Annotated in this window: 52 protein-coding genes, 1 tRNA gene and 3 pseudogenes (1 of these 56 running past the window's edge); 37 read left to right on the top strand and 19 right to left on the bottom strand. The window is 69.6% G+C overall.

The features are described 5' to 3' along the window. Positions 1 to 108: 108 nt before the first annotated feature. From AC2XR2_RS44010 to AC2XR2_RS44055, 10 genes and pseudogenes are all read left to right on the top strand, one after another. Positions 109 to 309, top strand: a complete 201-nt coding sequence (locus AC2XR2_RS44010) for a hypothetical protein (RefSeq protein WP_491518330.1) — start codon at positions 109 to 111, stop codon at positions 307 to 309. Continuing rightward, entirely contained in the window at positions 299 to 493 is a 195-nt protein-coding gene (locus tag AC2XR2_RS44015; RefSeq protein ID WP_491518331.1) for a hypothetical protein, read from the top strand. The genes AC2XR2_RS44010 and AC2XR2_RS44015 overlap by 11 nt, the downstream gene beginning before the upstream one ends. A gap of 94 nt (positions 494 to 587) precedes the next feature. Next, a pseudogene (locus tag AC2XR2_RS44020) lies at positions 588 to 1,218 on the top strand (aminotransferase class I/II-fold pyridoxal phosphate-dependent enzyme); the annotation flags it as partial. A 196-nt stretch (positions 1,219 to 1,414) separates the two neighbouring features. Then, complete coding sequence (locus AC2XR2_RS44025; RefSeq protein WP_491518332.1) at positions 1,415 to 1,912, top strand: DUF2690 domain-containing protein; 498 nt, start codon at positions 1,415 to 1,417, stop codon at positions 1,910 to 1,912. After that, positions 1,903 to 4,905 (top strand): hypothetical protein, encoded by a 3,003-nt coding sequence (locus AC2XR2_RS44030; RefSeq protein WP_491518333.1) that lies wholly within the window; start codon positions 1,903 to 1,905, stop codon positions 4,903 to 4,905. The genes AC2XR2_RS44025 and AC2XR2_RS44030 overlap by 10 nt, the downstream gene beginning before the upstream one ends. A 77-nt stretch (positions 4,906 to 4,982) precedes the next feature. Continuing rightward, positions 4,983 to 5,714 (top strand): hypothetical protein, encoded by a 732-nt coding sequence (locus AC2XR2_RS44035; RefSeq protein WP_491518334.1) that lies wholly within the window; start codon positions 4,983 to 4,985, stop codon positions 5,712 to 5,714. Between the two features lie 439 nt (positions 5,715 to 6,153). After that, positions 6,154 to 9,108: a PQQ-dependent sugar dehydrogenase gene (locus AC2XR2_RS44040; protein ID WP_491518608.1), complete on the top strand. Its 2,955-nt coding sequence runs from the start codon at positions 6,154 to 6,156 to the stop codon at positions 9,106 to 9,108. 17 nt (positions 9,109 to 9,125) lie between these two features. Beyond that, positions 9,126 to 10,910, top strand: a complete 1,785-nt coding sequence (locus tag AC2XR2_RS44045; protein WP_491518335.1) for a ThuA domain-containing protein — start codon at positions 9,126 to 9,128, stop codon at positions 10,908 to 10,910. 333 nt (positions 10,911 to 11,243) lie between these two features. Then, positions 11,244 to 12,407 carry a glycoside hydrolase family 64 protein gene (locus AC2XR2_RS44050; protein ID WP_491518609.1) on the top strand — a complete coding sequence of 388 codons (1,164 nt, stop codon included), beginning with the start codon at positions 11,244 to 11,246 and terminating at the stop codon, positions 12,405 to 12,407. Between the two features lie 91 nt (positions 12,408 to 12,498). Beyond that, a pseudogene (locus AC2XR2_RS44055) lies at positions 12,499 to 13,044 on the top strand (Tn3 family transposase); the annotation flags it as partial. A 476-nt stretch (positions 13,045 to 13,520) separates the two neighbouring features. Here the strand turns inward: AC2XR2_RS44055 and AC2XR2_RS44060 are convergent. The 3 genes and pseudogenes from AC2XR2_RS44060 to AC2XR2_RS44070 all read right to left on the bottom strand — a co-directional run. Further along, positions 13,521 to 13,988, bottom strand: a pseudogene (locus AC2XR2_RS44060) (site-specific integrase); the annotation flags it as partial. A 112-nt stretch (positions 13,989 to 14,100) separates the two neighbouring features. Next, positions 14,101 to 14,364, bottom strand: coding sequence for a hypothetical protein (locus tag AC2XR2_RS44065; protein ID WP_491518336.1), 264 nt, complete (start codon positions 14,362 to 14,364; stop codon positions 14,101 to 14,103). Beyond that, on the bottom strand, positions 14,328 to 14,699 hold the full coding sequence (locus tag AC2XR2_RS44070; RefSeq protein WP_491518617.1) for a hypothetical protein: 372 nt from the start codon (positions 14,697 to 14,699) through the stop codon (positions 14,328 to 14,330). Before AC2XR2_RS44070 ends, AC2XR2_RS44065 begins: the two co-directional genes overlap by 37 nt. Positions 14,700 to 15,388: 689 nt before the next feature. On the opposite strand from AC2XR2_RS44070, the gene AC2XR2_RS44075 reads away from it, so the two are divergent. The 5 genes from AC2XR2_RS44075 (at position 15,389) to AC2XR2_RS44095 (ending at position 17,930) form a co-directional block, all read left to right on the top strand. Further along, positions 15,389 to 15,637, top strand: a complete 249-nt coding sequence (locus AC2XR2_RS44075) for a hypothetical protein (RefSeq protein ID WP_491518337.1) — start codon at positions 15,389 to 15,391, stop codon at positions 15,635 to 15,637. Then, a complete protein-coding gene (locus AC2XR2_RS44080) occupies positions 15,634 to 16,317 on the top strand; it encodes a hypothetical protein (protein ID WP_491518338.1) in 684 nt (227 codons plus the stop codon). Before AC2XR2_RS44075 ends, AC2XR2_RS44080 begins: the two co-directional genes overlap by 4 nt. Positions 16,318 to 16,382: 65 nt before the next feature. Further along, positions 16,383 to 16,453, top strand: a tRNA-Gly gene (locus AC2XR2_RS44085). Positions 16,454 to 16,578: 125 nt separating this feature from the next. Further along, positions 16,579 to 17,517: a putative antirestriction adenine methyltransferase gene (locus AC2XR2_RS44090; RefSeq protein WP_491518339.1), complete on the top strand. Its 939-nt coding sequence runs from the start codon at positions 16,579 to 16,581 to the stop codon at positions 17,515 to 17,517. A 32-nt stretch (positions 17,518 to 17,549) separates the two neighbouring features. After that, positions 17,550 to 17,930, top strand: coding sequence for a GNAT-like putative antirestriction protein (locus AC2XR2_RS44095; protein ID WP_491518610.1), 381 nt, complete (start codon positions 17,550 to 17,552; stop codon positions 17,928 to 17,930). A 662-nt stretch (positions 17,931 to 18,592) separates the two neighbouring features. Here the strand turns inward: AC2XR2_RS44095 and AC2XR2_RS44100 are convergent. After that, entirely contained in the window at positions 18,593 to 19,435 is an 843-nt protein-coding gene (locus AC2XR2_RS44100) for an ATP-dependent DNA ligase (RefSeq protein WP_491518340.1), read from the bottom strand. A gap of 131 nt (positions 19,436 to 19,566) precedes the next feature. Between AC2XR2_RS44100 and AC2XR2_RS44105 the strand changes: the two genes are divergently transcribed. After that, positions 19,567 to 20,790: a hypothetical protein gene (locus AC2XR2_RS44105; protein ID WP_491518341.1), complete on the top strand. Its 1,224-nt coding sequence runs from the start codon at positions 19,567 to 19,569 to the stop codon at positions 20,788 to 20,790. Positions 20,791 to 21,156: 366 nt separating this feature from the next. On the opposite strand, the gene AC2XR2_RS44110 is transcribed toward AC2XR2_RS44105, so the two are convergent. From AC2XR2_RS44110 to AC2XR2_RS44125, 4 genes are all read right to left on the bottom strand, one after another. Further along, a protein-coding gene (locus tag AC2XR2_RS44110) for an IS630 family transposase (protein ID WP_491518611.1) occupies positions 21,157 to 22,226 on the bottom strand; the annotation gives its coding sequence in 2 pieces (ribosomal slippage) (positions 21,157 to 21,740 and positions 21,740 to 22,226; 1,071 coding nt in all). Positions 22,227 to 22,257: 31 nt separating this feature from the next. Beyond that, positions 22,258 to 22,776, bottom strand: a complete 519-nt coding sequence (locus AC2XR2_RS44115) for a hypothetical protein (RefSeq protein ID WP_491518342.1) — start codon at positions 22,774 to 22,776, stop codon at positions 22,258 to 22,260. Between the two features lie 61 nt (positions 22,777 to 22,837). Beyond that, positions 22,838 to 23,035, bottom strand: a complete 198-nt coding sequence (locus AC2XR2_RS44120; RefSeq protein WP_491518343.1) for a hypothetical protein — start codon at positions 23,033 to 23,035, stop codon at positions 22,838 to 22,840. Between the two features lie 115 nt (positions 23,036 to 23,150). Beyond that, positions 23,151 to 23,546, bottom strand: coding sequence for a hypothetical protein (locus tag AC2XR2_RS44125; protein ID WP_491518344.1), 396 nt, complete (start codon positions 23,544 to 23,546; stop codon positions 23,151 to 23,153). Positions 23,547 to 23,726: 180 nt separating this feature from the next. Here AC2XR2_RS44125 and AC2XR2_RS44130 point away from each other — a divergent pair, with 180 nt between their 5' ends. Beyond that, entirely contained in the window at positions 23,727 to 23,978 is a 252-nt protein-coding gene (locus AC2XR2_RS44130) for a hypothetical protein (protein ID WP_491518345.1), read from the top strand. A gap of 20 nt (positions 23,979 to 23,998) precedes the next feature. Here the strand turns inward: AC2XR2_RS44130 and AC2XR2_RS44135 are convergent, their stop codons facing one another. After that, positions 23,999 to 24,775 (bottom strand): endonuclease domain-containing protein, encoded by a 777-nt coding sequence (locus AC2XR2_RS44135; RefSeq protein WP_491518346.1) that lies wholly within the window; start codon positions 24,773 to 24,775, stop codon positions 23,999 to 24,001. A 191-nt stretch (positions 24,776 to 24,966) separates the two neighbouring features. Here AC2XR2_RS44135 and AC2XR2_RS44140 point away from each other — a divergent pair, with 191 nt between their 5' ends. From AC2XR2_RS44140 to AC2XR2_RS44150, 3 genes are read left to right on the top strand one after another with little or no spacing between them, the layout of a single operon-like run. Continuing rightward, positions 24,967 to 26,052, top strand: a complete 1,086-nt coding sequence (locus tag AC2XR2_RS44140) for a hypothetical protein (protein WP_491518347.1) — start codon at positions 24,967 to 24,969, stop codon at positions 26,050 to 26,052. A 55-nt stretch (positions 26,053 to 26,107) separates the two neighbouring features. After that, positions 26,108 to 26,299: a hypothetical protein gene (locus AC2XR2_RS44145; RefSeq protein WP_491518348.1), complete on the top strand. Its 192-nt coding sequence runs from the start codon at positions 26,108 to 26,110 to the stop codon at positions 26,297 to 26,299. Continuing rightward, on the top strand, positions 26,299 to 26,481 hold the full coding sequence (locus AC2XR2_RS44150) for a hypothetical protein (protein WP_491518349.1): 183 nt from the start codon (positions 26,299 to 26,301) through the stop codon (positions 26,479 to 26,481). The genes AC2XR2_RS44145 and AC2XR2_RS44150 overlap by 1 nt, the downstream gene beginning before the upstream one ends. Positions 26,482 to 26,564: 83 nt before the next feature. Here AC2XR2_RS44150 and AC2XR2_RS44155 read toward each other — a convergent pair whose 3' ends face one another. Both AC2XR2_RS44155 and AC2XR2_RS44160 read right to left on the bottom strand, forming a co-directional pair. After that, positions 26,565 to 26,786, bottom strand: coding sequence for a hypothetical protein (locus AC2XR2_RS44155; protein WP_491518350.1), 222 nt, complete (start codon positions 26,784 to 26,786; stop codon positions 26,565 to 26,567). Between the two features lie 139 nt (positions 26,787 to 26,925). Further along, a complete protein-coding gene (locus AC2XR2_RS44160) occupies positions 26,926 to 27,870 on the bottom strand; it encodes a hypothetical protein (RefSeq protein ID WP_491518351.1) in 945 nt (314 codons plus the stop codon). A 591-nt stretch (positions 27,871 to 28,461) separates the two neighbouring features. On the opposite strand from AC2XR2_RS44160, the gene AC2XR2_RS44165 reads away from it, so the two are divergent. Then, positions 28,462 to 30,039, top strand: a complete 1,578-nt coding sequence (locus AC2XR2_RS44165; RefSeq protein WP_491518352.1) for a WD40 repeat domain-containing protein — start codon at positions 28,462 to 28,464, stop codon at positions 30,037 to 30,039. Positions 30,040 to 30,110: 71 nt separating this feature from the next. Here the strand turns inward: AC2XR2_RS44165 and paaZ are convergent, their stop codons facing one another. Continuing rightward, complete coding sequence (paaZ, locus tag AC2XR2_RS44170) at positions 30,111 to 31,658, bottom strand: phenylacetic acid degradation bifunctional protein PaaZ (protein ID WP_491518353.1); 1,548 nt, start codon at positions 31,656 to 31,658, stop codon at positions 30,111 to 30,113. Between the two features lie 62 nt (positions 31,659 to 31,720). After that, positions 31,721 to 32,581: a VOC family protein gene (locus AC2XR2_RS44175; RefSeq protein ID WP_491518354.1), complete on the bottom strand. Its 861-nt coding sequence runs from the start codon at positions 32,579 to 32,581 to the stop codon at positions 31,721 to 31,723. An 81-nt stretch (positions 32,582 to 32,662) separates the two neighbouring features. Between AC2XR2_RS44175 and AC2XR2_RS44180 the strand changes: the two genes are divergently transcribed. The 12 genes from AC2XR2_RS44180 (at position 32,663) to AC2XR2_RS44235 (ending at position 44,418) form a co-directional block, all read left to right on the top strand. Beyond that, positions 32,663 to 33,244: a carboxymuconolactone decarboxylase family protein gene (locus tag AC2XR2_RS44180; RefSeq protein ID WP_381303604.1), complete on the top strand. Its 582-nt coding sequence runs from the start codon at positions 32,663 to 32,665 to the stop codon at positions 33,242 to 33,244. Next, entirely contained in the window at positions 33,241 to 34,089 is an 849-nt protein-coding gene (locus AC2XR2_RS44185; RefSeq protein WP_491518355.1) for a fumarylacetoacetate hydrolase family protein, read from the top strand. Before AC2XR2_RS44180 ends, AC2XR2_RS44185 begins: the two co-directional genes overlap by 4 nt. Positions 34,090 to 34,111: 22 nt before the next feature. Next, complete coding sequence (locus AC2XR2_RS44190) at positions 34,112 to 34,654, top strand: MarR family winged helix-turn-helix transcriptional regulator (RefSeq protein WP_491518356.1); 543 nt, start codon at positions 34,112 to 34,114, stop codon at positions 34,652 to 34,654. Between the two features lie 80 nt (positions 34,655 to 34,734). Continuing rightward, positions 34,735 to 35,265: a cupin domain-containing protein gene (locus AC2XR2_RS44195; protein ID WP_491518357.1), complete on the top strand. Its 531-nt coding sequence runs from the start codon at positions 34,735 to 34,737 to the stop codon at positions 35,263 to 35,265. Further along, positions 35,262 to 36,461, top strand: coding sequence for a cytochrome P450 (locus AC2XR2_RS44200; RefSeq protein WP_491518358.1), 1,200 nt, complete (start codon positions 35,262 to 35,264; stop codon positions 36,459 to 36,461). Before AC2XR2_RS44195 ends, AC2XR2_RS44200 begins: the two co-directional genes overlap by 4 nt. Positions 36,462 to 36,484: 23 nt before the next feature. After that, complete coding sequence (locus AC2XR2_RS44205) at positions 36,485 to 36,808, top strand: 2Fe-2S iron-sulfur cluster-binding protein (RefSeq protein ID WP_491518359.1); 324 nt, start codon at positions 36,485 to 36,487, stop codon at positions 36,806 to 36,808. After that, positions 36,805 to 38,031: an NAD(P)/FAD-dependent oxidoreductase gene (locus AC2XR2_RS44210; RefSeq protein ID WP_491518360.1), complete on the top strand. Its 1,227-nt coding sequence runs from the start codon at positions 36,805 to 36,807 to the stop codon at positions 38,029 to 38,031. Before AC2XR2_RS44205 ends, AC2XR2_RS44210 begins: the two co-directional genes overlap by 4 nt. After that, positions 38,028 to 39,479 carry a class I adenylate-forming enzyme family protein gene (locus tag AC2XR2_RS44215; RefSeq protein ID WP_491518361.1) on the top strand — a complete coding sequence of 484 codons (1,452 nt, stop codon included), beginning with the start codon at positions 38,028 to 38,030 and terminating at the stop codon, positions 39,477 to 39,479. The genes AC2XR2_RS44210 and AC2XR2_RS44215 overlap by 4 nt, the downstream gene beginning before the upstream one ends. A 75-nt stretch (positions 39,480 to 39,554) precedes the next feature. After that, positions 39,555 to 40,673 carry an alcohol dehydrogenase catalytic domain-containing protein gene (locus tag AC2XR2_RS44220; protein WP_491518362.1) on the top strand — a complete coding sequence of 373 codons (1,119 nt, stop codon included), beginning with the start codon at positions 39,555 to 39,557 and terminating at the stop codon, positions 40,671 to 40,673. A 63-nt stretch (positions 40,674 to 40,736) separates the two neighbouring features. Further along, on the top strand, positions 40,737 to 41,927 hold the full coding sequence (locus AC2XR2_RS44225) for an acyl-CoA dehydrogenase family protein (RefSeq protein ID WP_491518363.1): 1,191 nt from the start codon (positions 40,737 to 40,739) through the stop codon (positions 41,925 to 41,927). Next, positions 41,924 to 43,552, top strand: a complete 1,629-nt coding sequence (locus tag AC2XR2_RS44230; protein ID WP_491518364.1) for a bifunctional 3-(3-hydroxy-phenyl)propionate/3-hydroxycinnamic acid hydroxylase — start codon at positions 41,924 to 41,926, stop codon at positions 43,550 to 43,552. The genes AC2XR2_RS44225 and AC2XR2_RS44230 overlap by 4 nt, the downstream gene beginning before the upstream one ends. Beyond that, the gene (locus AC2XR2_RS44235) at positions 43,549 to 44,418 is read left to right on the top strand and encodes a 3-hydroxybutyryl-CoA dehydrogenase (RefSeq protein ID WP_491518365.1); all 870 of its coding nucleotides are present in this window, start codon (positions 43,549 to 43,551) and stop codon (positions 44,416 to 44,418) included. The genes AC2XR2_RS44230 and AC2XR2_RS44235 overlap by 4 nt, the downstream gene beginning before the upstream one ends. A gap of 32 nt (positions 44,419 to 44,450) precedes the next feature. Here AC2XR2_RS44235 and AC2XR2_RS44240 read toward each other — a convergent pair whose 3' ends face one another. The 5 genes from AC2XR2_RS44240 to AC2XR2_RS44260 form a co-directional block, all read right to left on the bottom strand. Next, positions 44,451 to 45,662 carry a cytochrome P450 gene (locus AC2XR2_RS44240; protein WP_491518366.1) on the bottom strand — a complete coding sequence of 404 codons (1,212 nt, stop codon included), beginning with the start codon at positions 45,660 to 45,662 and terminating at the stop codon, positions 44,451 to 44,453. Between the two features lie 38 nt (positions 45,663 to 45,700). Next, positions 45,701 to 46,153: a flavodoxin domain-containing protein gene (locus tag AC2XR2_RS44245; protein ID WP_491518367.1), complete on the bottom strand. Its 453-nt coding sequence runs from the start codon at positions 46,151 to 46,153 to the stop codon at positions 45,701 to 45,703. A gap of 1 nt (position 46,154) precedes the next feature. Beyond that, positions 46,155 to 47,459 carry an FAD-dependent oxidoreductase gene (locus AC2XR2_RS44250; protein WP_491518368.1) on the bottom strand — a complete coding sequence of 435 codons (1,305 nt, stop codon included), beginning with the start codon at positions 47,457 to 47,459 and terminating at the stop codon, positions 46,155 to 46,157. Between the two features lie 144 nt (positions 47,460 to 47,603). Beyond that, entirely contained in the window at positions 47,604 to 49,019 is a 1,416-nt protein-coding gene (locus AC2XR2_RS44255) for an APC family permease (protein ID WP_491518369.1), read from the bottom strand. Positions 49,020 to 49,260: 241 nt separating this feature from the next. Continuing rightward, entirely contained in the window at positions 49,261 to 50,244 is a 984-nt protein-coding gene (locus AC2XR2_RS44260; RefSeq protein WP_381303635.1) for a C-terminal binding protein, read from the bottom strand. Between the two features lie 220 nt (positions 50,245 to 50,464). Here AC2XR2_RS44260 and AC2XR2_RS44265 point away from each other — a divergent pair, with 220 nt between their 5' ends. From AC2XR2_RS44265 to AC2XR2_RS44280, 4 genes are all read left to right on the top strand, one after another. Further along, positions 50,465 to 51,391 carry a LysR family transcriptional regulator gene (locus AC2XR2_RS44265; RefSeq protein WP_381303637.1) on the top strand — a complete coding sequence of 309 codons (927 nt, stop codon included), beginning with the start codon at positions 50,465 to 50,467 and terminating at the stop codon, positions 51,389 to 51,391. Between the two features lie 193 nt (positions 51,392 to 51,584). Continuing rightward, on the top strand, positions 51,585 to 53,207 hold the full coding sequence (locus AC2XR2_RS44270) for a flavin-containing monooxygenase (RefSeq protein WP_381303639.1): 1,623 nt from the start codon (positions 51,585 to 51,587) through the stop codon (positions 53,205 to 53,207). A 36-nt stretch (positions 53,208 to 53,243) separates the two neighbouring features. Next, on the top strand, positions 53,244 to 54,614 hold the full coding sequence (locus AC2XR2_RS44275; protein WP_491518370.1) for an NAD-dependent succinate-semialdehyde dehydrogenase: 1,371 nt from the start codon (positions 53,244 to 53,246) through the stop codon (positions 54,612 to 54,614). A 114-nt stretch (positions 54,615 to 54,728) separates the two neighbouring features. After that, positions 54,729 to 55,616, top strand: a complete 888-nt coding sequence (locus tag AC2XR2_RS44280; protein WP_491518371.1) for a fumarylacetoacetate hydrolase family protein — start codon at positions 54,729 to 54,731, stop codon at positions 55,614 to 55,616. A gap of 66 nt (positions 55,617 to 55,682) precedes the next feature. Here AC2XR2_RS44280 and AC2XR2_RS44285 read toward each other — a convergent pair whose 3' ends face one another. Beyond that, on the bottom strand, positions 55,683 to 56,861 hold the 3' end of the coding sequence (locus AC2XR2_RS44285; RefSeq protein WP_491518372.1) for an FAD-binding and (Fe-S)-binding domain-containing protein. 1,605 nt of this gene lie beyond the right edge of the window; only the last 1,179 of its 2,784 coding nucleotides appear in the window; the start codon falls outside the window, past its right edge; it ends in the stop codon at positions 55,683 to 55,685.

A 56,861-nucleotide genomic window follows, 5' to 3' on the forward strand; every position in this document is an offset into this window, starting at 1 on the left:
GGTGCCGGTCACCGGCGCGTCACCCAGGCGTCAACGCCGAACCGAGGTGTCGATGCGCAACCGGGACGCCCGGCCCAACCCCGGCCATCGGCAGCATAGTTCCGCGGGGTGCGGCTGCAGACCCCGCGCCAGGTGGTCACCACCGCACTGCGCACACTGGACCGGCACAACCCGCCCCCCAGCGTCGTCTCCGGCACCTTCAACTGGGCGATGACCCTGACCTCCCGCTTCACCACCCGCCGCGCCAACGTTCTGGCCTTCGGCGCGATGACCCAGTGGCAGATGCGCTCACGCGGACGTGGCCACTGACCTGCTCCGCACCACCGTCTTCGACGGTGTTCCCGGTCATGACAACGCCTACGTGGCGACCGGGCACGGCATGCTCGGCGTCACCCTCGGCCCGGCCACCGGCCACCGACTCGCTCAGTACATCCGTACTGGCGACCGCCCGCAGGTACTACGGCCGTTCCGGTTCGACCGGTTGCGCGGATAGGACCTTCACCGTGTCCACATGACCTGGTCCGAAGTCGGTGCCAGGACCGCAGTGAGCACCTCGATATCGCCTCCGAGTCGTGGCTGTTGTCGCGGTGGTCGTCGGCAACCCGGCCTATCCCACGTCGGTCCTGCACCCGGCCGCCATGATCGCCGAACTGGCGTGTCTTGGGCGGACGTTGGTGGTGGACGAGGCGTTCCTGGACGCGGTGCCGGGCGAGCGCGAGGCCCTGACCGGGCGCACGGACGTGCCCGGTCTGGTCGTCCTGCGCAGTCTGACGAAACCTGGGGGCTGGCCGGTCTGAGGATCGGTTACGTCCTGGCCGCCCCGGAGACGATCGCGGACCTGGAGCGGGCCCAGCCGCTGTGGCCGGTCTCCACCCCGGCCCTTGCCGCGGCCGTGGCGTGCATGGAGCCGCGGGCCCTGGCCGAGGCCGCCCACGCCGCCCACCGCCTCTCCGCCGACCGGGCCCATCTCGTCGCCGGGCTGCGGGAGTTCGCCCCGGACGGGCTCCGGGTGACCGAGCCCGCGGAGGGTCCCTTCGTCCTCGTACGACTGCCGGGGGCGGCGGCCGTACGACGGCATCTGCGCGGCCTCGGTTTCGCGGTGCGGCGCGGGGACACGTTCCCGGGGCTGGGCGAAAAGTGGCTGCGGTGCGGGACCGGGCGGCGGTGAACCGGTTCCTTCAGGCGCTGGACACGGCGGTGACCTTGGCGAAGGGTTGATGACCGGGGCTTTCCGGAAGCGAAGTCGACCTTGGTGGTTGCTTGGGGCGACCTTGGTTGTCCGTCGCGGATCCGGGGGCGAGGCTGTAGAGGTCACGTGATCATGTGCGGGGGCGGGTCACGCGTGGCTTCCGGAGGCCTGGGGCCCGCCATCGCTGTGCGGAAATGACCTGTTTCTCCAGCGCAAAGGGTGGCCGTGCTCAGATCCAGACTGTTCCTCAGATCCACGCTGCTCCTGTTCGCCCTGACGGGCACCTCGCTGTTCGCGCTCCCGCAGACCGCCTCGGCGGTCGGCTGCCAGGGGGGCGACTGCACGGGAAAGAACCCGGTCACCGAAGGGTGTGACACGGACGCGATGCTGGTCGAGGAGTACGACCAGGGGACCTCGCTCAGTCTCAAGTTCTTCCGCTCGCCGGCCTGCGACGCCTCGTGGGCCAAGGTGACCGTCGACTACACCGACACCGGTCTGTACGACCAGAACGTCAACATCTTCTACGTACCGCAGCTGGGCGGCAGCGAGAGCGTACTCAAAGGCGGCACGACCTCCACCGACAACTTCGCCGTGCCCACGCCGATGGTCGGCGGCGACGCCCTCGCGAAGGGCTGCTACAACGACGTCTCCCTGGACCTGGATCCGGCCCCGGAGACCTGGGCGCGGCAGGGAGCGACGGGAGGGTGCACCCAATGGCACTGACCCCCTTCGGCCGCGCCCGGCGTTCACCGCGGCACACGGCCCGTATCGCCCTGCTGACCAGCGCCGCGCTCGCCGCGTCCGTCCTCACGTCGACGGTTGCGGCGCAGACCGCCGCGGCCGCCCCCCAGACCGAGTCCCACACCGGCGGACGTCTCTTCAGCACCCCGGACACCGCGCTGGGCCGGGGCTGGAAGTCCTCGTTCGACCGTGCGGTGACCGGCACCGGTGACTCGGCGGGCTTCCACATCCTGGTGGCCGACGAGTCGAAGTCGTTCACCTACCGGGAGGCCGCCGACCTCACCCAGGACGGCCTGGACGGCATCGGCCCCTGGACCGGATACGTGTGCCAGACCGGCTCCGGCCGGTACGCGGCCGCCGTCTACGCGCCCTCGACCGCCGTCAACACCCCCTCGCTGATGCAGCACGGCGGTTTCGCCGCGGTCGTCGACCTGGACACCGGGAAGGTGACCCAGGTCGCCTCCGGGATGCAGCTCGCCTACTTCTCGCCCGGTTGCGGCACCGGTGACACCGTCACCTTCACCCGCACCACGGTGGGCGACTCGGTGAAGGGCACCACGACCCTCCTCGACATCGATGCCAGGACCGGGAAACCGGTCGGGAAGACCACCGTCACCGGCCAGTTCACCAACCCGCTGCCGACGGCCGACGGCCACGTCGGGGTCCTGGGCGGACGGCTCGTGGAGGTGGCCGCAAACGGCACGACCAGCACGCTCACCAGGCTGCCGGGCCGCGCGTTCGCCCTCGCCCCGACCACCGACGGCGCCCTCGACGTGGCCGTGGTGGCGGGCGGCCGCGACGTGCTCCAACGCTGGACGGGCGAGAAGCTGACGAAACTGGGCACCGCCCCGCTCGGCAAGCTCGGTCTGTTCGCCCGGCAGGGCGGCGACCTGGTCGCGGGCGTCGTCTCCGGCGTCGGCAGCGCCCCGGGCCTGCTGAGGAAGAGCGCCCCGGACAAGCCGCTGTCCGCCTCCCGCGAGGGCCATCTGCTCACCGCCTCGGCGGTCTCCCGCGAGATGCGGGGCATGACCTCGAAGATCGGCTCCACGGGCGGCGAGGGGGCCGGGGTCATCGACATCTCGGCTCTCGCCACCGCCTCCGACACGACGTCGGCCACCGAGGTCACCACGGCGGCGGCCGCGGCCGACCCGGCGGACGACGTGGAACCCCTCAGCAGCGACGGTACGCAAGAGAAGAACGTGCTCGCCGCGCAGGGCGTCACCCCGACCGACCCCAACCCGCAGACCCACTACTCCAACTGTCTCGTCAAACGCGACGACGTCAACGCCCAGGCGCTCCAGCCGAGCACGAACATGGTCGAGTGGGCCGTCGACCAGGCCGTCCACGGGGACCTGAACATCACCCGGCCGGCGAACTACCTGGGCACCGAGAGCGAGGCGTACAACCCCGAGTCGCTGTTCCCGCGGGTGGGTCTGACCGGCGGCGGCACGGTGCCGGCCCAGGTGATGCTGGGCATCCTCGCCCAGGAGTCCAACTTCAAGCAGGCGTCCTGGCACTCGGTCCCGGGCGACGGCGGCAATCCGCTGACCGGCGACTACTACGGCAACGCCGACAGCATCCACTACTACCCCGACAACGGGGCCGCCGACTGCGGTTACGGCATCGCCCAGGTCACCGCGGGCATGAACGAGGCCAAGCCGGACCCGTACGAGCCGACCCAGGCGTACGCCATCGCCACCGACTACGCGGCCAACATCGCCGCCGGCCTGCAGATCCTGAGCAAGACATGGAACGAGCTCAAGGGCCTCGGCATGAACGTCAACACCGGCAACTCGGCGTATGTCGAGAACTGGTTCATGGCGCTGTGGGGCTACAACAGCGGTGTCTACAGCGACACGTCCGCCAACGGCGGCCAGGTCGGGCTCGGCTGGTTCAACAACCCGGCCAATCCCATCTACCGGGCCGACCGGCTGCCGTTCCTGCGCGCCTCCTACGACGACGCCTCACATCCGGCGGACTGGCCGTACGAGGAGAAGGTCATGGGCTGGATCGAGACCCCGCAGATGACCTACAACGCGCAGGCCTCATACACCCGGCCGCTGTTCCCGACCGGCGGCAGCCTTCCGGCCGGACAGCTCTACCTGAACACCGACTACCGCGCCTACTGCGGCAGTTCCAACAACTGCGACCCCGACGCAGCCTCCGGCACCGATCCGTGCCCGGCCGAGAACGAGACCTGCTGGTTCGACGGCTCGGTCGACTGGGGCGCCGGCGAGAACAGCGCCACGGGGTCCACCGAGAACCTCGCCTACTCCCTCGGCAGCGGGGAACCGGCCCTTGACCGGCAGTACGACGCGGGCCCCTGCGGAGGTGCCCCGTCCGGACTTCTGATCGACGACGTGCCCAAGCCGAACGACAACACACAGGGCTGCACGGACTCCACGAAGATCGACGGGAAGTTCAACCTCCAGCTCGGTGACAACTTCACCTACCAACGCAGCGACGGCAGTTGGCGGGCCACCGGGGACATCGCACCGATCGACCTGCACCAGCTGGGCGCCGGGTACGACGGCCATGTCTGGTTCACGCACACCTACGCCGGCGGCAACGGCAGTGCCGCGAGCGACGCCGACCTGTGGCACAAGGTGAGCGCGACCTGGACACCGTCACCCGAGCTGATGGCGCAGCCCGGGACCACCGGTGTGCTCTACAACATCTACGTCCATCTGCCGAACCACGGAGCCCAGGGCAAGGTGGCGTACAACGTGCACGTCGGCAACAGCGGACAGGGCGTCACCGAGCTCCACTCGTGCCCGATCACCCAGCAGACGTGGAGCGGCGGCAACGACACCTGGCTCTCGCTGGGCACCCTCAGGCTCTGGGAGGGCGCCTACATGCAGGCGGACAACACGTCGTACGCGGGCGCGACCGGTGATCTGGACGTGGCCTACGACGCGGCGGTCTTCCAGCCGACCACGACCGCGGCCACCGGCCCCTGCTTCGACGGTTCCTGATCCCACCCGACGCCGCGTCCACGGCCCGGAACACACCGGGCCGTGGACGCCCCTCTCCCTTCCCGCGGAGTCCCACCATGCACCTTCCGGCCCATCGTCCCCGCAACGCCGCCGCCGTACTGGCCGTCGCCGCGCTGGCCCTGACCGGCTGCTCGGCCGGGCACGACACCGACGGCGCCGGTTCGTCGGCCTCACCTGGCACGACCCCCTCAGCGAGCAACTCGCCGAGCGCCTCCGCCGGTAACCCGAGTCCGCAAGCCCGTCCCACGAGCCTCGACGACTGGCCGACGGCCCCGGCATCCCCGCAGGACGTCCCCACCGGCACGAAGTCCGAGGTGATCTCGAAGGGGTACACCGGGCAGAGCTACCTCGAACGGCTCGCGGCCAACTGGCACCTCAGGCTCGGCAAGCAGAAGAAGCTCACCTCCAGCGAGCCGGCACTGTACGCGGGCGCCGAGGGGCACCCGACCAAGGACAGCGAGCTGAGCGTGGGCGTGATCCGCGATCTCGCCGGCGACCTCAGGTCGTTCGAGTGCCAGGCGACCGCCGACGCACCCCGCTACGAGGCGTTCCTGCGGGCCTGCGTCAGCCTCGACTACCCGGGCTCCGACCCGAAGGCCGCGGCCACCTGGCTGACCGGTGTGAAACCCCGCGTGGACACGGTGTTCACCGAAGAGAAAGTGAAGGCCCCCATCACGAGCCCCCTCCTGCGCACGGGCACCACGGCCATCTTTCTTTACAAGGGCAACTATTCGCCTTCGGGCACCTACGTCGTGCGCCTGGTCGGTGCCGCCGCCCCGGGGAAGTGACCGGCCGCTCTGAGCGCTGTGCGGGCCAGCGGGCGACTCGCGAGGGACCCACACGCCCGCAACCAGGAAGACGAAAGAGCGGGACCGCCCGTACGCGTACGTCCGCGCGGGGGTCCTGTTCGTGCACCACCAGGTCGGCCGCCGCGCCCTCTTCACGACCCGGCCGTCCCAGCCACTTTGCGGCGAGGAGCGCCGAACACACCTACCGGGCACGGGAGATGGGCGGGAGGGGGCGCGGCCGTTCCTGAACAGGCCGCGGTTCGCGCCGTATCCGCGCGTTGCGGCGAGCAGAGTGCCGCGTGCGTGGTCGCGCACGTTGACCCCTTCGGCGTGTTCAGCCTTTGTCCTGATCATGGAAAAAGTAGAGCGATCTCGCGCTAAAGGGGTTACGACCCGGAACGAAGGCCGCTAACTTCCTTGCACCGGACCGGTCATGTGCATGCAGGTGTGCAGGCCGGTTCGACGGCGCGACGGCGCGCGCCTGCACTCCCCGAACAGGACCGATCGGGTCCTGCACATCCCCACACCTCGGGAGACGTTTGTGCGCAAGAAATTCGTCACACTCGCAAGACCCAGACCCCTCCGTGCGCTGGCGCTGGCGCTGGTGTGCGCCGTCGGCTGCCTCGTGCCGGGCACAGCGGCTGCCGCCGCGCCGGATTCGGCCGGCCGTGCTGCGGCCGCGGTGGAGTTCCAGCAGGTCACGCTGGCCAAGGGCGTGGCCGAGATGGGTGAGCCCATGACGCTCGCCGTGCTGCCGAACGGTTCGGTGCTGCACACCTCGCGCGACGGCACGCTGCGCGTCACCGACGGAGCCGGAAGCACGGCCGTTGCGGGCAGGCTCGACGTGTACAGCCATGACGAGGAGGGCCTGCAAGGCATCGCCGTGGACCCGGCTTTCACCTCCAACCGCTTCATCTACCTGTACTACGCCCCGAAGTTGAGCACGCCGGGCGGCGACGCCCCTTCCGACGGGGCCGCCTCGGACTTCACCCCGTTCGACGGCGTCAACCGGCTCTCCCGGTTCGTCCTGAAGACCGACAACACCCTCGACGTGAGCAGCGAGAAGAAGATCCTCGACGTGCCGGCCTCACGCGGCATCTGCTGCCACGTCGGCGGCGACATCGACTTCGACGCGGCGGGCAACCTCTACCTGTCGACCGGCGACGACTCCAACCCGTTCGCCTCGGACGGTTTCACCCCGATCGACGAGCGCGCCACCCGCAACCCCGCCTACGACGCCCAGCGTTCGGCGGGCAACACCAACGACCTGCGCGGCAAGGTGCTGCGCATCAAGGTCAACGCGGACGGAACCTACACCGTCCCGAGCGGCAACCTCTTCGCGCCCGGCACCGCCAAGACCCGCCCCGAGATCTACGCGATGGGCTTCCGCAACCCCTTCCGCATGAGCGTGGACAAGGCCACGGGCATCGTCTACCTCGGCGACTACGGCCCCGACTCCGGTACCGCGGCGCCCGGGCGAGGCCCCGAGGGACAGGTCGAGTTCAACCGCATCACCCAGGCCGGCAACTACGGCTGGCCGTACTGCACCGGCAACAACGACGCCTACACCGACTACGACTTCGCGACCAACACCTCGGGCGCCACGTTCTCCTGCTCCGCGCCCAAGAACACCTCACCGCGCAACACCGGCCTGACGGACCTGCCCCCGGCGCGGCCGGCCTGGATCCCCTACAACGGCACGTCCGTGCCGGAGTTCGGCGGCGGCTCCGAGTCCCCGATGGGCGGTCCCGTCTACCGCTACGACGCCGCGTCCACCTCCGAGGTCAAGTTCCCCCAGGAGTACGACGGCGACTTCTTCGCGGGCGAGTTCGGCCGCCGCTGGATCAAGCGCATCGAGGCGGGCGGCGACGGCACCGTGCAGTCCATCAACGCCTTCCCCTGGAGCGGCACCCAGGTGATGGACATGGCCTTCGGCCCGGACGGCGCCCTGTACGTCCTCGACTACGGCACCGGCTATTTCAACGGCGACGAGAACTCCGCCCTGTACCGCATCGAACACGTCACCGACGGCCTGGCCCCGATCGCCCAGGCCAAGGCGGACATCACCTCCGGAAAGGCGCCGCTCGCGGTGTCCTTCTCCTCGGCCGGCAGCTCCGACCCGGACGGCGGCGCGCTCACCTACGCCTGGACCTTCGGCGACGGCGCGACCTCCACCGCAGCCGGCCCGTCGCACACCTACACGGCCAACGGCCAGTACACGGCGACGCTGAAGGTGACCGACCCCACCGGCAAGAACGCGACGGCATCCGTACAGATCACCGTCGGCAACACCGCCCCCACCGTGAAGATCGACCTGCCCACGGACGGCCGTATCCACGACTTCGGCGCCGCGATCCCCTTCAAGGTGACGGTGACCGACCCGGAGGACGGCACCATCGACTGCTCCCGGGTCAAGGTCTCCTTCATCGTCGGCCACGACAGCCACGGCCACCCGCAGACCTCGGCGACCGGCTGCACGGGCACGCTGCAGACCCTGGCCGACGGCGAACACGACCCCAACGCCAACATCTTCGGTGTCCTCGACGCCGAGTACACCGACAAGGGCGCCAACGGCCAGCCCGCGCTGACCACCCACGACCAGCACATCGTCCAGCCCTCCCACCGGCAGGCCGAGCACTACGGCGCCTCGGCCGGAGTGGATGTCATCACGCACGGTCCGGCCCACGGCGGCAAGACCGTCGGCAACATCGACAACGGCGACTGGATCGCCTTCACCCCGTACGCCCTCGACAACGCCACCCAGTTCACCGCCCGGGTCTCCTCCGCGGGCGCCGGCGGCACGATCGAGGTACGCGCCGGATCCCCGACCGGCACCCTGCTCGGCGCGGCGACCGTGCCGGTGACCGGAGACTGGGAGACCTTCCAGGACGTGACAACGAACCTGGCCAACCAGCCCGGCGGCACCACGCAGTTGTCCCTCGTCTTCAAGGGCGGCGCCGGGGCGCTCTTCGACGTCGACGAGTTCTCCTTCAACACCTCCGACGGCGGTCCCCGCTCGGGCGCGGTCAAGGGCGTCAACGGCAAGTGCCTGGACGTCGACAACGCCAACACCGCCGACGGGACGAAGGTCCAGCTGTGGACCTGCAACAGTACGAGCGCGCAGAACTGGACCGTCGCCGCGGACGGCAGTGTCCGGGCGTTGGGCAAGTGTCTGGACGTCTCGGGCGGTGGCTCCGCTGACGGGACGAAGATCCAGTTGTGGACGTGCAACGGCAGCGGCGCGCAGAAGTGGGCCCCGCAGGCCGACGGCACCGTGCGCAACCCACAGTCCGCCAAGTGCCTCGACGCGTCCGGCGGCACCTGGAACGACGGCACACCGGTCCACCTGTGGACCTGCCACACCGGCCCCAACCAGAAATGGACCCTTCCGTAGAAAGGAGGCGACTTCCTATGCGTAAGCAACTCACTGCGGTTCTCGGCCTGTTCACCGGCCTCGCGCTCTGTCTGGCCCCGCAGGCCACCGCCCTGCCCACCTCAGCCGATCAGCTTGCCGGCCCGGCCCGGCAGGCCGCACCGGCCACTGCCCGCCCCGTGGCACAGGCGGCCGCCGACCCGGCGTACAAGATCCTGGTGTTCTCCCGGACCGCCGGATTCCGGCACTCCTCGATCGACGACGGCATCGCGGCGCTGCAAACCCTCGGCACCCAGAACAACTTCACCGTGGACGCGTCCGAGGACCCCCAGGCCTTCACCACCGGCAACCTCGGCCAGTACAAGGCGGTCGTCTTCCTCTCCACCACCGGTGACGTGCTCGGTGACGCCCAACAGACCGCCTTCGAGCAGTACATCAAGGGCGGCGGGGGCTACGTCGGCATCCACGCGGCAGCCGACACCGAATACGACTGGCCGTTCTACGGGGGCCTGGCCGGCGCCCTGTTCCAGTCCCACCCGGCGATCCAGCCCGCCACCGTCAAGGTGGAGGACCGGGCCCACGACGCCACCGCCCACCTCGGTGCCACCTGGCAGCGCACCGACGAGTGGTACAACTACCGCACGAACCCCCGCACCACCGCCCATGTGCTCGCCTCCCTGGACGAGTCCAGCTACACGGGCGGGAACATGTCCGGGGATCACCCGATCGCCTGGTGCAAGGACTACCAGGGCGGCCGGGCGTTCTACACCGGCGGCGGCCACACCGACGAGTCGTTCAGCGACGCCGCCTTCCGCCGTCACCTGCTCGGTGGCGTCCGCTGGGCCGCCGGCATGACCGACGCGGACTGCCGTCCCGAGACCGGCTACACCTCCCTGTTCGACGGCTCCTCCACCACCGGCTGGAGGCAGGCCGGCCCGGGCGGCTTCACCCTCGCCGACGGCAGCCTCACCTCCTACGGCGGACTGGGCATGCTCTGGTACGCCGCGAAGGAGTTCACCGGGGACTACTCCCTCAAGCTCGACTGGAGGATGGCCGGCGACGACAACTCCGGTGTCTTCCTGGGCTTTCCCGCCTCCGACGACCCCTGGTCGGCCGTGGACAACGGCTACGAGATCCAGATCGACGCCACCGACGCGGCCGACCGCACCACGGGCGCCGTGTACGGCTTCAGGTCCGCCGACCTCGCGGCACGGGACGCCGCGCTGAACCCGCCGGGGGAGTGGAACACGTACGAACTCAAGGTCACCGGCGAACGGTTGGAGATCTTCCTCAACGGCGTCAAGGTCAACGACTTCACCAACACCGACCCCGTCCGCAGTCTCCAGCAGGGCTACATCGGCATCCAGAACCACGGCGACGGCGACGACGTCACGTTCCGCAACATCCGGATCAAGCCGTCGGGCGACACACCGCCCGGCCCCCGCTCGGGTGCGGTCAAGGGGGTGAACGGCAAGTGCCTGGACGTCGACAACGCCAACACCGCCGACGGGACGAAGATCCAGTTGTGGACCTGCAACAGCACGAGCGCGCAGAGCTGGACCGTCGCCGCGGACGGCAGTGTCCGGGCGTTGGGCAAGTGTCTGGACGTCTCGGGCGGTGGCTCCGCTGACGGGACGAAGATCCAGTTGTGGACGTGCAACGGCAGCGGCGCCCAGAAGTGGGCTGCCCAGACTGACGGCACCGTGCGCAACCCGCAGTCCGCCAAGTGCCTCGACGCGTCGGGCGGTACGTGGAACGACGGCACACCGGTCCACCTGTGGACCTGCCACACCGGCCCCAACCAGAAATGGACCCTTCCCTGACTCTGGGCAGCCGTCACCTGCGGGTGAGGTGAGGGTGGGGGGCGCGGCGCATGCTCCGCGACCCCCACCCTCGGTCTACGGCCCGGCCGGAAGCGAGGCCGTCGAGGACGTCGCACGGACGACCCCGGTCAATGAGCAGCAGCTGCACCGGCGCCCGCACAACGTGATCCGCCGGCACCGAGGCGTATTGGGAATGCTCCGCCCGTTGACATGTACGCAATCGCGATGTCACGTTGAGAGCGCTCTCAATTCAGGTACGGACCAATCTCCCCAGTGCCCCCCACACGGAGGTGGAGCGTGCTCAAGAAGCCAACTCGCCGGATCCTGGCGCCCATGCTGGCGGCCGCGCTGCTCGGCGCCGTCCTCACGGTCCTCACACCGACTTCTGCAAACGCGGCGGTGCCCGCGACGATCCCCCTGAAGCTCACCAACAACTCCGGCCGCGGCGACGCGGTCTACGTCTACACCTTGGGCACTTTGCTGAGTACGGGGCAGCAGGGCTGGGCGGACGCGAGCGGCACGTTCCACGCCTGGCCGGCCGGCGGCAATCCGCCGACGCCGGCGCCCGACGCGTCCATCGCGGGGCCGGCGAGCGGACAGACCAAGACCATCCGGATACCGAAGTTCTCCGGCCGGATCTACTTCTCCTACGGCCAGAAGCTCGTCTTCAAGCTGACCACGGGCGGCCTGGTGCAGCCCGCGGTCCAGAACCCGTCCGACCCGAACCGCAACATCCTCTTCAACTGGTCCGAGTACACCCTCAACGACTCCGGCCTGTGGATCAACAGCACCCAGGTGGACATGTTCTCCGCGCCCTACGCCGTCGGCGTGCAGCGCGCGGACGGGAGCACGCTCTCCACCGGCCACCTCAAGTCGGGCGGCTACAACGGGTTCTACAACTCGCTGCGCAACCAGGCGGGTGGCTGGGCGAACCTGATCCAGACCCGCTCCGACGGCACCGTCCTGCGTGCACTTTCGCCCACCTACGGGCTGGAGACGGGAGCGCTGCCCGCGTCCGTGATGGACGACTACATCAACCGCGTATGGCAGAAGTACACGACGACCAACCTGACGGTCACCCCCTTCACCGACCAGCCGAACACCAAGTACTTCGGCCGGGTGTCGGGCAACGTCATGAACTTCACGAACAGTTCGGGCACCGTCGTCACCAGCTTCCAGAAGCCGGACGCGGCCAGCGTCTTCGGCTGCTACAAGAACCTGGACGCGCCCAACGACCTGGTGCGGGGCCCCATTTCACGCACTCTGTGTGCGGGCTTCAACCGCTCCACCCTCCTGGTCAACCCCAACCAGCCGGACACCGGAACCGCGAACTTCTATCTCGACTCGGTGACCAACCAGTACGCGAAGAAGATCCACGCGCAGATGGCGGACGGCAAGGCCTACGCCTTCGCCTTCGACGACGTCGGCAATCAGGAGTCCCTCGTCCACGACGGCAACCCGCAACAGGCTTACCTGACACTGGACCCCCTCAACTGACGGATCCCGTCGACGACGTGGTGCCTTGCCTCGCTCTGCGGGGTGAGGCACCGCGGCGGTTGCCGCAACTGCGCACTGCGGAGCAGGTGCGCCGGGCACGGTGGACTGGAAGGCGTACGTGTTCTGCGTGCTGGAGTCCTTCCACCGGCTGCCGCGCCGGCGGGAGCTGTTCGCGAAGAACTCCTCGAAGTGGGGCGACCCGCGGGCGAAGCTGCTGGACGGCGAGGCGTGGGAGCAGGTCCGCCCGACCGTACTGGCCTCCCTGAACCTCCCCGGTGAGCCGGGTGAGCACCTGGCGGCGCGGGCCGCGCTGCTGGACGGCACCTACCGGGAGGTCGCCGGACGGGTGCCGGCGACCTCCCGGATCGTCTTTGACGACGACGGCCGCCTGCACTTCGCCGCCCTTCAGCCGGCTCCCGAACCCGCCTCCCTGACCGTCCTGCGGAAGGCGGTGGAGGCGATGATGCCCCGCGTCGACCTGCCAGAGGTCCTGCTGGAGGTGTTCTCGTGGACCGGCGCCCACCAGGCGTTCACCTCGATCACCGGCGGCGAGGCCAGGCTCAAGGACCTGTACGTGACGGTAGCCGCGCTGCTTGTCGCGCACGGCTGCAACGTCGGCTACACGCCGGTCATCGGCGAAGGGGTGCCCGCAGCGGTGAGCATGCCGGCCGGGCAGCTCGCGCTGGCTGCCGCGCTCCTCGCACCCATGCTGGCCTGGAGCCTCCTCGGATGGCGACTGCTGCAGGAAATCGACCTGGACGACGAGACCTGGCAGGTCGGTGTGGAGAGCACGCGGGAGATCCAGCGGCTGTCCGTATTCGGGGAAGCCGGCCGGGCCGCCGCCGAGGAGACCGACGCGGCCAGCGTGACGGGGTTCCTCCGGCAGCAGGCGCAGGACTGCATGCCCATTGACCTCGCCGCGTTCGACGCCTACCACCACGGCGGCAAGGTCAACCGGCAGGACATCGAGTTCTTCCAGCAGGCCCGCCGGCTCGCCGCCGACGCCGACGCTGCGACGCCGGCGCTGGACACCCTCGTCGAACGCCTCACCATCGCCTGAAAAACTGTCCTGGCGTGGACCGTCCACGCCAGGACAGCCCGGCGACAGGGTCGGCGGCGCGCGTCGCCGGGCGCGAGCAGACTCGTCAGCTCGGAGATCGCCTCGTGGGACGGCTTGAAGTAGCGGCGGACGTTCTCCGGTTTCTTGTGCCGGGACTGCGCCATGAGCATCAGCAGGGAGGCACCCTGCTCGCCGGGGTGGGTCAGGGCGGAGTGGCGGTACTCGTGCAGGTCCCACCCGCTTCCCGCACCGCGCTCGGCGGTATGCTCGTCCAGCAGGGCGAGAGCTTGACCGTAGGAGAGGCGGGCCAGGCCGGTGTCCGGGCGCACGTCGCGCGGGCTGACGACCTTGCCCGGGCCGGGGCGGCGGTGGGTGACGAACACCGGTCCGCGGGTGCGGTCCTTGAGTAGCCGGGGCAGGAGCCGGGCGGTGCCCGCGTCCCAGTACACCGTCTCCAGCACGAAGTCCTCGCGCGCCTGCCCGCGCCGCCGGGCCTTGCTCCGGGCGCCCTTGGCTTTCACCGCGCCGGTCGGCCGATGCCGAGATGGCTCTCACGTGGACGGAAGGCCGGAAGGGGTGCCCTCTCCAGGGGGCACCCCTTCCGTGGAACGGACCCGCCGGGCGGGGGCGTCCCTATCTGTGCGGCTCATTCCCGCCTCCCAGGAGATCCACGGGATGTCCGGCGTCGGCCATGCGCCGCGCCAGGCCGGAAAGACCGTCGGGAGTGTCGTCCACGAGCAGCAGCAGGCCGGGCGTTCTACCGACCGGACCGGCCACTTGACTCAGGACGGTCAGCAGGACCGCCAGTACGTCGGGCCCCTCGTCGGCGAGCAGTTCGCCGGCCTCGCGGACGACGATCGTCACATCGTGGTCCGTGTCGTCGGAGACCATGCGCATGCAGTCGAGGAAGGCGTCCCAGTTGTGGCCGGGTCTGCATCCGGCCCGTCGAGGAGCCTGACTAGGAGATCGTCGACGGGCTGTGGGGGGCTGGTGAGGGCGAGAGTGAATAGCGCAAAGCTGCGGGTATTGGGATCGATCATCTCGTGCCGCCACAGCGCCTCGTTGAAAGTGCGTGCGGGATCACGGGCGGCCAGGTACTCGGCGAAGCTCTGGTGCGCGAATTCGATCTGCGCCCCCCGGGCGACGAACATGCCCGTGGCCAGGAAATGCGGTTCGGGGATCGGCCAGCCAGGCGCGGAGTTTGCGGAGCGGTGCGCGGAGTGGCCGTCCACGACGAGGTCTCCAGATAGCGGTTGCATTACATCAAAGGTCCTGACCGAGAACCTGGTTGCGCGTGCGGCGCATCACGGGGGTGCCCCCTTTGCTTCCCAGTCGCAGCCGGTGACCTCGTCGGAACGATTCGAACCGTGTCGGCGAAGAGGACCTCCCCGCCTTCGGCCTTCGCCTGTGCGCGGATCGCCGGCCAGGTCTCCTTCCACGCGCCGTCGTGGGAGAAGGCGAGGTGCTGGCGGCGAGCCTCAGCTCAACGCGGGACCGGTCGCCCGGCTCGCTGCCGTCGAAGCGCGGATCGGCCACAGGTTCCACATTGACGTCTCCATGGCCAAGATCGTCGCCGAGGCCGCCGCCACTCCCGAGCCGCCCAAGGTCGCCTGCTGGCGAGGCTGATCGATGCTCTGACATGCCGTTATTCGAGAAAAGGCCCAGCCTTGGAGGTGGGGCCTTTTTTGCACGGATGCGGCGATCGGCTTCTGAAGGTCCTGTTGCCGCCGCCGAGTTGGTAGCGTCCAAGAAGCTGAGGAGCCGGTGATCTCAGCGGACAGCGGGGGCGCCGGGCCGAGCTTTCTGACGGACCGACCCGAGCGCGCCCACCACACACACGCAGTCTTGCACCTTCCCCTGTCCGATTGCACGTGAAACAGCGGTCGGATTCCCGGCAGGCCCGGTGTGAGTACGGAGAGCAATGCTTGATCAACTGGCTGAAGTTGTCCCACACGGCCCGGAGTTGCTCTGGGACCTGTTCATCGCGCTGGTCTTCGCTCTGCTCGCCGCTCTCTTCCTGGAGTGGCTCAAGTGCGCCCGGCGTGTCCCGAGCGTCGTGGTGTCCTGGGTCAAGGACCTCGACGCGACGAAGCCTGCCGTGATGTTCGTGCTCATGGTCCTCGCGGTCTTCGTCTCCACGACGATCGTCCATCTGGTGGGCAAGCTGTGACCGCGCCTCAGGAGACGCCGTCCCGCCCTCCGCAGGGCCGCAAGCGGCTCCCCATCGACGACAGCCGCCCGCCGCGTGCGCGTGAGCTCGGAGAGATGCTCCAGAAGAACTGCCCGCCCCGGGCCGTGCTCACCCTCACGGAGATCGCGTCGGCGGTGCCCACCAGCGTCTCCACGGTCTCGCGGGCGATGCGCGCCGCTAACGTGCCCATCTGGGAGACCGTCGAGGGGATCGCCGCCGAACTGTACGTCCACCGCAACAAGATCGCTGAGCCGAGGAACTTTCCCTTGCGGGAGGTCTGGTACGCGACTTGGCTCGCCGCCTGGACGGAACAGGGAGGCAAGCCGTACGACATGCCGCCCCCCGGGCGCAAGAGTGTCCCGGGTCTGACCCTGTCCACGGCCGCCCGCCCAAGCGACGCCGAGTTCAAGCTCCTCATCGTGGTCGGCGTCTTGCTCCTCATCCTGATGATGCTCTGCGGTCTGCTCATCGGCTGGGCAGCCACGAAGTTGACGAAGGACGCCACCCCCTCCAACGTGGATCTGTTCATCACCGCGATGGCCGCGAACGCCGTCGTCTACCCGATCGTGTCGCGGTGGCGGCGTGTTACCCGATGGGCCACCCTGCACGTCCGGACCGTCCTCATGCTCCTCATGGGGCACGAGGATCACGAAGAGTAGCAAAGCAGGACAAGGAGTGCGCAAGGTATGATTCGTGGCGCCGGTCGGCTCACTGATCGGCGCCCGCGCTGGTGGTGCAATTGCAGCACGCCCGACTTCCGGTCGGGAGATCCAGGTGCAAGTCCTGGCCGGCGCTCAACCGAAGGCCCTCGCCCCTGACGGCGGGGGCCTTCTGTATGCCCGCTCACTGCAATCCGGGCAAACTGGCAGGTCGGCTACCATCGCCGCCCAATTCAGCAGCAATCGCCCGGGAGTGGCCCCATGTTCCACGGATCGATCCCCGCGCCCCTCCGCTCGATCATCTACGAGCACGCAGGCACCTGGCCCGGCGAGGACATCTACGTCGGCTGCTCCGGGAACTTCACGATCGAACGCGTCCTGCACGCCCGGTTCGGCAACGACCGCCGCGTCCACGGCAACGACATCCAGGCGTACAGCTGCGCCCTCGGCTGGTACCTCGCCGGGGACGACCTCAACTACACCTGGCGCGAGGAGTACGAGGAGACCCTCGGCTGGCTCCACCCCTACCTGGAGGACCGCACCAACCTCCTCGCCACCCTCATGCTCGGCACCCGGTTCCTGCAGTACGTCGGCAAGGACGGCGTCTACTACCGGCGGATGATGCAGGCCACCCAGGAGCAGTGGCCGCGCATGCACGACAAGACCGCCACGAAGCTGCGGAATCTCAAGACTCGCCTCGGCTCGTTCTACGCCGGCGACGTCCGCGACTACCTCGACCAGGAGGTGCCTCCCGACGCCCCCGTGGTGATGTTCCCCCCGTTCTACGCGAAGGACTATCAGGCGCAGTTCGCGAGCATCGACGCCGCGTTCGACTGGCCTGAGCCGACCTTCGGCGAGCTGACCGAAGACGGCAAGGAACGCATCATCGAGCAGGTACAGGACCGGCCGAACTGGGTCCTCGGCCTGCACATCGAGCGCCCCGAGCTGCGCGACAAGCTCGCCGGCGTCGTCCAGACCGCCAACTGCGGCCTGCCCATCTACGTGTACGCCGCCTCGGGCCCCAGGCGGATCGTGCGCCCCCGGCAGCCGATCGAGCACATCGCCATGCCGAGGATCGGCCCCGACGAGGAACTCGGCGACCGCATGACGATCCACGTCCTGACCGGCGGCCAGTTCTCCGCGATCCGCTCGCAGTTCATGTCCAAGACGATCAAGCCCGGCAGCCCGGCAGCCCGCTGATCGCGTGCGCGGTCGCCGTCGACGGCAAGGTCATCGGCGCGTTCGCCTACCTGCCGCCCAAATTCGACCCGAACACCGCCTACCTGATGTCGGACTTCCCGGTGTCGTGGACCCGCTACCGGCGCCTCGCCAAGCTCATCGTGATGGCGGCCTCCACGAAGGAAGCCCAGCTCCTTGTGCAGCGATCGCTGTCCAAGCGCATCGGCGCCTGGGCGACGACCGCCTTCACCGACCGGCCCAACAGCGCGAAGTACGGGCGGGGCATCCCTGGCGTGAAGCTCCACAAGCGCAGCGAACCGGCCGCCGACAGCGTCCACCGCTACCAGCTCCAGTACGGCGGACCCCTCGGCGCCTACGACCTCGCCGAGGCCCTGGCCCTCTGGGCGCGCCGTAGTAGGTGGCAATTCCGGTAAGGGCCAGGCCGGCTGCTCCGAGGAAGACGCCTACGACGGTGCTGATCTTCCCCCAGTCCAGGCGTCGTTCGGTTCGGCTCTCCATGTTGCCCCCCCGGGCCCCAGTGTTTCGGGGATCATTGCCCGCTGCGGCAGTTTTCACGCGCTAGCCGCGCCTGACGCCTCCAAGGAGCGGCGGGAGTACATCCGCAACCAAGTGCGCGCGATGGTTGGCGACCACACCGCAGTCTCCTACGGACGGAGAATCGGGAAGGGACCGCTGGGGCCTGATCGGACCTACCGGACCGAGTTGGACGGAAGACGCGAACTGCCCTCCTGTGGCGCGTAGTTCTGCGATCATCAGGGCGTCCCCCAGCGAGCGACACGAACAGAGGCATCACCATGTGGTCCTACGCGGCACTAGCCAAGGAAGCTGCCAGGCGCGGAGGCCCCCAAGCACTGCGGTGCTTCTACCTCGGTGTGGGCATGGCGACGGGAGCGTCTCTCACCGGCGCCGCCGTGGCCGGGACCTTGCTCCACCACAAGCGGAGCATCATCCGTGCTGCCGCCGCCGAAGAGACGGCCGAGAGCGCCACGGAGCAGGCGCCCACGCAGCACCCGCCCGCACCCGGCGCCCCAGCAGATCGGGAGCCCGCTGCCTCGACGCTTCAAGCGACGACAGGTCAGGCGCCGAAGCCGGGAAGCTGATCCACGGACAGGTCCTCGCGCAGACGTACGAAGCGGACAGGGTGACGGTAGAACCCGTCGTCCACCGCGGTATCGGCCAGGAACTCCGCGACGAGATCCGGGGCCACGGGGCGGTACTGAAGTTCGCCGCTCGTGCCCCAGCCGACAGAGAAGCGCCGCCCATGCCACGGATGCTCGGGCCCGGCAGGGCGCAGGCGCCCGGAGAGGTCGCGCCGCACCGCGGCTGGCAGGGGAGTGGACTTCGCGATCAGTCGCAGACGGCCCGCGCCGTCGAACCTGGCCAGCAGCAGCGACGCGGGAGACGCCAAAGTGCCGGTGACCCCGCCGATCACACCCTCGGCCGTCACACGCGACGGGACCTTGATCCACGCCCTCTTGCCCGGCAAGTACCTCTGCTCGCTGCCCTTGAGGACGACGCCCTCGACCCCCGCCGCGCCCCCGGCCGGGTCCAGCCAGTCGAGCATGGTCGCCCTGTCCGTGGTGGCCGGGCACAGCGTGAACGGCCCACCGAGGACCGTACGGGCGAAGAGGTCCTCCAGCAGGGAGCGGCGCTCCCGGTAGGGCCGATCCAGCAGTTCCACCCCCGAGGCCTCCAGGACGTCGAAAACGATGAGGTAGGCGGGGTGCTCGGCGGCGGCCGCCACCGCGCCACGGCCCCGGCGGCGAGCACGGTTCTGTAGCTGGCCGAAGTGCAGCCGACGCTCGTGCGGCACGACGAGTTCACCATCGAGGATCAGGTCCTCCTCGAGCGCCGAGACGGCGGCGCCGATCTCCGGAAACGCCGACGTCAGGTCGGCGCCGTTGCCTGACTGGAGCATGACCCTGTCGCCCTAGGCGAACAGCACGGCCCGGAAGCCGTCGGGCTTGGGTTATGAGTTGGCGGACAGTGTCCAACAGGCTTACCCGTGGTGGTACTCCACCTGTCAGTGCGCCCCCTCACACTGGTGTCATGAACCCCGGAAGCACCCTCTTCAGCAACGGTGATCTCGCCTCGACTCTGGACCGCCAACTCAACCGGATCTCGAACGCGGTTGCCGGCTGGAACGAGAACAGTCTGTTGACCGTTCCGGAACAGGACATCTGCGATTCTCTGCAGGAGAAGTACTTGATCGCTCCGGTCGTCCTCGACCGGGATGGCGTCACCATCGACTCCACCGAGGAGGGATACACAACCGTCCGTCAATTCGGCGAAGAGGTCCGAATCCGCCAGACCACTGTCACCGTCTCGGTCCCCTTCTCAGGAGAGCCGAGTCTGTTGAACCTGAAACCGAGCACCTTCACCTACAGCCCCCCGCGAGCGACGGTCGAGGACTGGGAGCTGAAGATCTACTGGATTGGCCCCCTCAACACCGACCCAACCGCTGTCCGCAAAGGCATCGACGAGCAACTCGACACCCTTGAGCAGTGGCTCGGTTGGAGCCTCGCACAGGTCAACGCCTACAACTCGGCGGTCCGCGAGCGGATCCTCACCGAGGTTCGGGCCCGCAAGGAACGGGTGCTGAGCATGCGCAACCTCCAAGCATCCATTGGCTTCCCTCTCCGGCAGCGTTCTGACGCCGCCACATACAGCGTCCCCATCGTCCGGAAGAAGATCGTCCCCCGGACGACTACGCCGGTGACTGAGCCATTCCGTGCCGAGCCAGCCCTGGAGGAAGCTCAATATGAGGCCGCACTGGCAGTTCTCAGAAACCAACGCAACCAGCTGGAGCGAAACCCTTCCACCAGTGCCCATCTCGGAGAGGAACAGATCAGAGACCTCCTTCTTATCGGACTCAACAGCCAGTTCGAAGGCAGGGCTGCCGGTGAAGTCTTCAACAAGAACGGGAAGACGGACATCCTGATCCGAGAGCAGGACCGTCATATCTTCATCGGCGAGTGCAAGATCTGGCGAGGTCCGAAGACCATCACCGACACGCTCGATCAGTTGCTCGGTTACCTAGTCTGGCGTGATACGAAGGCAGCCCTGCTGCTGTTCATCCGAGCTGCCTCTCCTGCGGACGCCACAGCCAAGGCTGTCGTGAAGTTCCGTGAGCATCCGAACTACAAGCGGGATGGTCGTCATGCCACCGAAGAGAGGCATGACTTCGTCTTCCATGCCAACGGTGACTCAAATCGAGAGATCAAACTAGCTTTCTTGCCGTTCCACCTGCCAAAGGAGCCGCACACGACCTGAGATGCAGCCGCAGCCGCAGCCGCAGCCGCAGCAGCGGACAACGGACATTGAAAGACCCTGTCCATAACTTCTGCTCGGCGACCAGGCGCCCGGGCAGGGTTGCGCCGGATGGCAGCTCGCGGCGGGCTTCTGCCAGCATCGGTTCGATGGGAGGAGACAACGTCACCTCCTCACATCTACGTGGTGCCGCCCGATCGCGCGCGTCGGACGTACGGCAGGAGACTCGGGACGTGGCCCGGCATGGAGCCCAGCCTGCGGACGGAGCATCGGGGGCTTGTCACCTCCGCCCCGTCTGGGACTTCGGGGAGGCTGGTGGCAGCCCCCCGTCCCGGTTACGACTCGTCTAGAGATCTTTAATGGCTGGGGTTACGGCGGTTGGAGGTCGAGGCCGGTCTTGGCGATGAGGCCGTCGATGAAGCTGGGACGGTACTGCATCCGTTTGAGCCGTGTCTTCACCAGCGCGGTGAGTTGGTCGAGGCTGTGTTTGGTGAGGTTGGCCAGGGACCTCTTCAGGTGTGACCAGACGCCCTCGACGGGGTTGAACTCGGGAGCGTACGGCGGCAAGTGGTAGACGGTCAGCCATAATCGCGCGGCGATCAGCCGTCGCATCGTGTGGCTGACGTGCGTGTTCAAATTGTCCCAGATCAAGACGATGGGGCCGCCGAGTTGCCGGTGAGCGGCGTCGAGCAGGCGGGCGTAGTCGGTTTCGGTGAAGCCCTTGCGTCGGCCCTTGGCAGGACCGCGGTCGAGGTGGATGCGGTAGATCAGCCGTGGCCGGCGGCCGGTCTTGGTGCAGATCAGCGCCGCTATCGAGACGCGTTTGGTGCCCTGCGCGGTGACCTTCACGACCGGAGTGCGGCCTTGACGGCCCCAGGTGCGGCCTTTGGGCGGCCTCAGGCCCTGGCCTGCCTCGTCCTCGAAGCAGACCCAGGCGCCCAGGTCCGCCGCCCTCTTTTTATGACGGGCCACTGCTCGTCCTTCCAGGCAGCGATCCTCGCCTCGTCCCGCTCGGTGGCTTTGCGGCCCGGGACCTGAACGCTCCAGCCGATGCGGTGCAGCAGCAGGTCCAGCCCGGCCAGGGTGTAGTCAACACGGAACCGGCGGCGCACGATCTCCGCGATCCGCGCCAAGGTCCAGCACTGATCGCTCCAGCCGCACGCGGCCGGACCCGCTTCCAATACCGCTTCCAGAGCCCGCAGTTGACTGACACTGAGCTTGCAGCGGGCGCCGCCGGGCCCCTTGGAGACCAGGGCCCCTCGACCGCCCGAAGCAAGCGCCCGACGCCAGCGGTTCGCCGACATCCGCGTCACCCTGAACCGCCGGGCCACCTCCCCGTCACCAGCCCCGGCCTCGATCAAGTCAGCCGCCGCGAGCCGGACCTGCTCCCGCCGAGCCCGCTCCTCGGCCGTCAGCCCACCGCCATCGGGATACCTCATCCCTCCGGCATAGAGCAGCCCACGGCAGACGTCACGGCCCGACGTAACCCGCACCATTAAATATCTCTAGTTCCTCCAGCAAAGCCTTGAGTCGCCGCTCGGCAACACTCTGGTGCGCACCCTCGACCGCTCTCAGTTCCCTGTCCAAAACGGCATCACGCAAGGCGCCACTCCAGAATGGCGTCAGATCAAGCAGTTCCTCCGCGTTCGGTGGCTGCTTGTAGCCCTCGCGCTTCAGGTACTCGGCCAGCATCGTGCAGGTGATGACGGCGGCCTTGGAGGGATCCAGCTTTTCGAACTCGTCCTGGTTCAGCGGACGTGTGGGGTCGTGCCGAAGGACGGTGAGACGTGGATCGTCCGGGTCCGGCCTAAAGATCACGGACGTCGTCCAGGAGCAACCAGCAGTCGCGACGTAGGTCGTGCCGCTGGTCCTCGAAGCGTTGATGAAGGCGGTGCCAGCAAGGTCCCACCGGACAACGGCTGTACACCACTCGTGCTCCCCGATTCGATATGTCCTGACGTCTCGCAGGGAGTGGAACTGCGCATTCATCGTCAACCAGGAGAGGGCAGCGCCAACCTCCACGTCTCCCGAAAATTCACTGAGAAAGCAGCTACTCAGACAGGCGCTCGTCGTCCCTGAGCCGTCGCTTCGCGGCCTTCTTCACCGCCTTCAGGACGTTCGCTGCACGGAGGGTCTTGGCGATCAGTTCCTCATCTGTATCGGTCGGCTCGGCGAACCGGGTGATCACCTCGTCCATCTTCGTCAGGTGCATGAAGCGGTCGCCGAGGTCAGCGAAGTCCGAGTCCATAGGCCACTTGTACGCAGTGCCGTCGCCGAAATCTCGCGTGTTGGAGCAGACGAAGTAGACGGTCTCGTTCGGATTTTGGCGAGCGTACTCAATGGCGGACAGTCAAATCGCAGCGTCACGGGAGCCGACCTTCGCCGACCGTCTCCTTGCACGGCGGCAGAGCGTTGGCCTCCCGGAAGACCGCCTCGCGGAGTGCTTGCTCGCTGGTCGGCAACTCCTCGACGACGGTCAGATACCGGTCGCGCCAGTGCTGTCGTAGCCGCTCCAGATCGCACTGCGGCAGAATCACCTGGTAGTCCCAGGGCGTCGCGTCTTCGAGGGACGTCACCGCCTGGGTAGCAGCTTCGTACTTCTTCCGGTGTGCCACCGCCTTCTGGGCGGCCAGTTCCTCCAGCATCATCCAGGGCGCGGCAACGCGCTCGGCGCGCGAAGTTCGGATAGCTCGCAGGAGGTCTGTGTTGCTGTCCTCCAAGGACAGACCACGGAGAATGCACGAATCGAGAATGATCACCGTCTGTACTCCTGCTGTTGAGCGCGTAGGGAGCAAGGGTGGCAGGAGTTTGTGCATCCGTGCACGGGAATACAGGTGAGCGTGCCGCCGCGGTCAGGAACCCGACCGCTCAGCACTCCGACCGATGCGGGGTCACCTATGCGAGGCGGGCCGGGGATAGGCATACTAGTTTGCGTTAAAATGCCCCGAGTCGAGTGCGAGACCTGCGGCCGGAAGATCGCAGCTGGGATAGTGGCCGGGCGCCCGAAGAAGGGTCGGCTGTGGCGGCACGACCCCACCGAGCAGCCCAGCGAGTTCGGCAACGTCCTGGTGTCCTGTACCCGGTCGCTGGCGATCGTGGACCTGCCCCGGCCCGGCGAGCAGCTCGCTCTGAATCTCGGCCTGGACGACGAGGACGCCGAGCAGGGCATCGACACGTACGCGCTGTTCTAGCCGACGTCGGAGGGCGGCCGTCAGCTCGGGCGCCACTCCGCGAGCGGGTCGAAGCCGAGGAGTGCGATCTTCTGCTGCCGCGTCGACTCCCTCGGCTTCCACGCCATGGACGGCGGGTAGCGCAGCGCAAGGTGTGCGGCTGGCGGGTTGGTCATGTAGTCGGCCTTCGGGCAGCCGTCCACGTGCGGGCACTCCTCGACGGTCCGGTTGCAGAGCTTGCAGATGAGTCCTCGCACGAGGCCGGTCGCGTAGTCGTGGTCCACCATCGCCCCGGGCAGGGCGTGGCACAGATGGCAGTCCGGGCCGAGGGCGTCGACCAGCGCGGCGCGCAGCCGGCGGACCGCTGATGTCCTGGCTGGGGGAGGCGGCCAGTAGTGGAGACCCCCGTAGCGGCCGCCGCCGCACCGCTGCTCGACCGGCACCGACTCGGGAGGTACGCCTTCGTCGACGAGCTGCACCACCCACCCGGTCTCGATCGACTGGTATGCCTCGGCGACCCGGTGGTCCTCGACCGGCCCTTGCGGTGTCTGCCCCCAGCCGCAGTGCTGCCGGTGCTCCCACCCCTGCTCCGAAGAGAGTTCGGAACAGATCAGCCGTCCGTCGCTCATCAGGTGATGGCGGCCGTCGGACCCGAGGCCGGCCACCCGTGGTGAGACGGGCACGAGGACACCGGACAGACGGCACGGTTGTCCGGCCTGTTCGCGGACCATGTCCTCGATCCCGTAGACGCCGAAGTGGGCGTAGTCCCAGAGCAGTTTGGCCCGGCGATACGGCGGAAGGTCACCCAGGGTCGGCATGTGCCGCATCGTGCCGCAAGGCACTGACAACGCACTGCCGGGCCCCCGCGCTCGGGGTTGCGGGGGCCCGGAGTTGTGACGGGGGTGGCACCGGCGGCCGGGGATGGGCGACCCCTGCCGTCCGGACGCTGTCCGGCGAGTTCCTGCTGCGCATCACCCGCGCCCGCCTGCGTGGCGCAACGCTGGTGTCGATGCCCGCCTTCAAGGACGCGAAGATCGTCCTCGACCCGGTCGACCAGAGCGCCATGGCCGTCCAGCCGGTCATCACCGCGGCGGGGGAGACCCGCGAGCGCGTCATCACGTACGTGTGCACATCCCCGGCCGCCGTCGGGGCTCGAGATGTCTCCACCGCGCTCGGTATCGCCATGAGCACGGCCCGCGGGAATCTCAACGCCGCCGCTAAGGACGGGAAGATCCTCCGCCTGGCGCCCGGCCTGTTCTGCGGCCTCTCTTCGATGCCCGAGGGCCTCGAAGAGGTCACCGCGGCTGGCGACGAGACCGGCGAGCCCCCGAGCAGCTTGAGTGGCCCATCGGCGGATGACGACGAGGAGACCACCTCGCTCGGCCTGCTCCCGGAGCTGGCGGCGTCGGCGTGGACGGCCATGCAGCAGATGCCGCCCATGCCCGCTGCCTGGTTCCATGAGCCCACGGAAGAGGAGCTCCCCGACGGCTCCGGAGGCGTCCACTACAAGGACGGCCGCGTGTACGGGTGGGTCGCTACGATCGACGAGCCGCACGCCGGCTTCTCCGGCAAGGACCTGACGGTCCGCAAGCTGTCGAAGCAAGTCCTGGACTTCTCGCATTTCCTGCGGGTCCACGGCCAGCTCGACGACGGCACCACCGTGCCGATCGGCGCGATGACCATGAACGTCGGCCACCACCGCGACAGCGCCGAGTGCGAGACCGCCAGCTGCCAGTTCGACGACACCCGCACTGTCGGGGCGATCATCACGGTCGGCCTCAACGACCGAGGGCTCTGGTTCTCGGGCGCGGCGGCTCCGTGGCTGTCCGAGTGGGACCGGGCGGTCTTTGCCGCCTGCCAGCCGAGCTACCACCTACGGCAGGCCCGAGACGGGAAGTGGCAGCTTCGCACCGTGCTCACCGTGCCGGTGCCCGGCCACGCCACTCGTCGCTGCCATCCACGCCGTCGCCGAACGCTCCCAGCTCGCCCTGGCCGCCTCGACCGCCGGCCTGATCCTCTTCACGGACACCGAGTCCGGAAAGGATCCGGACGCCGTCCGGACCGCGTCCGCGAGCTCGGCGGACACCGTGCTTGACCTGCCCGGGCAGCGTCCGGACACGGCATCCGGACAGCGTCCGGACGTTCAGCCCGTGGTCGTGCCCGAGGTCGACGTCGAGGCCCTCGCCGCAGCCCTCGCCAGCGGCCCCTTGGTCGACCTCCTCACCGACGCGGTGACCCGCCGCCAGGACGAGCGGCGCGCCGAAGTCGAAGCCATGGCCGCGCTCATCGCCGAGACCCCCGTCGCGCTCACCGCCAGCGCTGCACAGAACGGAGACAGCTGATGCCGTGCGCCTGCCAGAACAAGAAGCGGTTCGAGGTCATCACCACGGTCACCGATCCCAAGGACCCGGAGAAGAAGAAGGAGAAGATCGTGTTCTCCTCGCAGTACGAGTCCACCGCGGCCAACGTCGCCAAGCGCTACCCCGGCAGCGTGGTGCGCGAGCACGACCTGAACAAGAAGTGAGCGACGCGCCCCGGCGGCGACGCGGCAGTGAGGAGGAAGCGGCATAGCCCCCGAGCCGGAACCCGGGGGCCATGCCGGGTGCGTCAGCCCAGGCGTCGCGTCATGGTGATCCAGCACACGGCGGCGCTCGCCGCCTGCACCAAGATCACTACGGTCGCCTCCACGCCGCTGCCAGCGACGAAGGTAACGCCGGCGTCGAGCGCGGCCGCATAACCGGCGATGTAACCGCTGGCCAGAGCGGGGACGAGCCCGCGCGGCCTTCGTGGTCCCTCGCCATCTGAGGGCTTCAGTGCGATAGTTGTCATAGCCTCATTCCTCTACCGATAGGGGTTTGTGGTTCGCCGCCGCCTTCAGTGCTTCTTTGGACGGACTCACTGGGGCGGCGGAGCTGTGTTGAGGCCGAGACGGCCTCCGAGGGCTAGCCGTATGGCAGTGGGACTGCGCTCACCGCTCCGCCTCTGCTGCTAGGCGCCGGTCGACGTCGTCCTGGAGCATTTCGAGCTTCCGCTCAAGGTGCGCCACGCGATCCTCCAGCGCCAGAGGTTCCTCCCGGAGCATGGCAAGGTTGGCCAGCGCAACAGCGTCCCTTTCTCGGCGGTAGTTTCCCGGAGGAGCGTCGCGCCGGTCCCCGTCGATGTCGGCATCCGTGCTGGACGGCTGACGATGTTGCGCAAAGAGCCGCCGCCTTGCAGCTTGACTCAGGTCGCTACGGGTAGGAGACGACATTTGCGCGAGGAGCGCTTCAAGTGCACCCAGGGTTCGGACGTTGTCAGCCGCATCGTCGTCACGTGCGGGCTCCGCCTGCTGGGCCGCTACATCGCGGAGCGGCAGGGATCCGTACCAGGAGAGGACCGTGGCGAGGGCCTCTGCTCCTCTGGATCGAAGCAATTCGAACTCCGGGTCGCCCCGGCGCGCAATCGACCGCACCGCAGCTCTACGCACGATCTTCAAGGCCTCGGACTCCTGGTGGTCACCTTGAACGTCCAGGAGATACTCGTGGGCCTGAGCGATGCGGCACGCGGCATCGAGGGTCGGAGGAAGCTCGCGCCGCTCGGCGTCGCACCCGAGGCGGTAGATGCGGTCGTACGAGGTGTTGGAGGAGCCCGATAGGGCCATCGTCGCGTTGTTCAGGTCTGCCAGCAGCGGCTGCCGTTCCACGATCTCCGTTACCGACCGCCAAGCGTCGTCCAGTTCTTCGTAGGCCGCGTCGGGTTCGGGCGCCTGTGCCGGGGTCTCGTCGGAGCCACCATCTGCAGATGCCTTCCACCCGGCGACCACAGGGCCCCAGCGCTTCTGGGCGGCAGACTTCGAGACGCCACCGAGGATCTCGCCGATGACGTCCCAGGACGTGCCCTTCGTCCGCTCGGCGATGACGGCCTTCTCAACCACGAGCTGTGCTTGAGCCTGGAGTTGGGCTGCCTGAACGAGAAGGTCGCCCGGCGGCCGCTGCGCGGCCACCGGACGCTGACGAGTGTCTGCCTCCTCTTGGGAGGCCGGCTTGTAAGGCATACGCCGAGGATGACGCATGGGATACGAGTCGTCAACTCTCCCTCTACGAACGGTATCCGATCGGGAAACCTCGGCTCCTTTCCGTGTCTCGTCGCGCCGTCTGCCGGTGCCGCTGGTGCGTGAACCGGGTCAAGGGGAAGTTGAAGAGGGGCCCCGGCGCCGGAGCCCCTCTTTCACGCTGCTGCGCGCAGCTAGCTGAGCGTCACCCCGTCCTGCCGGGTACCGCGCAGCGCGGTGGTAGACGCAGCGGCGGCAGCGACCGCCTGAGCGACAGCGCTCACCTGGTCCGCCGGGAGTATCGCCGCTACCCCGACCATGGCCACGCCAACGAGAATGACCTTGAGGCGAGACTTGCGGCGAAGGGGGTGGCGGAGGCCATCATGGTTGGAGGGCGTCAGCATCTATCTGCCGCGAGAGGGGGCGGTCCGGCCGCCAGGCGTCCTCACTATGCTTGCGAGGCAGAGGCGCCTGGTGGCCGCTGAGTCCGGCGTGGCCGTCGACGCCGACGGCCGGCAGCTCGCCGTTTGCCCCGAAGGGCGGACCCCACAGGTCTGGAACATCGCCGGGCATCGCGAGCTGCCCGGCGCCTGGAACACCGCCAGAGGCACCTGCGACAACGACCTCACCACCCTTGCGCTCACCCGCGGCAGACTCGTGCTCCTCGGCCCCGACGACCTGCGGATCTGGAACACCGTCTCGGGACGTCGGGTCGCCGTACTACCGGATCCGAAAGCCCGGTTCGCCGCACTGAGCCCGGACGGGACGTTCCTGGCGACGGCCGACCGCCGGGAGGTCAGCGTGTGGCGCCTGTCCGCCCCGGGCGCACCGGTGTTCCGGTATCCCCTCGGCAACCAGCGTCTTGAGCACGGATTCGCCTGGGACCGCGACCGGCCTCTCCTGCGCTATCTAGAGGCCGGTACCGTCCACACCCTCGATCTCACGACGACGGCCACCGCCTCCTGGCGCAAGAACCTCGTCGGCGCTGTCCGGCTGAGCCCGGACGACCATACGCTCGCCACCGCCGAACTCATCGGCGACCGCTACGTCTTCGAGCTGCGCGACACCCGCGACGGCCACCTGCTGCGCACACTGCCCTCCTCGCCGCTCCCGGTGTCCGCCGACCGTACGTGGCCGGTCGTGCCGCGCGACACCCTGCCCCTGCTGGCGTTCAGCCCCGAGGGCGGCACGCTCGCCTACGGGGTCACCGTCCCAGGCCGGGAGGCGGCGCCGCAGCGACTGACGTTCTGGGACGTGGCCCGCGAACACGAGCGGGGCACCTTGGACCTGGCGACACCCTCGGCCACCGGAGCCGCGGTCGACGTTGCCCTGGGGCCCGACGGCCGCACCCTGCACCTCGCCCGGGTGTCGCACCTCGGGGACGTCATCGAGGAGACCTGGGACACGACCCGACGGCGCAGGACCGCCGTACTGAACGGACGGACCGGCTCCCAGCTGGTTGTCAGCCCCTCCAGGAACCTCGTCGTCTTCGACGGTCTGGTCGTCCGCGCGGGCCGGGCGCTCGCCCGCGACCTCGTCCAGGACGGTGAGGTCGGTGCCCTCGCCTTCTCTCCCGACGGCAGCCGCCTGGCGGTGGGCGACCAGACCGGCCGCGTGGCCCTGTGGGACGGAACCGTCCGCCACCGCGCGGGCATCCTGCGCAGTGTCTTCCCCGTCCCGTTCGGCACCGACTCCGACTCCGACACCGACTCGGACGACGCCGAAGCCGTTACGGCCCTCGCCTTCAGCCCCGACGGCGGCACCCTGGCCGTGGGAGGCGCCGCGGGCACCCTCCAACTCTGGGACACCGCCACCCAGCAGCCCCTCGGCGGCCCGCTGCCCACCCCCGGCGAGAGCATCGACACCCTCGCCTTCAGCCGCGACAACCGCACTCTCTACGCAGGCAGCGGGCATGTCCCGCTCCAGCGTTACGTGGTGGATCCGGGCCGCGCCGTCTCCCTGGTGTGCGCCCGGACCGGCGGCGCCGACCTGACCCGAGCCCAGTGGCACACGTACATCCCCGACGCGCCGTACCACCGCCTGTGTACATAGCAGGAGCCGGACGGTACAGCGAGCAGACTCGTGTCGGCATCACATGCGCCGGGTCTCACCCGGAGCTCGCACTACCGGCTCTGGAGCGCCGCCAGCATCCGCCGTGATGCCTGCACCCCGGTGCGCTGCATCAGCTCCACCACGCCCCTGACACCCGCCAGTTCCGATCCGCCGCCGGCCCGTCCGGGCCCGCCGTGTCTGAGTGCGGGCAGGGGGGAGCCGTGTCCGGTGGTCTGATTCAGGTTCGTCGAGTCCAGCAGGTGCAGTCGGCCGTGCCAGGGGGCCGCGTCCCGGACGAAGGCGGTCGTCCAGGCGAGGTCGTCGCCGACCAGCGAGGCGGCGAGGCTGCCCCGGCCGCGGGCCAGCAGGTCGGTGGCGTGGGCGGTGTCGCGGTAGGCGAGGACGGTGGCGGCCGGGCCGAAGGGCTCGACCTCGTGAGGCGCGGCGGCGTCGGGGTCGGCGGAGATCAGCAGGGTGTCCAGGAAGGCGCCCCGCTCGGGGTCGGCGTCCACCACGCGCACCTTGGCCGGGTCGCCGTGGACGAAGCGCCCGGACGCGGCGATGGCCCGCACCGCCCGTCGTACGTCCTCACGCTGGGCGAGGTTGACGACCGGGCCCATCCGCACACCCTCCGCGGCGGGGTTGCCGATGCTCACCCCGGCGAGCCGGGACGCGATCGCGTCGAGCGCGGCGCCCTCGTGTTCGCGGGGCACGAGCACGCGGCGGATGGCCGTGCACTTCTGGCCCGCCTTGACCGTCATCTCGGTGACGACCTCCCGTACGAACGCCTCGAACAGCGGTGAATCCGGCGTGACGTCGGGGGCCAGTACGACGGCGTTGACGGAGTCGGCCTCGGCGTTGAAGCGAATGGAGCGGGCGACCAGGTTGGAGTGGGTGCGCAGGGTCTCGGCGGTGGCGGCGGAGCCGGTGAAGGAGAGGACGTCCTGCTCGCGGAGCAGGTCGAGCGCCGGACGTACCGAGCCGGCCACCAACTGCACGGCGCCGGGCGGCAGGACATCGGTGTCGGTGATGATGCGGACCAGGTGCTCGGTGAGGTACGCGGTCGGGGTGGCCGGTTTCACCACGCTCGGCATGCCCGCCAGCACGGCCTGGGCCAGCTTCTCCAGGGGTGCCCAGACGGGGAAGTTGAAGGCGTTCACCTGGAGCATCAGACCGGGGGAGGGGGTGACGAGGTGGACGCCCAGGAAGTCCTCGCCACGGGCCAGGCGTTCGGCGGGGCCTTCGACGAGGTAGGAGGTGTCCGGCAGTTCGGCGCGGGCGCGCGCGGCGTAGTCGCGCAGGACGCGGATGCCGCCGTCGATGTCGTGGCGGGCGTCGTTCAGCGTCGCTCCGGCTCGGGCGGAGAGGGCGTAGAGCTCCTCACGGCGGGACCGTACGACCGTGGCGAGGGCCTCCAGGAGGTCGGCCCGCTGGTGGAAGGTGAGCGCGCGCAGTGCCGGGCCGCCGGCTCGGCGGGCGTGGTCGAAGGCGCCCGCGAGGTCAAGACCCGCGGAGGAGACACGGCAGACCGACTCGCCCGTGACGGCGTCGAGTACGTCGGTGGCGCCGCTGTCCGCCGGGGTGACCCAGGTGTCCTGCAGATAGCTTTCGAGAAGCATGGGCTGGGGCCCGCTTTCTTCAGACGTGTCGGGTTTCTTCAGACGTGTCGGGGAGCGAAGGGCTACGGCACCGGGTGGTGGCCCCAGATGTCGGCCGTGTACGTGCGGCTGACCCAGGTGTCCTCGTCGACCTGCACCCCGCCCGCGCCGATCTCGATGCCGAAGCCGGCGGGCGAGGTCATGTAGAACGAGAACATCCCGTCGTTGGCGTGCTTGCCGAGCGTGGCCATGAGCTTCACGTCGTACTCGCGCGTGCGGTCGAGGGCCCGGCCGACCTCCTCCGGGGTGGTCACCTCGCACAGGATGTGGTGGGTGCCCTCGTTCTTGTACGAGCGGACGAAGGCGACGCTGTGATGGCGGGGATTGCAGCCCAGGAAGTAGAAGGTGCCCCAGGGGTAGTCGGCGGTGTCGCTGAGCCGGAAGCCCAGGACGTCGCGGTAGAAGTCCACCGCCTCCTGGACGTGCGGTGTCTTCATCACCACGTGTCCGAGCCCCTGGTCGCCGGTGACGAAGTCGACGCCGAGCGGCGAGACGAACTGGCTCTGCGCCAGCCGGCGCCCGCAGAACAGCTCGGTGCGGATCCCGGCGGGGCCGGTGAAGTGCACCATCCGGGTCACCTGGCGGTCCCGGCACTCCTCCTCGGTGCCCGCCGTCACGTCGACGTCGGCCTCCTTCAGCCGCACGGTCATCTCGTCCACGGCGACCGCGTCACGCAGCTCCCAGCCGATGACCGAGACACCGCCCACCGCGGCTTCCGTGAGCCACATGCGGAACGGATGCTGGTCCATCCGCAGCCGGTGGCGCACGGGGTCGTCGGGCTCGCCGTTATCGACGGCGAGTCCGATCACGTTGCGGGCGTACTCCGCCCACGCTGCCGGATCGGGCGTGCCGATCCCCACGTAACCAAGGCTCTGGATCGTCATGACGAAGACGGTATTTGTTAGACCCTTGACGGTCAAGGTTCTGACGAATACGTTGCCGTCATCGAGCCGAGGAGGACTCCGATGCCGGAGAAGCCCCGCCTGCTCCCCGTCGACGAGGCGGACCTGCAGGAGAAGACGCTGGCGTCGCTGGCGCCGTACCGCGACCAGGACGGCCGGATCTATGCGATCTGGGCCACCCTGGCCCACCACGAGGACGCACTGCGCCGCTACCTCGTCTTCAGCAACCACGTGCTGGGCAAGAACACCCTGCCGCTGACGTCACGGGAGCTGATGATCCTGCGGATCGCCGCCCGGGCGCAGGCGGCCTACGAGTGGGACCAGCACGTGCGGATCGCCCGCCGGGCGGGCCTCGCCGACGAGACGATCCTCGCCGCCGCGACCGGCGCCTGGGAAGGCCTGGACGAGCTGGACCGCGTGCTGCTGACCGCCACCGATTCGCTCGTCGAGAGCCAGAACATCGACGACGAGCTGTGGGACCGGCTGTCGGCGCACCTGAGCACCGAGCAGGTCATCGACGTCCTCTACACCGTCGGCCAGTACCTGACCGTCGCCACCGTCATCAACACGCTCGGCGTCCGCACCGAGGGTGACCTCGCCCTGCCCCTCCCCGCCCTCGACGCCTCGAAGGAAGTGCCCGCATGAAGCTCGCCAACCTGGCCGGCCGCCCCGTTCTCGTGCGGGGGGACCGTGCCCTCGACATCGCCGACGCCAGCAAGGGCGCGATCGAGGCGCGCCTGGAGGTCCTGTCCGACCTCTCCCTCCACGACGAACTGCGTGCTCTCGCCGAGCGTGCCGCGGAGGCGGACTGGAAGGAGTTCGACCCGCGTGACCTGTCCCGGGTCGCCAAGCCGTACAAGGCGATCGGGGTGGCCCTCAACTACCGTGCGCACGCCGAGGAGTCGAACCTCCCGGTCCCCGAAGAGCCGTCGGTGTTCGCCAAGTTCGCCACCTCGGTGGTCGGCCCGTACGACGCGATCGTGGTGGAGCCGCAGTACGACAAGGTCGACTTCGAGGCCGAACTGGTCGTGGTGATGGGCCGGACCGGCAAGAACATCCCGGAGGCGGACGCCTGGTCGTACGTGGCCGGTGTGACCGCGGGCCAGGACATCAGCGACCGGCGCGAGCAGTGGCGCAAGCCGATCAACCAGTTCACGCTGCCGAAGTCGTACGACACCTTCAGCCCGATCGGCCCCTTCCTGGTGACCGTCGACGAGTTCGAGGACCCGGACGACATCGAGGTCGCCGGCTGGGTCGACGACCTGGAGGTGCAGCGGGGCCGCACCTCGGACCTGATCTTCCCGGTGCCCGCGCTGATCGCCTGGCTGTCGAAGCGGGTGACGTTCGAGCCCGGCGACCTGATCTTCACCGGCACCCCGGCCGGCTGCGGGGTCCGCCGCACACCGCGGCTGTATCTCACCGAGGGCAAGGTCCTGCGCACCGAGGTCACGGGCGTGGGCACTATGGTCAATCCGGTCGTGGCGGGCTAGGCAGAGGGAAGGGCGGGACATCGTGACCGACACCGAGCGCGAGACGGGGGCCGGCGCGGCGAGCCGGACCCGGGAGTTCTCGGAGCTGCTGCGCCACCACCATCGTGAGCTGGGCACGACCGATCCCCGGGACCTCGACGCGATCGAGATGGTCACCGACCTCACCCGCCTCGAAGCCCGGCTCACCAAGGACTTCGAGAAGCACGTGCACCGGCCGCTCGGACTGACCTGGGCGGGCTTCCGGATCCTGAACGCCCTGTGGGTCTACGGCCCGCTCGGCCAGCAGGACATCGGCCGGTTCTCCGGATCCACCCGGGCCAGCATCTCCAGCGCGCTGGCGACCCTGGAGAGCCGGGGCCTGGTCAGCCGCGAGCGCGTCGAGTCCGACCGGCGGCAGCTCTTCGTCAAGCTGACCGAGGACGGGCGCGAGACGCTCCGCAAGGCGATCGAGGCCCAGACCCTGCGCGAGCGGGCGTGGACCGGCGTACTGCGGGACGACCAGCTCAGTGAACTGGTCCATCTGCTGCGCACGCTGGTCAACCAGGAGACTCCGACCGCGGAGTGACAGGGCCGCGGCGCCGAAAACCGTCAGGCCTTTTACCGTCAAGCATCTAACAATTGCTTGGTTTCTCAAGGGAGAGAATCATGGTCCGTCGTGTCGTCACCGGTGTCGATCCCAGTGGCAAGCCCGTGATCGCGAGCGACGGAGAGCCGCCCGTCACCCGCCAGTACGTCCACACCCCCGGCTTCGCCCGCTCCCTGGTGTGGAACACGGCCGCTCCCGCCGCCCCGTCGGACGATCCGACACCGTCTCTGAAGTCCTACATACCGGCGCCCGGCGAGACCATCGCCCTGACCGTCACCTTCCCTCCCGCCAGTGTCTACGCCGACCCCGGCTGGGACCCCGCAGCGGCCGGCGCCGAACAGCTGGAGGGCACGCCCGGCCTGGCCGAGCTGTTCGAGATCGACAACCCGGGCATGCACACCACGCCCACCGTCGACTACGGGGTCGTCCTCAGCGGCGAGATCGTCCTTGACCTCGACGGCGGCGAGACCGCGGTCCTCAAGCCCGGCGACCTGGTCGTGCAGAACGGCACCCGCCACGCCTGGCGCAACCTCGGCACCGAGCCCGCCACCCTCTTCTTCGTCCTGATCGGCGCGGGCGGGACGTCATGAGCGCCCTGACGACGGCGGCGCCCGGCGCACCCGTCATCGAGCTCGACCTCGCCGAGCTGCGCCACGACCCCTACCCCGCCTACGCCGAGCTGCGCCGCGGCGCGCCGCTGGCCTGGGTCCCCTCGGTGGGCCGCCACCTGCTGACCCGCTACGAGGACATCGTCCGCGCCGAGAAGCTGCACGAGGTCTTCAGCTCCCGAGAGGAGGGCTCGCTCCTCCTGCGGACCGTCGGGCCCAACCTGCTCCGTGAGGACGACCCCGTCCACCGGCGCCTGCGGGCCGCCGCCGAACCGCCCACCCGCCCCCGCCAGGTCCGCGACCTGTGGGCGGCCGGCTTCGAGCGCACCGCGCACGCACTGCTCGACCGGATCGCATCCCGCGGCGAGGCCGATCTGATCGCCGACTTCGCCGAACCGCTCGCCGCGGCCAACCTGGCCCTGGTCCTCGGGCTGCGCACCGCGAGCGCCCACGACATCGCCGACTGGTCGCGGGCGATGATGGCCGCCAACGGCAACTACGCCGACGACCCCCGCATCTGGCTGCGCGCCGAGGAGGCCACCCGCGCCATCGAGGCTGCGGTGGACGAGGCCGCCGACGCGGTCCGGGACACCCCCGACGGCTCGGTGATCTCCGCCATGGTCCACGCCGCCGACCCGGTGTCGCCCACCGAGATCCGGAACAACGTCAAGGTCATCATCGGCGGAGGCGTCAATGAACCCCGCGACGTCTTCGGCGTCGGGGTCTGGGCGCTGCTGCACCGCCCCGAGCTCCTTGAACGGGTGCTCAAGGACCCGGCGACCTGGAAGCGGGTCTTCGAGGAGACGGCGCGCTGGATCTCGCCGATCGGCATGTATCCGCGCCAGCTGACCCAGGACCACGAGATAGCCGGGGTGACCCTGCCGGCCGGCAGCCGGGTGGCCCTCGTCATCGCCTCCGGCAACCGGGACGAGTCGGTCTTCGAGCGGGCCGACGAGTTCGACCCGGACCGCCCGCACCGACCCCACCTCGCCTTCGGCGGCGGACCGCACTTCTGCATGGGCGCGTGGGTCGCGCGCCACGAGGTCAGCGCCATCGCCTGGCCCCTCGTCTTCAGCCGCCTCAAGGGACTCCGTCTCGCCGAAGAGACCCCCGACCGTCTGGACGGCTGGGTGTTCCGCGGGCTCACCTCGCTGCACGTCACCTGGCACACCCCCTGAGCCGTCCCCATCGGGAGGACCTCATGCCCACCGTCATCTTCCGGTCGCCCGACGGGACCGAACGCAAGGTCACCGCCGAGTCGGGGACCGTGCTCATGCAGGCCGCCGTCGCGAACGGCGTCGACGGCATCGTCGCCGAATGCGGGGGAAACGCCTCCTGCGCCACCTGTCACGTCTACGTCGCCGCCGCCCAGTCCGACCTGGTGGGCCCGCCGAACGAGGTGGAGGACGAGATGCTGGACTTCACCGCCGCCGAACGCCGGCCCACCAGCCGCCTCAGCTGCCAGGTCCGGCTCACCGACACGCTCGACGGACTGCTGGTCCACGTGCCCGAGGAGCAGGTATGACCGGCGTGATCGTGGTCGGCGGCGGACAGGCCGGGTTCAGCGTCGCCTCGACACTGCGCGCCTCCGGCTACGACGGTCCGGTCACCGTGCTCGCCGCCGAGCCCCATCCTCCGTACCAGCGGCCGCCGTTGTCGAAGAAGGCGCACACCGGTCCCGTCCGGGTCGAGCTGGTGCCGGAGTCCTTCTACCGCGACCGTGACATCGACCTGCGCCTCGGGGACGAGGTGACCGCCCTCGACCTCGCTGCCCGCACCGTCCTCACCGGGACCGGCACCAGGGTCTCCTACGACCACCTGGTGCTGGCGACGGGTGCACGGAACCGTCCGCTGCCCGTCCCCGGCGCCGAACTGCCCGGCGTGCACGCCCTGCGCTCCCTCGACGACGCCCTGACGATCGGCCGGGCCCTGACGACGGCCCGGGACGTCGTGGTCGTCGGCGGCGGCTTCATCGGCCTCGAACTGGCCCGGGTCGCCCTGGCCGGCGGCGCTCGCGTGACCGTGGTGGAGCTGGCCAGCCGGCTGCTGAGCCGAGCCGTGTCGGCCGAACTGGAGCCGAGCCTGCGACAGCGCCACGAGCGCGCCGGCATCCGGATCCTCACCGGCACCGCCGTCCGCGCCCTGGAAGGGGAGGGACGCGTCGAGCGGGTCGTCACCGAACAGGGTGTCCTGCCCGCCGACCTCGTGGTGTACGGCATCGGCGCGGTGCCCCGCGACGAACTCGCCCGGCAGGCCGGACTGGCGGTACACGACGGGGTGCTGGTCGACGAGCAGCTGCGCTCGGTGACCGACCCCCGCGTCTCCGCCGTCGGCGACTGCGCCCGCCATCCCCATCCGCGAGCGGACGGACCGGTACGACTCGAGTCCGTGCAGAACGCCGTCGACCAGGGCGCGCTGGTCGCGCGCCGCATCACCGGGTCCGCCGCCCCGTACGAGAACCTGCCGTGGTTCTGGAGCGACCAAGGGGACGTCAAGTTGCAGATCGCCGGGCTGCGTTCGCCCTCGGACGCCGTTCACCTCGTGCCCGGCGACACGGCGGAGCGGCTGGCCGCGTACGCCTTCCGAGACGACCTGCTGGTGGCCGTGGAGACCCTGAACTGGCCCGCCGAACACCTGGCCGCGCGCCGAATGCTGGAACGGCGGACGCCGGTCTCGGCCGCCGACCTCGCGGGGACCACCCTCGGCGCCCTCGCCCGCGCCGCACGCACCGCGGAGGTGCGCAGATGACCGCCACATTCGGCGCCCACCTCGTCACCAGCGCGGCCGAGGCCCCTTCCCGGACCGCCCTGGTCTTCGAGGACCGGACCTGGACCTACGCCGAACTCGACCTCGCCGTACGGCGCACGATCGCCCGGCTCGACAAGTCCGGGGTGCGCAGCGGCGACCGGGTGGTGATGCAGGGGGCCGCCCGGCCCGAGGCGCTGATCACGCTGTTCGCGGTGACGCGGATGGGGGCGGTGCTCGTGCCGCTGCACCCGCAGGTGACCGGCGGCGAACTCGCGGTGGTGTGCGAGGAGACCGAACCGGCGGCCGTGGTCTGCGACGAGGGCTTCCCGGCGGGCACAGGACTGCGACTGACCTGGCAGGAGCTGCATCCCGAGGACGACGGACCCGAAGCCGCCCCCTCCGACCTTCCGACCGGGTCCGACACCGCCGTCATCGCGTTCACCTCCGGCACCTCGGGCCGCCCCAAGGGCGTTGCACTGACCCACGACAACCTGTACTGGAGCATGGCCGGCGGCCTGGCCCGGATGCCCTTCGGGGAGAACGACACCGCGCTGATCTCCACCCCGCTGGCCCATGTCGCCGTACTGGGCGGACTCCCGCAGTGCGTCTGGGCGCGACGCGGCACGGTGATCCTGGCCCCGCGCTTCGAGCCCGGCCTGTTCATCGACCTGGTCCGCGACCACCGGGTCACGTGCGCGTTCGCCGTACCGGCCATGTCCGCCCTGCTGGCCCGCCATCCCCGCTTCGCCGACGGCGACCTGGACACCCTGCGCTGGATCCTGTCCGGAGGCTCACCGGCCCAGACCGCCACCCGCGAGCAGTTCCGGGCGCGCGGGATCGGGGTGGTCGACTCCTACGGCCTCACGGAGACCGCGGCCGGAGTGACCTACTCCGCGCCGGACGACCCGGCCGGTTCCACCGGATCGCCCGTCCCGCGGGCCGAGGTGAGGGTCGTGGACGCGGCCGGATCACCCGCCCCGGCGGGCACGCCCGGCGAGATCTGGGTGCGGGGTCCGTCCGTGGCCGCCGCGTACCGGACCGCCGCCGGGCCGGTGCCCGTCACCGACGACGAGGGCTGGTTCCGCACGGGGGACCGGGGACGGTTCGACGCGTCCGGCCGGCTGGAGGTCGTCGGCCGGCTGAAGGACACCATCATCACCGGCGGCGAGAACGTCGACCCCGCCGAGGTGGAGAACGCGCTCGCCGGCTTCCCCGGCGTCGTCGAGGTCGCCGTCTCCGGGGCGCCCGACCCGGTCTGGGGCGAACTGGTGACCGCCTTCCTGGTCACCGACTCGGGCACCCCCACCCTGGACGACCTGCGCGCCCACCTCGACGGCCGGCTCGCCCGGCACAAGTGGCCCCGGCGGCTGTGCGTCGTACCGGCCCTGCCCCGCGGGGCCACCGGAAAGTTGCAGCGCGCGCGACTGACGACGCTGCTGGACGACTGACCCCACACCCCCCACAACTTCCCGAGACCGCGCCGCCGTGGTGCCGTCTCTCCCTCCCGTACCCGAGGAGACGCCATGAGTGCGACCATGCGAGCCGCGCGGATGCACAAGGTCGGCGAGCCGATGAGGATCGAGGAACTGCCCGTTCCCGAGCCCGGCCCCGGCGATGTCCGCGTGGCCGTGCACGCCGTCAACATCGTTCCGAACCTCGCCAACATCCTCAACATGTGGACCACTTGGTTCCCGGACAGCCCCCTGCCGACCCTGCCGGCGATCTTCGGGCTCGATCCCGCGGGGGTGGTGGAGTCCGTCGGTGCGGGCGTCCAGGCGTTCAAGCCGGGCGACCGGGTGTACGTCAACCCGGGCCGCTCCTGCGGGTCCTGCCGCTCCTGCCGCAGCGGCGACTCCATCAACTGCGCCAGCTACGCCTTCGCCGGGTACTTCGGCTTCTCCGCCACCGCCGTAGACCTCCTCGACCGCTACCAGGGCGGTCTCGCCGAGTACACGGTGGCCCCGGCATACAGCCTGGTGAAGCTGCCGGACGCGCTCTCCTTCGAGGCCGCCGCCCGCTTCGGTTACCTCGGCACCATGTACTCGGCACTGCGCAAGGCCGAGGCGGGTCCGGGCAAGACGATCCTGATCAACGGCATCAGCGGCACCCTGGGCATCGCGGCCGCGCTCCTCGCCCCCGCCATGGGACTCACCCATGTGTACGGCACCGGCCGCGACAAGGCCCTGCTCGACCAGGTCGGCAAGCTGGCCGGCGGCCGACTGCGCCTGCACTCCCTGGATGACGGCCCGCTCGACGACTGGGTCCGCGAGGAGACCGGCGGCTACGGCGTCGACATCTACGTCGACGCCCTCGGCCCCGGGGCACCGCACGAGACGTTCCGGGCGGGCATGCGGGCGATGGCCCGCGGCGGAATCGCCGTCAACATCGGTGCCGTCGCCGGTGATCTGCCGATCGACATCCACCGGATGATGGACCAGCAGCTGCGGCTGATCGGCTCGGCGTGGTTCACGTCCGCCGAGGGCCAGACCATGGCCGACATGGTGGGGGCCGGACTGCTGGACCTGAGCCCGCTGGAGCACACCGTGTACCCCCTGGAGCAGGTCAACGAGGCCATCAGCGGAATCGCCGTACGCAACGGCGGCTTCAGCAACTTCATCATCAGCCCGACCGCCACCTCGTGAGCCGGGGGCCGTCGGCAATACTCCCCTGGCCGGCGGCCCCCCCGTCCTCTGTTTGGAGCACCCATGCACGCCCAGCACGCCCCGCGTCCGGCCGACCCACTCGACCTCCTCGAACTCGACAGCCTGCTGACCCCGGACGAACGTGCCGTGCGCGACGCCGTCCGCACCTTCTGCGACCGCCGCGTCGAACCCCACATCACCGAGTGGTTCGAGCAGGGCGAGATCGCGGACATCCGCGGCCTCACCAAGGAACTCGGCGAACTCGGCCTGCTCGGAATGCACTTGGAGGGCTACGGCTGCGCGGGCATGAGCGCCGTCGACTACGGCCTGGCCTGTCTGGAACTGGAGGCCACCGACTCCGGACTGCGCTCCCTGGTCTCGGTCCAGGGCTCGCTGGCCATGTTCGCGATCCATGCCTTCGGCTCGGAGGAGCAGAAACAGGAGTGGCTGCCGAGGCTGGCCGCCGGCACCGCCATCGGCTGCTTCGGCCTCACCGAGCCGGACTCCGGCTCCGACCCGGGCAGTATGCGCACCGCCGCCCGCCGGGACGGCGACGACTGGGTCCTCGACGGCCGCAAGATGTGGATCACCAACGGCTCGGTCGCGGACGTGGCCGTCGTCTGGGCCCGCACCGACGACGGCGTCCGCGGCTTCGTCGTCCCCACCGACACCCCCGGCTTCGCGGCCCCCGCCATCAAGCACAAGATGTCGCTGCGGGCTTCGGTGACGAGTGAACTCGTGCTGGACTCCGTGCGGTTGCCGTCGACGGCCGTCCTGCCGGAGGTGCGCGGCCTGCGGGGCCCGCTGTCCTGCCTCAACGAGGCCCGCTACGGCATCGCCTGGGGCGCGATGGGCGCCGCTCGGTCGGCCTTCCGGGCTGCGCTGGCCTACGCCGGTGACCGCGTCCAGTTCGGCCGCCCGATCAGCTCCTTCCAGCTCACGCAGGCCAAACTCACCGACATGTCCCTGGAGTTGGCGAAGGGCACGCTGCTCGCCTTCCACCTGGGCCGTGTCAAGGACGCCCGGGGTCTGCGCCCCGAGCAGGTCAGTTACGGCAAGCTCAACAACACCCGTGCCGCGCTGGAGATCTGCCGCACCGCGCGGACCGTGCTGGGCGCCAACGGCATCTCGCTGGAGTACCCGGTGATGAGGCACGCCAACAACCTGGAGTCGATCCTCACCTACGAGGGCACCGTCGAGATGCACACGCTGATGATCGGCCAGGCGCTGACCGGGCAGGCGGCCTTCCGGTGACCGACATCCTGGACGCGGACGTGGTGGTCGTGGGCCTCGGACCGGTGGGCGCCACCGCCGCCAACCTCGCCCACGACCTGGGGCTTCGCGTCATCGCCGTGGACCGGGCAACACAGATCGAGCCCCGCCCGCGGGCCATCGGCTTCGACCAGGAGGCCATGCGGGTCTTCGCCGGTCTCGGCCTGGCCGACGCGATCGCGCCGCACGTCATGCCCTACCGGCCCTCCGAGTACCGCAACGCCGAAGGGCGGGTCGTCAGACGCATCGGCACCGCACCACCGCCCCACCTGCTCGGCTGGGCGCCCAACTACGTCTTCCTCCAGCCCCGGTTGGAAGGCGCGCTGCGACAACGTCTGGAGCAGTGCACGGACGTCGAGGTGCTTCTCGGCACGGAGGTGACGGGCGTACGGCTGGACGACGGGTGCGCCCGCGTCGAGGCGACCGATCTGTCGGGGAGGCACCGCACCCTGCGGGCCCGGTACGTCCTGGCCTGCGACGGCGGTGCCAGTCCCCTGCGCACCGGGCTGGGCCTGGGCATGCGCGACCTGGAGTTCGACGAACCCTGGCTGGTGGTGGACGTCCTGCTGCGCTCCGGCGCCGGCCAGGACCTTCCCCGGACCAACGTCCAGTACTGCGAGACCGCGCGCCCCAGCACCTTCGTCGTGGGCCCCGGCAACCTCCGCCGCTGGGAGTTCATGATCAACCCGGGCGAGGACCCGGAGGAGGTGTCCCGGGAGGAGTTCGTAAGGGGACTGCTCTCCCGCTGGCTCGACGCGGGGGACTACGACCTGTGGCGCGCGTCCAGTTACCGCTTCCACGCGCTGGTCCTGCGGCAGTGGCGCGCCGGGCGGGTGTTCTTCCTGGGCGACTCCGCCCACATGACCCCGCCGTTCCTCGCGCAGGGCATGTGCCAGGGCATCCGCGACGCCTCCAACCTGCTGTGGAAGCTGGCACTCCGTCTGAGGGGCGTCGCCGAGGAGCCGCTGCTGGACACCTACCAGCGGGAACGGGAGCCGCATGTCCGGCAGGTGACGCTGGCCGCCAAGGAACTGGGCAGGATCATCTGCGAACGCGACGACGCCGCCGCTGCGGCACGCGACGCCGAACTGCTCGCCGAACTGGCGGCCCGGCCCGAGGGAATCGTCCGTCAGTCCCTCATCCCCGGCCTGTCGGACGGCTTCCTCGCTCCCGTGGGTTTCCCGGCCCGGGGCGACCTGCTGCCGCAGCCCACGGTCACGGACGCCCGGGGCCGGGAGGGTCTGCTCGACACGTTCACCGGGAGCACCTTCCGGCTGGTGGTCCGGCACGACGCGGACTCCGCGGCCGTCGAGCGGGCGGTGTCGGCCCATCGCGCGGCGGGCGGCTTTCCGCTGCGGCTGGTCCGCATGACCACGGAGGACACACCGACGCGGACCGATGAGTACCGGGAGTCGGGGCCGGTACTCGACGAGTGGATGCGTCGGCGGTCGTGCGCGGCCGTACTCGCCCGTCCGGACCACTACGTCTTCGGTGGCACCCGTGGTGCGGACTACGTCGCTGGCCTGCTGGGCAGTGCGGACCGGCAGTTGCGCCCCTGGGCCCATCTCCTGTCCGTTCCTCCCGGGCGGGAACGAGGTGTGGCGTGACGGACATCGCGCGGGCCGGCGTCGTCGGCTGCGGACAGATGGGCGCGGGCATCGCCGAGATCTGCGCCAGGGCCGGCCTGGACGTGATCGTCCACGAGCGTGACGCTGACACCGCCCGGGCGGGACTGTCGCGGATCACCGCCTCACTGGACCGCGCTGTACGACGCGGAGGCCTCCCGGACGACGAACGCGACGCCGCCCTGACCAGGCTCCGGGTCACCACCGACCTCCGGGACCTCGCCGACCGGGACGTGGTGGTGGAGGCGGCCACGGAGGACGAGCGGGTCAAGGCCGGCCTCTTCGCCGACCTCGACCGGATCGTGCTGCGCCCCGACGCGATCCTCGCCTCCAACACCTCGTCCCTGCCCGTCATGACGCTGGGCACGGCCACCACCCGGCCGCACCAGGTCATCGGGGTGCACTTCTTCAACCCCGTGCCCGTCCTGGAACTGGTCGAGCTCGTCCCCTCCCTGCTGACCAGTCCCGAAACGCTCTCCAGGGCCGAGCACTTCGCCACCGCGGTCCTGGGCAAGCAGGTCATCCGCTCACAGGACCGCGCCGGCTTCGTGGTGAACGCGCTGCTGGTGCCGTACCTCCTCTCCGCGATCCGCATGCTGGAGTCCGGCCATGCCTCGGCGAAGGACATCGACACCGGCATGGTCCTGGGCTGCGCCCACCCCATGGGTCCACTGAGCCTCGCCGACCTCATCGGCCTGGACACCCTCGCCGCGATCGCCGGTGCGATGTACGAGGAGTACAAGGACCCCCGGCATGCCGCACCGCCCCTGTTGCTGCGCATGGTGGGGGCCGGCCGCCTGGGCCGGAAGTCGGGGCGTGGCTTCCACGAGTACACCGCGCACCGCTGACGGGGCGGGGCGGGGCGTTCTCCGGGACTGGCTCAGGAGAGCCGGACGGGCAGTTTGTCGAAGGCGACCAGTCGGTCGGTGCGGACCTCGATGGGGTCGCCGGCGAGTTCGACCGAGGAGTACCGCTCGGCTACGAGGCCGAGGATCGCGCTGGTCTCGGCCCGCGCCAGCAACTGTCCGGCGCAGGCGTGGGTACCGAGGCCGAAGGTCAGGTTCCGGCTGGCGTCGGGCGGTCGGTTGTAGTCGAACTCGTTGGGGTTCTCGAACACCGCCGGGTCGCGGTTCGCGGCGCCGATCGGGTACTTGATGCACGAACCGGCGGCGATGTGGACGCCCTGGATCTCGATGTCCTCGTTCGGGAAGCGGGTGATGATGAGCTCCACCGGGTTCAGACGTGCCAGTTCGTTGATGAAGGCGTCCCGGATCTCGGGGCGCCGGCCGAACTCCGCCATCAGGTCCGGCCGTTCGGCGAACAGCTTGAATCCGGCGCCGATGAGGTAGGCCGGGTTCGGGCCGCCCGACATGTACAGCAGCACCGTGGTCTCCAGCACCTCACGCCAGGTCAGCTCACCACGCCCGTGAGCGGCGAGGAGTTCGTCGACCAGCCCGTCCCCGGGCTCGTCGGCGGTCTGCTTCTCCCGTACGTACCGCTCGGTCTCGGCGAACATGAAGTTCATGCCGGCCAGCGACCTGGCGTGGATGCCCTCGCCCGGTGCGGTCGCGTTGATGAGCATCGCGTCCCACAGCGCCCAGAACATCCCCTCCACGTCCCCGACGGGCATGTCGAGGATGCGGCACATCGTCAGATGGGTCGGCAGGACGCCGAGGTCGAAGTGGGCGTCCACCACCTCGCCGGGAGTGAGCCGGTCGAGCGCCTCGACCGTGAAGTCATGCGTCAGCTGAGCCCAGGTGCCGATCTTCTTCGGCGTCAGCCAGCGGTTCGTGAGCCGCCGCATCCTGGTGTGTTCGGGTGCGTCCTTCGACAGGACCGTGTTGTCGAACGCGGTCCACGGGTGCGGCGGCGCACCGGGCACGGCGAAGGACGGCGGCTCCGCGATCCGCATGCACGGACGTTTCGCGTGGTGCAGGGTGTCCGCGTGGTTCAGCACCACGTAGGTGTTCTCCGTCGTCCGGTGCACCGGCGCGATCGCCCGCGCCCGCTCGTACGCCGGATACGGGTCGGCCCGGAACTTCTCGTCGTTCCAGGGGAACAGTGCCGAGGCGTCCTCGATGGTCAGGCTCATGGTCATTCCTTCGGGTCTGGTCGGGCCGGGGGCGGTGGTCAGACGGTCACAAGAGTCAGGAGGTCCCGGGCCCAGGCTTCGGCGAGGTCGGTGGCCGGGGTCGTAGAGGCGGCGTCGTGCCTGGCCGTGGTCCCGATCTGCTCCGCACCGAGCTCCAGGAGAGCGGTACGGAGGGTCTCGATGGCGTTGTTGAACGTTTCGTAGACGCTGTCGCCCAGCCCGAACGCCGCGAACCGCACACCGGTCAGGTCCGGGCGTTCCGTGACGAGCGCGTCGTAGAACGGCCCCGCCGTCTCCGGCAGTCCACCCTCCCCGTAGGTGGAGCTCACGAACACGGCGATCTCCATGCCCGCCAGGTCGGACACTTCGACATCGGTCAGTTCCGAGGTGACGGCTTCGAATCCCTGCTCGCCGAAGGCGGCGGCGATGTCGTCGGCGACCATCTCCGCATTGCCCGACTCGGTCCCGAACAGGACGTGTACGACGGTCATGTCACTTCTCCTGGGTTGTCGATGGCCCGGTCGTGGCCAGCGGTGTGGAAGGGAGGACGGCGGAATCCGCCGCCGCGGCGAGGAGTTCGTCCCTGGTGGTGAACTTGGTCCGGCACCTGTCGGGCCGGGCGCGCCGGATCTCCGCGTCGTCGATGCGCCGCCACGCCTCGAAGCCCACCGCAGAGGCGGGCAGTTGGCCGCGCAGCCCGTCAAGGCCCGCACGGGGCCGGTGCTCCCGGCCGCGGAGGAAGGCGAGGATGTCCTTCACCGTGTCCGCCGCGAGCTTCCGGTTCTCCGCGAGATTGCCCAGTCGGCCGGTGGCCGGACCGCCCACGCGGAACACGTTCGGCGCATCGAGGCCGTCGAACCGCGCCGCCTGTGCCGCGGAGGAGTCGAACCCGAGTGCCGTGATGACGGTGTCGGCGTCGAGATGGTCGGCCAGGTGGCTGTCGCCGGCGCGGTGCGTCGTCACGCGGATCCGGCCGTCGTGCCGGCGGATCGAGACCGGGACCCGTTCGAAGCGCACATCCACCGTGGTCCGCGGGGAAACCTCGGGCTCACCGAGCAGAGGTGCGCCGTCCACGGTCACGTGGACACCCACGACCTGGGCGAGTTCCTTCACCATCGAGGTGTCCCACTTCGCCAGATGCGACGGACAGCGCCCCAGGATGTGGATGGTCCGCACAGGGGCCGGTGCCACCGTGCGCAGCGCGTCGTCGTCGACGTCGGACGCGATGAAGTCGAGGTCGGACTTGGCCAGCAGCCGTGCCACGTCCACCGCGACGTTCCCGGTGCCGATGATGACGACCTCGGTGCCGAGGCTGTCGAGACCGTCCCGCCGACGGCGCAGGCGGGAGTCCGGGTCGGAGTTCAGCAGCCGGATCAGGTCGCCCGCTCCGACGACCCGGGCGTCCGGATCCTGGTCGATGCCCAGGTGCCGGTCGGCCCCCAGCCCGGTGGCGAGGACGACGGCGTGGAAGTTCTCGAGAAGCGACTCGAAGCCGACGTCGGTCCCGACGGACACGTTCCCGACGAACTCGACTCCCGGCTGTGCGAAGACCCGCTCGAACTGACGCGACACGGCTTTGGCGCCCTGGTGGTCCGGCGCGATGCCGTACCGGACCAGTCCGAAGGGCGTCGGCAGGGAGTCGAGGACGACGATCTCGATGTCCGGCTGCCCCTTGCGCAGAGCCTGGGCCGTGTAGCACCCGCTGGGGCCGGCGCCGACGACCGCGACCCGGAACGGGACTGCGTCGCCGGTGGCGGCGGTCGGCCGGTTCGGCGCTGTCTCTGCCGGAGTTCTCATGGCTACCTCGGTTGCTGCGGAAGGGGTTCGACCGATGCGATCAACGATAGCTAACTAACGATAGTTAGCGAAGAGGGTGCCGACCTCGTTCCCGCGAGGGACGCGATCGCTCGGTCGAGGTCGGCCGCCGTCAGTGGAAAGCCGTCACAGTTCCTGGCGCCCGATGCGCTGGTAGACCTCGGGACGCCGGCCGCGCAGCACCCGCGCGTGGACCATCCCGGCGAGGAACAGGGCGAAGGTGAAGAACAGGAAGAACGACGTGACGAAGCCGGAGCCGCCGAGCAGGTCCGAGTAGTTCGCCACCGCCAGGTACGCCACCACGCCGACCCCGGCGGCCGACACGAGCGGCGCCACCGCGGTCTTCCACGCGGGCTCGGAGGACGGATTGCGGCGGAAGTAGAAGAACACCGCCACGCTCGCCGCGAACAGGAGCAGCAGGATCGCGAAGGATCCGATGCCGGACGCACGCGCGTACAGGACGTTCGGGTCGCTGCCCAGTGCCACGAACAGGACCACGCCGATCGCCCACAGCCCGCCGATGATGGACGCGGCCAGGTACGGCGACCCGTGTCGGGGATGCACCTTGCCGAGCGCCGTCGGCACCACGCCGTCGGTACCGAGGGAGTACATGTACCGCGCCGTGACGTTGTGGATGGACAGCATCGACGCCAGGATCGAGGTCATCAGCAGCACGGTGACGACGTCCACCACGGTCTTGCCGACCAGTGCGGTCATCGCGTCGGTGAACAGTCCGCCGAGGTTGGCCGTGGCGACCGACTGTGCCTTGTCGGCACCCGTGAAGGCGATGTAGGCCCACGCCGCCAGGGCGTAGAAGACACCGATGCCCGCGACGGACAGGTAGGTGGCCCGGGGGATCGTCCGGTCGGGGTCCTTGACCTCCTCGCGGAAGATGACGGTGGCCTCGAAGCCGAAGAAGTTGCCGACCACGAACAGGAGGGCGAGACCGATGTTGGGGTCGGTGACCCAGGGCAGCCCCAGCGAGGCACCCCCGGTGCCGGACGGGGCCCCGTGCGCGAAGGACGCGACGTCGAAGATCACCACGACGACGACTTCGAGCACCATGACCGCGGTCAGCACCTTCGCCGAGAGGTCGATGCGCCGGTAGGCCAGCGCGGTGGTCACCGCCACGATCGCCAGCGCGTACCAGCCCCACGCGATGTGGGGGCCGCCGAGGTTCTTCTCGACGTAGCTCTGGACGGTGATGGCGAAGAACGGCGGGGCGAAGAACCCGATCATGAAGTAGCCGAACGTCGCCAGGAACGCGCCGCCCAGACCGGCCGAGCGGCCGAGACCCTGCGTCACGAAGGCGTAGAAGCCACCGGGGTTGGGCACGGTGCGGCCCATCAGGGTGAAGCCGACACAGAAGGCCAGGAGTACGACCGTGGCCACGAGGTAGATCGCCGGTCCGGTCTTGCCGCCGTACATCAGCAGCACGGGGATGAAGCCCGCCACCGTCGTCAGCGGCGCGGAGAACGCGAGCACGCTCATGGCGAGCTCTCCGACGCCCATGTTGCCCCGCAGTCGTCGCGGCTGATCCACGACTTCCGCCTTTCGTCTTTCACCACTCACGGTGGGGACCTGCTCGTGTCGTGCCATGAGTTTCTCTTCCTGGTGGGGCCCACCCGAGCTACCGCGGGGCCTTTTGGGGTTGGTGTCGCCTCTCGGCGGATGCCGTCCTGCTCAGGACGCGCTCACCGCGTGGAGCTCGCTGCGCCGGCGTCAGTGCCCGCGCAGACGTTCGGGTGTGGGGGGAGAGGGGGGCGGCGCGCTGCCGGTCCGGTCAGGTGACCAGGTCGGACAGCGGCCGGCCCGTCAGGGCCTGCCGGGCGCGCAGTACGACGGCCTCCTGGAGCGCGTCCATGGCCAGGTCGGACCGCCACGCGACGTGCGGGGTCATGACCAGGTTCGGCACGCCGCGCAGGACGTGATCCGCAGGCAGCGGTTCGGTGGTGAAGGTGTCCAGGCCCGCACCCGCCAGATGGCCGGCGCGCAGCGCCTCCGCCAGCGCGGTCTCGTCGACGAGCCCGCCGCGCGAGACGTTGACGAGGACCGAGCGCGGCCGCATGCGCCGGATGACCTCGGCCGACACCAGGTTCCTGGTCGTGGCCGACAGCGGCAGGTGCAGCGACACCACGTCGGACTGTTCGAGCAGTTCCTTCAGTGGCGCGGCCGGCACCGAGTCGAAGGTCGCGAACGGGTCGTAGGCGCGGACGTTCGTGCCCAGGGCCGCGTACCAGCGGGCGACCTGGCGGCCGATCCGGCCCATGCCCACGACCGCGACGTCCAGTTGCGAGAAGCGTGGCGTGTCCATCCCGACGCTGCCCGCCCACTGGCCTGCCTCGATGGCCGACTGGCCCGCCGGGATGCGCCGCGCCAGCAGCAGCCCCATGGTGAGCGCGTGCGACGCGACCTCCTCGGTCGCCGCCCCCGGCACGATCGCCACCGGCACGCCCTTCGTCCGGGCGGCCGCCACGTCGATGTTGTCGTAGCCGATCCCGTACCGCACCACGGCGATGCACTTCTTCATCGCGGCGAAGTCCTGGGCCTCCACCGGCGCGTACGGGGTCACCATCACGACGGTCGCTTCCGGGATCGCGTCGCGGAAGGCCTGCCGGTCCGGTGCCACCGCGAAGTCCAGTCCGAACTCCTCGGCCAGTGCCCGCTCGCGCTCCAGGCTCGGATATTGCTGCGGTCCGACAAGGAGCAGACCACCCGCGTGCTCTCCGGTGCCGGCCGGGAATTCGGTGATGCTTGCAAGAGACATTTCAACGGCCGCCTAAAACTGTTCGCGGGGAAAGTGAAATGAAACGTAAGGACCGCCGAACCGGCAGTCAACGGGTCCCGCGCGGTGAGGTCGGAATACATCCGAACTGGAAACGGTGTGTTGTCGGAACCGGATCAATCTGGATGCCACGAGACTCTAGCTAACTAACGGACGTTAGCCTATGGTGGGTGTCGAGCGTCACAAGCGGAGGTGTACGACCGTGAACGTGCGACAACTTCAGGCTTTCCTCGCGGTCGCCGAACACCTGCACTTCGGTCGCGCGGCGGAGCAGCTCTTCATGGCCCAGGCGCCCCTGAGCCGCACCATCCAGGCCCTTGAGGGGGAGGTCGGCAGCCGCCTGTTCGAGCGGAACACCCGCTCGGTCTCCCTCACACCCGCAGGCAAGGCCCTCATGGAGCCGGCCCGGGAGGTCCTCGCGGCGGTCGCCGTCGCCGAAGCCGCCGTCAGTGCCGCCGTGTCCGGCGAGTCCGGCACCGTGCGGGTCGAGTTCTGCGGGGTCGCGGCACACCCCCTGGTGGCCGCCCTGTCCCGTGGAATGCGCGCCGATCACCCCGGCATCCGGCTGGATCTGACCTCGCAGGCCGTCTCCAGGCCGACGATCCGCCGCCTGCTGGACAAAGAGGTCGACGTCGGGCTCGGCCGCTTCGACAACCTGCCTCCCGGCCTCGACAGCGAGGTCCTGATCGACGACTCCCTCGTGGTCGCCGTGCCCCGAACCCACCGGCTCGCCGGCGCGCAGGTCGTCTCCTTCCAGGACGTGGCCGCCGAGCCGTTCGTCTCCCTGCCCTACGCCACCGGGTCGGTCACCACCGACCGGCTGTGGCGCCTCGGCTACGCGCACGGGGTGGGCGGCGTCAACAACGTCCAGTTCGCCCCCGACACCTCCTCCTGTCTGGCGCTGGTCGGAGCCGAAGTCGGCTGCCATCTCGCCCTGCACTCCGTGTCCCGTTCGACGGCCAACCCCAACGTCGTCTTCATCCCGCTGGCCCGACGCGAATGCGAACTCGTGCCCGATGTCCACCTGCGTGCGGCGTGGCGGGCGGGGCGTGCGGACCGGCCCGTAGAGGCCGCGCTCGGACACCTGCGCCGTTGTTTGCCCCAGGGGCGCCCGGCCGCTGTCGCCTGAAACGCCCGCGTGGCCGCATCGATCATTGCAGTTAAGGAAACAATCGTCCGTCGCCTTCGCATCAATGATGTCTGGCGATCAACATTTCCCGGACGTAACGTCGCGTTGTCGAAATCGCACGCGACTCCCTTCCGGCAATCTCGCTGAAACAAAGTCGCTTTTCTGTGCGTGAGATCCCGCAAAGGAGCAATGAATGGGCAGCGAAGAAACCGCTCGTGAGATCGATGCACTCGTCGTGGGAACCGGCATGGGCGGCGTCATGGCACTGCGCACCCTCACCGCCGACGCCGGTCTCGACGCGATCGCCATCGACAAGGCGCCGAAGGTCGGCGGCACCTGGTACTGGAACCGCTACCCCGGCGCGCTCTCCGACACCCAGAGCTTCATGTACCAACTGCCCTACGACCGCGAGCTGTTCCAGCGCACCGACTGGCGTACCCGCTACGTCCCCGGCCCCGAGATCCGCCGGTACGTCGAGGACGCCGTCGACTTCTGGGACCTGCGCTCCCGGATCCAGCTGGAGACCACTCTGGTCAGCGCGGCCTTCGACGAGCAGGACGCGCGCTGGCACGTCGTCACCGACAAGGGCGAGTTCCGCGCCCGGTTCCTCGTCACCGCAGCCGGCCTGCTCTCCCGGATCAACGTCCCCGACTTCCCCGGCATCGACCGCTTCGAGGGCCGTGTCGTCCACACCGCCGACTGGCCCGAGGACCTCGACATCACGGGCCTGCGCATCGGCGTCATCGGCAACGGCTCCACCGGCATCCAGTTCATGACCGAGGCCGCCAAGAGCGTGGCCCACCTGACCTCCTTCCAGCGCACCGCGCAGTACACCGTCCCGGCCGGCAACCGCGAGTGGTCCGAGGCCGAGCTGGAGCAGTTCAAGGCCACCTGCGAGGACCGCTGGGAGGAGTTCCGCACCTCCAAGATCGGCTTCGGAGTCGACGAGACCACCCGCAGCATCTGGAGCGTCTCGGCGGAGGAGCGCGAGGCCATCTTCGAGTGGGCCTGGCGCAAGGGCGGCAACTACACCTTCGCCAACGAGACCTTCTGCGACGTCACCAGCGACCGCGCCGCCAACGAGCTCGCCGCCGACTTCATCAAGCGGAAGATCAAGGAGATCGTCAAGGACCCGGAGACGGCCCGCAAGCTCACCCCTACCGAGCTGTTCGCCCGGCGCCCCATCTGCGACTCCGGCTACTTCGAGATCTTCAACCAGCCCCACGTCACCCTGGTCAGCACCCGAGAGAACCCCATCGAGGAGTTCGTGCCCGGCGGCGTCGTCACGCAGGACGGCACCCTCCACGAACTCGACGTCCTGGTGCTGGCCACCGGCTTCGACGCCGTCGAGGGCAGCTACCGGAACATGGACATCCGCGGCACCGGCGGCAGGACCCTCAAGGAACACTGGGCCGACGCCCCCCGCAGCCACATGGGCATGACCGTGGCCGGCTTCCCGAACCTGTTCATGGTCCTCGGACCCAACGGCCCGTTCGTCAACAACCCCTCCGCCATCGGCGTCCAGGCCAAGTGGATCGCCCGGGCCGCCAAGAGCGTCAAGGACACCCCGGGCGCCTCCATCTGGCTGCGCGAGGAGGCCGAGGAGAACTGGCTCCAGGCCTGCCTCGACGCGCTCAAGGGCTCCCTGTTCCTGGAAACCGGGTCGTGGATCTTCGGCAACAACATCCCCGGCAAGCGCAAGGCCCGGACGGCCAACTTCTACGTCGGCGGTCTCGACCGGTTCATCGCGATCTCCGAGGCCGAGGCGGCCCAGGGATACCCCAGCTACGAGGTCCGCGTCCCGTCCGCGGTCTGACCCACACCCCCCCGCAAGCGGTTGGAGAAGCAAGCCATGTCCACGTACCAGACGATCTCGCCGCTCACCGGTGAGGTGCTCGCCGAGTACACGATGATGACCGACACCGAGGTCGCCGAGTCGCTCACCCGTGCCACCGACGCCTACCGCGACTGGGCCCGGACCGGCGTCGAGGAGCGGGTCGCCGTGCTGGCCCGTATCGCCGCACTGCACCGCGAGCGCGGCGCCGAACTCGCCGAGGCCATGGCGACCGAGATGGGCAAACCGCTCGCCCAGGCCGAGGGCGAGGTCAACCTCGCGGCGTCGATCTACGAGTACTACGCCACCGCGGGCGCCCGGCTGCTGGCCGACGAGGTGATCGAGGTCGGCGCCGGGGGACGGGCCCTCGTCCGGACGGCTCCCACGGGCCCCGTGCTCGGGATCATGCCGTGGAACTTCCCGCTCTACCAGGTCGCGCGGTTCGTCGCCCCCAACCTGCTGCTGGGCAACACGGTCCTCCTCAAGCACGCCCGCTCCTGCACCCGCACGGCGCTCCTCATCGATGCCGCGGTCGCCGACGCGAACGCCCCCAAGGGCGTCTACGAGAACCTCATCGTGTCCTCCGCGCAGATCGGCGCCCTCATCGCCGACACCCGACTGCGGGGCGTCTCGCTCACCGGCTCCGAGGAAGCGGGCCGGATCGTGGCCGAACAGGCCGGCCGGCATCTCAAGAAGTGCGTCCTCGAACTCGGCGGCTCGGACCCCTTCATCGTCCTGCCGGACGCCGACCTCGACGTGGCGCTCGACCTGGCCGCGACCGGCCGGTTCAGCAACGCGGGCCAGTCCTGCACCTCCTCCAAGCGCCTGATCGTCCACAGCGATGTCTACGACCGGTTCCTGGAAGGGTTCCTCGACCGCGCGAAGCAGTGGAACACCGGCGATCCGCTGAACCCGGCCACCCGCGTCGGCCCGATGGCGTCCGAGTCCGGCCGGCAGGAGATCGCCGAACAGGTCGAGGACGCCGTGGCCAAGGGCGCGGAACTGCACCTGGGCGGTGCGGTCCCCGAAGGCCCCGGTGCGTTCTACCCGGCCACCGTCATCACCGGGGTCACCCCGGACATGCGCGCCCACAGAGAGGAACTCTTCGGACCCGTCGCCGTCCTGTACCGGGTCGACTCCGTCGAGGAGGCCGTCGAGCTCGCGAACGACTCCCGGTTCGGCCTCGGCTCCGCCGTGTTCACCCGCGACGAGGACCTCGCCGCGGACATCGCCGAGCGCCTGGAGGTCGGCATGGTCGGCCTCAACACCCTCATCCGCAGCCAGCCCGACCTGCCGTTCGGCGGCGTCAAGGCGTCCGGGATCGGCCGCGAGCTCGGCCGCCTCGGCCTGGACGAGTTCGCCAACAAGAAGATGATCCGCCTCTCCTGACGGCTTCCCGTCCCTCGTACTGCGCCCTGCCCGCAACCCTCCCCGGCGGGCAGGGCGCAGCCGTGAACGGCACCCAACGCCCTCGCCCTACGACCCACCCCCGAAGGACATGACGTGAAGCTCGTTACCTACGAATCCCGTACCGGCTGGAAGCCCGGCCTTCTCGACGGCGACCAGGTGTTCGACCTCAACTCCGCGCTCTGGGCCGCCGGCAGCCGTACCTCCCCGGACCTGCCGTCCGTCCGCGCCTTCCTCCAGACACACGGCGGCCAGTTGGACCAGATCGCCGCGGCTGTCGGTCCGATCCTCGACGGCGGAGCCCTCGACCCCGTGGGAAGCCTCGACTCCGTGGTGCTCGGGCCACCGGTCACCGACCCGCTCAAGGTCCTGTGCGTGGGCCTGAACTACGCGGACCACGTCGGCGAGACCGGCCGTGCCCTGCCGGCCCACCCCGATCTGTTCGCCAAGTTCGCCAGCAGCCTGATCGGCCCCTACGACGCCATCGACCGGTCCGACGTCACCGACAACCTCGACTTCGAGGGCGAACTGGCCGTCGTCATCGGCCGGGAGTGCGCCCGCGTGGACGAGAGCGACGCCCTGTCGTACGTGGCCGGTCTGTCCGTCCTCAACGACATCACCGCCCGCGACCTCCAGTACCGCGGCACCCAGTGGCTCGCGGGCAAGGCGGTGGACCGGGCGACACCGCTCGGACCGGCGCTCGTCACCCTGGACGAGATCGGTGACCCCCAGACCCTGGACATCGAGACCTTCGTCAACGGCACCCGCGTCCAAGGCTCCAACACCAAGAACATGATCTTCCCGATCGCCAGGATCATCGCCTACGTCAGCCAGTTCCTCACCCTCAGCCCCGGCGACGTCATCGCCACCGGCACCCCCGAGGGCATCGGAGCCAAGCGGAATCCGCCCCTGTGGCTGCGCCCCGGCGACAAGGTCGAGGTCGTCCTGGAGAAGGTCGGCACCCTGCGCAACGAGATCCACTGACCCGTCCCGCGTCACACGTCTGCGGAGCCGAGCCCTCGGGCCGGCTCCGCAGACGCGTTCCCGGGCTCACACGCGGGACGCGAACAGCTCGGCCAGGTGCTGGGTCGGCACCTGCGCCAGGTCGTCGAGCTGGACGCGGCAGGACATGCCGTCCGCCAGGACAACCGCGTCCGCGTGGGCGCTCACCGCCGGCAGCAGGTGCGTCTCGGCGACGGCGACGCTCACCTCGTAATGCCCCTTCTCCACACCGAAGTTGCCGGCCAGACCGCAGCAGCCCCGCACCTTGGTCACGGTCGCGCCCGCCCTCTCCAACAACCGCTGGTCGGTGTCCCAGCCGATGACCGCGCTGTGGTGGCAGTGTGGCTGTGCGACCACCTCGACCCCGGTCAGGTCGGGCAGCGGCAGATCGAGGCGCTCGACCAGCTCGGCGAAGCTGAGCAGCCCCGACGCCACCAGATCCGTCTCCTCGGCGTCGGACAGCTCGCGCGCGTCGCTGCGCAACGACGCGAGACAGGACGGCTCCAGCGCCATGACAGGGGCCCCGCCGCGGACGTAGGGCGCGAGCGTCCGCACGGTCCGGTCGACGATGGTCCGCGCCCGGTCGAGCTGTCCGGTCGTGATCCAGGTCAGGCCGCAGCAGGCGTCCTCCCGGATGACACGGACCGTGAGGCCGTGCGACTCCAGGAACCGGATCGCCGCCAGACCGGACTGCGGGAAGAAGTGGTCGGTGAAGGAGTCGGCCCAGATCCACACGTCGGGTGAGGTGTCTTCTGCGCGGGCAGCGCGTGTCGCCTTCCTCAGGGTGGGTGAGGCGAACTCCGGTACGGAGCGCCGGTGGTCGATGCCGGCTGCCCGCTTGGCCAGAGCGGCGAACGGTCTGGCGCGCAGGAGCAGGTTGGCCGGTCGCGCCAGCGGCGCCGTGAGCCGGGCCCATTTCGGGAGCTGCCCGAGGAACAGGTGCGACCGCGGCCGGCGCAGCCCGCCGACGTCGTGCCGCTGATGCAGCACCTCACTCTTGTACGTGGCCATGTCGACGCCGCTGGGGCAGTCGCTGGAACACCCCTTGCACGCCAGGCACAGGTCGAGGGCGTCGGCCACGGCCGGTTCCCCGAGACCGCCTCGCAGGAGCCCACCGTCGAGTGCCTCCTGCAACACCCGGGCACGTCCGCGGGTCGAGTCCCGTTCGTCCTTCGTGGCGAGATACGACGGGCACATCACCCCCGCCGTCCTCGGGGCCACGCACTT

Source organism: Streptomyces sp. LS-MS-L19 (genome assembly GCF_058382285.1).

Excerpts from the sequence above, each read along its gene's own strand:
- AC2XR2_RS44030 (WP_491518333.1), top strand. The coding sequence starts at position 1,903 with ATGGCACTGACCCCCTTCGGCCGCGCCCGGCGTTCACCGCGGCACACG.
- AC2XR2_RS44035 (WP_491518334.1), top strand. The coding sequence starts at position 4,983 with ATGCACCTTCCGGCCCATCGTCCCCGCAACGCCGCCGCCGTACTGGCC.
- AC2XR2_RS44040 (WP_491518608.1), top strand. The coding sequence starts at position 6,154 with ATGCAGGTGTGCAGGCCGGTTCGACGGCGCGACGGCGCGCGCCTGCAC.
- AC2XR2_RS44045 (WP_491518335.1), top strand. The coding sequence starts at position 9,126 with ATGCGTAAGCAACTCACTGCGGTTCTCGGCCTGTTCACCGGCCTCGCG.
- AC2XR2_RS44050 (WP_491518609.1), top strand. The coding sequence starts at position 11,244 with ATGCTGGCGGCCGCGCTGCTCGGCGCCGTCCTCACGGTCCTCACACCG.
- AC2XR2_RS44065 (WP_491518336.1), bottom strand. The coding sequence starts at position 14,364 with ATGCGCATGGTCTCCGACGACACGGACCACGATGTGACGATCGTCGTC.
- AC2XR2_RS44075 (WP_491518337.1), top strand. The coding sequence starts at position 15,389 with ATGCTTGATCAACTGGCTGAAGTTGTCCCACACGGCCCGGAGTTGCTC.
- AC2XR2_RS44090 (WP_491518339.1), top strand. The coding sequence starts at position 16,579 with ATGTTCCACGGATCGATCCCCGCGCCCCTCCGCTCGATCATCTACGAG.
- AC2XR2_RS44100 (WP_491518340.1), bottom strand. The coding sequence starts at position 19,435 with ATGCTCCAGTCAGGCAACGGCGCCGACCTGACGTCGGCGTTTCCGGAG.
- AC2XR2_RS44105 (WP_491518341.1), top strand. The coding sequence starts at position 19,567 with ATGAACCCCGGAAGCACCCTCTTCAGCAACGGTGATCTCGCCTCGACT.
- AC2XR2_RS44115 (WP_491518342.1), bottom strand. The coding sequence starts at position 22,776 with ATGAATGCGCAGTTCCACTCCCTGCGAGACGTCAGGACATATCGAATC.
- AC2XR2_RS44120 (WP_491518343.1), bottom strand. The coding sequence starts at position 23,035 with ATGGACTCGGACTTCGCTGACCTCGGCGACCGCTTCATGCACCTGACG.
- AC2XR2_RS44130 (WP_491518345.1), top strand. The coding sequence starts at position 23,727 with ATGCCCCGAGTCGAGTGCGAGACCTGCGGCCGGAAGATCGCAGCTGGG.
- AC2XR2_RS44135 (WP_491518346.1), bottom strand. The coding sequence starts at position 24,775 with ATGCCGACCCTGGGTGACCTTCCGCCGTATCGCCGGGCCAAACTGCTC.
- AC2XR2_RS44140 (WP_491518347.1), top strand. The coding sequence starts at position 24,967 with ATGCCCGCCTTCAAGGACGCGAAGATCGTCCTCGACCCGGTCGACCAG.
- AC2XR2_RS44150 (WP_491518349.1), top strand. The coding sequence starts at position 26,299 with ATGCCGTGCGCCTGCCAGAACAAGAAGCGGTTCGAGGTCATCACCACG.
- AC2XR2_RS44155 (WP_491518350.1), bottom strand. The coding sequence starts at position 26,786 with ATGACAACTATCGCACTGAAGCCCTCAGATGGCGAGGGACCACGAAGG.
- paaZ (WP_491518353.1), bottom strand. The coding sequence starts at position 31,658 with ATGCTTCTCGAAAGCTATCTGCAGGACACCTGGGTCACCCCGGCGGAC.
- AC2XR2_RS44175 (WP_491518354.1), bottom strand. The coding sequence starts at position 32,581 with ATGACGATCCAGAGCCTTGGTTACGTGGGGATCGGCACGCCCGATCCG.
- AC2XR2_RS44180 (WP_381303604.1), top strand. The coding sequence starts at position 32,663 with ATGCCGGAGAAGCCCCGCCTGCTCCCCGTCGACGAGGCGGACCTGCAG.
- AC2XR2_RS44185 (WP_491518355.1), top strand. The coding sequence starts at position 33,241 with ATGAAGCTCGCCAACCTGGCCGGCCGCCCCGTTCTCGTGCGGGGGGAC.
- AC2XR2_RS44195 (WP_491518357.1), top strand. The coding sequence starts at position 34,735 with ATGGTCCGTCGTGTCGTCACCGGTGTCGATCCCAGTGGCAAGCCCGTG.
- AC2XR2_RS44200 (WP_491518358.1), top strand. The coding sequence starts at position 35,262 with ATGAGCGCCCTGACGACGGCGGCGCCCGGCGCACCCGTCATCGAGCTC.
- AC2XR2_RS44205 (WP_491518359.1), top strand. The coding sequence starts at position 36,485 with ATGCCCACCGTCATCTTCCGGTCGCCCGACGGGACCGAACGCAAGGTC.
- AC2XR2_RS44210 (WP_491518360.1), top strand. The coding sequence starts at position 36,805 with ATGACCGGCGTGATCGTGGTCGGCGGCGGACAGGCCGGGTTCAGCGTC.
- AC2XR2_RS44215 (WP_491518361.1), top strand. The coding sequence starts at position 38,028 with ATGACCGCCACATTCGGCGCCCACCTCGTCACCAGCGCGGCCGAGGCC.
- AC2XR2_RS44220 (WP_491518362.1), top strand. The coding sequence starts at position 39,555 with ATGAGTGCGACCATGCGAGCCGCGCGGATGCACAAGGTCGGCGAGCCG.
- AC2XR2_RS44225 (WP_491518363.1), top strand. The coding sequence starts at position 40,737 with ATGCACGCCCAGCACGCCCCGCGTCCGGCCGACCCACTCGACCTCCTC.
- AC2XR2_RS44240 (WP_491518366.1), bottom strand. The coding sequence starts at position 45,662 with ATGAGCCTGACCATCGAGGACGCCTCGGCACTGTTCCCCTGGAACGAC.
- AC2XR2_RS44245 (WP_491518367.1), bottom strand. The coding sequence starts at position 46,153 with ATGACCGTCGTACACGTCCTGTTCGGGACCGAGTCGGGCAATGCGGAG.
- AC2XR2_RS44250 (WP_491518368.1), bottom strand. The coding sequence starts at position 47,459 with ATGAGAACTCCGGCAGAGACAGCGCCGAACCGGCCGACCGCCGCCACC.
- AC2XR2_RS44260 (WP_381303635.1), bottom strand. The coding sequence starts at position 50,244 with ATGTCTCTTGCAAGCATCACCGAATTCCCGGCCGGCACCGGAGAGCAC.
- AC2XR2_RS44270 (WP_381303639.1), top strand. The coding sequence starts at position 51,585 with ATGGGCAGCGAAGAAACCGCTCGTGAGATCGATGCACTCGTCGTGGGA.
- AC2XR2_RS44275 (WP_491518370.1), top strand. The coding sequence starts at position 53,244 with ATGTCCACGTACCAGACGATCTCGCCGCTCACCGGTGAGGTGCTCGCC.